The organism is Myxococcus guangdongensis (genome assembly GCF_024198255.1).
Taxonomy (GTDB): domain Bacteria; phylum Myxococcota; class Myxococcia; order Myxococcales; family Myxococcaceae; genus Myxococcus; species Myxococcus guangdongensis.
Window position 1 is genome coordinate 114,439 of the sequence record NZ_JAJVKW010000008.1, and the last position, 57,671, is coordinate 172,109.

The window sequence follows — 57,671 nt, forward strand, 5'->3', positions numbered from 1 at the left end:
GCCGAGCGCCTTGCTGGCGTGGCCCTGCGTGTCCAGGTCCACCAGCAGCACGCGCATGCCGCGCTCCCTGGCGAGCCACGCGGCGGTGTTCACCGCCAGCGTCGTCTTGCAGGTGCCGCCCTTCTCGTTGATGAAGGCGATGCGCCGCATGGTGGCCTCGGGCTCCCCCGGACCTGCCCGGGTGATTACTTCTTCGACGGCGCCTTCTGCGCCACCAGGGTGTCCACCTTGCTCTCCACCGACGCCAAGAGCCGCTCCAGGTCGTCCACCTTCGAGCGCAGCTGCTCCAGGTCCGCCGTGGACGGCAGGTTCATGGCCGACAGGGCCGTGCGCAGCGCGCTGTCCAGCGTGCCCTTGGCCGACAGCGAGCGCGACACCAGCGTCTGCACCGTCGCCACGAACTTCTCGTTGGAGAGCAGCTGCTGCGCCAGCTTGCCGACGCGCTCCTCGCCCGTCTCCACGAGCTTCTTCATCACCGGGTTGTTCTTCAGCATGGGAAGCCTGGTTTTCACCCGCTCGGCGGACCTTGGCCGTCGGGACGTCGGGAAAAAGACGCCGCACTCTGCGAGGGGGCAACGCGACGTGTCAAGCAAGGCAACAACCCCGGGCCAAACGCGTTGACTCCTGGAGACTCGATTCCTACGGTTCGCCGCTCGCTTATGGCAGGGCTCCTGGACAAGCGGTTGTGGGTCGTCTCCGGCAAGGGTGGCGTGGGCAAGAGCACCGTCGCCGCGGCGCTCGCCCTGCGCTCGGCGCGCGCGGGGCGTCGGACGTTGGTGTGCGAGGTGAACACGCAGGAGCGCATCAGCCGCTTCCTCGAGCACCCTCCCGCCGGCCCCGAGGTGATGCTGCTGGAGGAGAACCTCTGGGCCGTGGACGTGCGCCCGCAGGAGGCCATGCGCGAGTACGGGCTGATGGTCCTGCGCTTCGAGACCCTCTACAAGACGGTCTTCGAGAACAAGCTGGTGCGCTACTTCCTGCGCTTCGTGCCGTCCCTGCAGGAGCTCGTCCTGCTGGGGAAGATCATGTACCACCTGCAGGAGAAGCTGCCGGACGGGCGCTGGCGCTTCGACACCATCGTCCTGGACGCGCCGGCCACCGGCCACGCCATCTCCTTCCTGAGCGTGCCGCAGGTGCTCGTGCAGACGGTGCCCCCGGGCCCCATGTCGCGCGAGGCCCAGAAGATGCGCGACCTGCTGGTGGACCCGTCCGTGACGGCGGCCGTCCTGGTGGCGCTCCCGGAGGAGATGCCGGTGAACGAGGCGCTGGAGCTGCACGCGGCGCTCAAGGAGCGGGTGCACCTCCGCACGCACGCGGCGGTGCTCAACCAGGCCATCCCCGAGCGCTTCACGGAGGCCGACCTGGAGGCGCTGGCGGGCCACCCGGAGTTGCACCCCGTGGCCCAGGCGCACCATGACCGCGCGGCGCTGACGGTGCTCGCGGGCACCAAGCTGGAGCGCAACCTTCACACGCCGGTGTTCACCATCCCCCGGCTGTTCCTCCCCGCGTTCGGGCGGGACGCCATCGAGCAGGTCATGGGTCACCTCGAAACACTGGTGATGGGGGAGCGGTGAGCACCACGGCCCTCGCGCCCGCGCTCGCGAACAAGCGCGTCCTCATCTGTGTCGGCTCCGGCGGTGTCGGGAAGACGACGGTGGCGGCCACCCTGGCCCTGCGCTCGGCGGTGGAGGGCCGACAGAGCCTGGTGTGCACCATCGACCCGGCGAAGCGGCTGGCCAACTCGCTGGGCCTGTCCGCGCTCGGCAACGCGGAGACGCAGGTGCCGGCCTCCGCGCTGGCGCCCCTGGGCGTCACGCCGCGCGCGGCGCTGTACGCGATGATGCTGGACATGAAGCAGACGTGGGATGACCTCATCACCCGCGTCGCGCCTCCGGAGCAGCGCGAGCGCATCCTCGCCAACCGCTTCTACCAGTCGCTCTCCACGGCCCTGGCGGGCAGCCAGGAATACATCGCGATGGAGAAGGTCTGGGAGCTGCGCCGCAAGGGCGAGTACGAGCTCGTCGTGCTGGACACGCCGCCCACCGCGCACGCGCTGGACTTCCTGGACGCGCCCAACCGCGTGCTGGACTTCCTGGACAACGAGGCGGCGAAGTGGCTGCTGGCGCCCGCGCTGAAGGCGGGCAAGCTGGGCCTGTCGCTCTTCAACCGCAGCGGCTACGTGCTGCGCGCGCTGTCCAAGTTCACCGGCACGGAGATGCTCCAGGAGCTCTCCAGCTTCATGCTGTCCTTGTCGGGCATGAACGAGGGCTTCCGCGAACGGGCGCGCGGCGTGCGCTCGCTCCTGGAGGACAAGACGACGGGCTTCGTGCTCGTGACCAGCCCCCACCCCGAGCGCATGGACGAGGCCATCCACTTCAACACCCTGCTCAAGCAGCACCGCATGGAGGTGGTGGCGCTGGTGGTGAACCGCGTGCATCCGCTGCCCACCGAGGCCATGTGGGCGGACGCGGCCACGCTGACGCCCACCCGCCGCGCCAAGATGGAGGAGACGCTGCGCGAGCTCCAGGTGCTCGCCGAGCAGGACCAGAAGGGCATCGCCCAGTTGCAGGCCGCCTGCCCGGGCATCCCCCTCATCCGGGTGCCGCGTTTCGGGCTGGACGTCCACGACATCACCAGCCTGTGGCAGACCGGCCGCTACCTGTTGGGCGACGACACCTTCTGAGCGGGCCCGGGCTCACCCCTCGTCGCGGCCAGCAGTCGCCCGGGGGCCGGACAGGCGGGACGGCGGCACGCGCGCCCCGGACGCATTAAACTGGGCGCGCCCACCCTCGTTGGTGGGAACTCCGAGGCACGGCGCGTTGTCCGGAGGCGGCAGGGCCAGGAGGACGCATTCCGTGACGCGGAACGAGCGAACGTACATGTCGGTCAGTCGCTGGGGCTGGGTGTTGGCGCTGGGCCTGGGTGTCGCCGGATGTCGGACGACGGGCGCGGCGGGGAGCTCGGACACCGCCCAGGTGACACCGGCGAAGCAGGAGATTGAGTTCGACGCGGTGACGGTGACCGCGGACCTGGAGCTGGACAAGCTCAACGACGAGGAGCTCTTCGCGGGGGGCACGTCCGCCTTCGCGGCCAACGACTTCAAGCAGGCGGCGCGCTTCTTCGGGCGGCTGGTGGACTTCCATCCCCAGAGCCAGCACCGCCGCGCGGCGCTCTACAACGCGGGGCTCGCCCACCAGCGCCTCAAGGAGTGGGAGGAGGCGTGGCTGCGCTTCTCCGAGCTGGCGGACGCGAAGGGGGGCCAGGGGGACGCGCTGGACGCGGCCTTCCGCGTGGCGGAGACGCAGTACCACCTGGAGCGCTACGACGAGGCCGTGGCCCTCTTGTCCACGCTCGCCGCGCGCGAGGACATCCCGGTCAACCGCCGAATCGAAGCGCGCGTGCAGCAGGGCGTGTGCGAGCTGGAGGCGGGCCGCACCGACGCCGCCGAGGCCACGCTGCGCAAGGCCCTGTCCGCCTACGAGGCCCTGTCCGACAAGGACGAGGTGGACGACTACTTCCCCGCGCAGGCGCACTTCTTCGTGGGGGAGCTGTACCGGCTCGACTACGAGGACGTGAAGCTGGACCCCGCCAAGGGCGCGGACAAGCTCGCCGAGGACCTCAACTATAAGGCGGAGCTGCTGTTGTCCTCGCAAGGCCACTACCTGCGCTCCATCCGCGTGGGCAACGGCTACTGGGCCACCGCGTCGGGCTCGCGCATCGGCGCCATGTACGAGGACCTCTACGCGCAGATGGTGAGCTCACCCGCCCCCTCGGAGCTCAACGCCGAGGAGGCCGTCGTCTACCGGCAGGAGCTGCGAAAGAAGATTCGGGTGCTGCTCACCAAGTCCATCAACATCTACGAGCGCACCCTGGAGACGGCCGAGCGCATCGGCTCGCAGAGCAGCTTCGTGGACCGCACGCGCGAGAGCCTCGCCAAGGTGAAGGCCCTGCTCTTGGCGGACGCGGAGGGAGAGCCCCCGCCGGAGCCTCCCGCCTCCAAGGACGAGCCGCACACCTGAGCCGCGGCTGAAAGTCGCCCGGAGGCCGCCCACTGGGCAGCCCCGGGCCGGGCGGCGTAGCCTGGGGCCCTGCCATGGAGCCCCTCTTCACGCCCGAGCAGCTCGCGGAGATTCACGCCTACCATCTGCCCCACTACATCCGCGCGGCGGTGAACCCCTTCGCACGGTTCGCCCTGCTGGCGCTCATGTTGGGTGTGCTGGTGAGGCCCTTCTTCCGCATGGCCACGGCGGCCGCGGCGGGACTGGAGCGCCGCTTCGGCGTCCTGCGCACCGCGCCCGTCAGCCGCGCCTTCTTCAGCGCCATGGACCGGCTGTGGGGTGAGTCCGGCTGGGGCGCGGCCGTCCTCTTCGCGCTGATGACGGACCTGTTCGTGAAGCTGGTCTACGCGCCGGTGGACATCTGGTTCGCGTACACGCTGGAGCACCAGCACGGCATGTCCAACTACACCCCGGCCGCCTTCGCCCGGGACATGCTCAAGGGGCACCTGTTGGGCGGGTTCGCCATCGCCGCGCTCGTCATCGGCCTGTATGGCCTGGCCCGCCGCACGCGGCAGTGGTGGTGGGTGCTGGGCGTGCCCGTGGCCCTGCTGATGCTCGTCTCCTCCGCGCTCGACACGTACCGCGGCCGCCTCTACTTCGAGCAGGAGCCGCTGCCCCAGGGGCCTCTGCGCACGCGGATGACGGAGCTGATGGCCCAGGCGGACATCACCTTCTCCGACGTGCTGGTGGAGAAGACCTCCGTGGCCTCGCGGCGCATCCAGGCGTACTTCGCGGGCCAGGGGCCCACGCGCGCCATCGTCCTCAACGACGTCATCCTCCAGGAGCTCTCCGAGGACGAGGTGCTCGCGGCCGTGGCCCACGAAGCCGGCCATGTGCAGGAGCAGAAGTGGCCGGGCCGCATCGCCTCCTCGCTGGCCGTCGTCGCGCTGCTCTTCGCCATCGACCGGATGCTGCGCGTGGCGGCGGCGCGGAACTGGTTCGGCACCTCGCGCTTCGCGGACATCCGCACCCTGCCGCTGCTCTCGCTGCTCCTGTCGCTCGTGCTGCTCCTGGGAGCCCCCGTGGCCGGGGCCTTCTCCCGCGAGCGTGAGCGCGAGGCGGACCGCTTCGCCCTGCGCCTCACCCACGACGTCGACGCGTTCCGCCGAATGCTGGTGAAGGCCGCGCGGGTCAACAAGATGGACCCCGACCCTCCGCGCTGGGTCGTCCTCAAGGGCATGAGCCATCCCCCCGTGGGCGAACGTCTGGCCGACCTGCCCGCTCCCTGATGTGAAAAAGCGGCCGGCAGGTGGGCTCCACCACTCCCCTACCCTCTCCACCCGAGCCCACCCGCCGACAGCCGCCGCCGGGCCACTCCCCCGAGCGCCAGCGGCACTTCCTCCCCCCACGCCTCCCAGCTACGGCTGCTGGGCGTCCTGCTTGAGCTTCTCCACCGCCACCAGCGTGATGGCCTTCACCAGCGCCCGCGCCCTGCGTCCCGCCGCCGTCTCACCGTGCGGGTCCACCTCCACCGCCTTCGACAGGTCCGTGAAGCCCTGGCGCTCCCCCTTGCGCAGGTACAACTCCCCCCGATTCGCCAGCGCCACCGGATGTCCCGCGTCCCGCGCCAGCGCCGTGCTGAACTCCGCGATGGCCTCCTCCAGCCGCCCGAGCTTCTGGTACACGGTGCCCAGCGCCGCGTGAGCGCCCGCGTCCCGAGGGTTCCCGGCCACCAGCCCCTCGAAGAGGATGCGCGCCTCCTCCAGCCGCCCCGCGGCCGCCAGGTCGCAGCCCACCTGCGCAATCGCCTTCGCCTCCTCGAAGGTCATCCCCTCCACCTCCGCCCACGTCGCCTCGCCCCGCGCGAAGGACCGCATCCTGTGCACCGCCCCGGTCTCCATCCGCATGCCCTCGATTCCCTCGTGTTTGATGACGCGACCCATGGACTCAGGCTCCGCGCAGGTTGGAGATGGCCGTCTTCGCCATCTCGTTGAACTTGGCGGACATGTTGCTCATCAGGTCGAACATGGCCTTGCGCTTCTCCAGCAGGCGCTGGAGCCGCAGCTCCAGCTCGCGCATGTCCCCGTCGAGCTTCGCCGCCTTCTTCTTGTCGACGTCCGTGGAGCCCAGCGTCGCGCGGTCCTCGCCCGCGGTCGCCATCTGCTCCATCACCTCCATGATTTCGGTGTCCGTGTCGTTGGAGATGGCGCCGAGAATCGCCTGCACCTTGTCCTCGATGCTCATGCGCGGGTTGTCGACGATGCCGCGAACACTCGAGGCCGCCTTGCTCGGCGTGTTCGTCTTCACGTCCTTCGACTGCTCCAGCTCCGCCTTCACATCCAGCAAGCCGATGATGCCGTCGCGCCCGTCGATGCCCGCCGCCATCTCCAGCCGGTCGAAGTACTCCGGGTGGTCCTTGAAGAACTGCGCGGCCTTCTTCAGCGTCGACGACGCCCCCTGGTTGTTCAGCAGCGCCAGCATGTCCGCGCGAGTCACGCGGTCATCCTTCACGCCCGACGCCGTGTCGAACGTCCCCCAGTTGTCGCGCAGCACCGCCACCGCCTCGAGGTACTCACGGAAGTCCGGGTCCTTCGACGTGGGCGGCTTGCCGCCCCCCACCGGCCCCGCTCCGCCCGAGCCATTCGAACCGCCCGTGCCACCGGTGCCACCCGTTCCTCCACCCGTCCCCGGTGACGGATTCCCCGGCGTGGTGGGGCGCGGCCCCGGAGGCGGCCCCCCGGTGGTGGGAGGAGGTGTCGTGCCGGGCGGGCAGTCCTCCTGCTTGGGCGGGGACACCGGCGGCGCCGTCGGCCGGCCATATCGGGCGAACTCCTCACCCACGCGCTTGAGCTCCGCGCGGACGCCCGACAGCTTGATGCGGTCATCGTTGTAGAAGGTCCCCAGGACCGGCATCAGCGACGAGAGCAGCCCCCGCGAGTCCACCCGCTCGAACAGCGCCGCGTTCTCCGTGAGGAACCGGGCCGCGTTGCGAAGCTGCGGGGACAGGCTGGCGTCGTTGGCCGCGCGCCGCAGCTCCTCCTTCGACAGCGCGCCGGACTTCTTCCCATCCGCGAGGTCCAGCTGCTCGAAGTTCGCCTCCAGCACCTTCAGCGCGGCCTCGTACTCCAGCATCTTCGGGTCCAACGCGCTCGCGCCCGCGGGCAGCAGCGGGGCATAGCCCTGCGTCTTCGCCGCGGCACCTCCGGAGGTCGCGTACTCCGTCTTCGCCGCCGGGTTCTTCTTCAGCTCCTCCGCCACGCCCGCCACGCCCGTCGCCGCCTGCAGCACGTTGCCCGTCATGACGCCCGTGGCGGCCTTGATGGAGCTGGTGACGAGCGGCGACAGGTTCCCCGCGTCCCCCGCACCCTCCATCGCCGAGCCCTCCGGGCGGGCCAGCAGGTTCGTCGCGCTCTTCAAGAAGTCCACCATGAGTCCTCCCACGCGGCGGGTTGATGGAGTGCCGCGCGATGACGCGTGGGGGTTGCAGCGACGGTGCCGCCCGTCGGCCCGGCGACCACGCGAGCGAATTCCGTCGGTTAGCCGGACTGACAACCCGAGCACGTCCCCGTCAACGGACGGCGCGGTCCGCGAGGGAGGATGCGGTTAAGTTGCGCGGCGCATGCGAACCCTGGGTTTGGACTTCGGAACCAAGACCATTGGCGTGGCCGTCTCGGACGGCCTGGGCCTCACCGCCCAAGGCGTCACCACCATTCGACGCACGTCCCTCAAGGCGGACCTGGCCGCCCTCGGCGCCCTGGCGCGCGAGCACGAGGCGGACCGCTTCGTCCTCGGCCTGCCGCTGAACATGGACGGCTCGGAGGGCCCCCGCGCGGAGGCCTCGCGCAAGTTCGCGGACGCGGTGACTCAGACGCTCGGCATCCAGGTGGAGCTCTGGGACGAGCGGCTGTCCACCGTGGCCGCCACGCGCACGCTCCTGGAAGCGGACGTCAGCCGCGCCCGCCGCAAGGAGGTCATCGACCAGGTGGCCGCCCAGTTCATCCTCCAGGGCTGGCTGGACGCGCGCGGCAGCCGGAACACCGACTACCACCCGGACGACTACGACGACGACGAGCCCGGCCACTCCGGGTGACGCCTTCGAGCCCCTACGGCCGGCGCCGGTACACGTGCAGCGGCGCGGTGAAGCCGTCCAGCTCCTCGTAGGCAACGCCGTCCAGTGTCAGCGTGCGCCCCTCCAGCGTCACCCCGGGGTCCTTCGCCAGCGCACCCTGGTCGAAGCGCACCAGCACCTCCGGCCGCGTCTCACCCAGCAGCTTGCGGAAGGTGTCCCAGCGCACGCGGGCGATGCGCTCCTCGGGCAGGCCGGAGAAGAAGGCCACCTGGAGGTCCATGTAGCTGGGGTCCGTATCGAGCGCGAGCGCCCCGCCCTTCTCGGCCACCTCCGCCTTCACGAAGTCCGCCACGCGCATCACCGGCACGGGGTTGGTCGACGTGGGGCTCACCGGCCGCAGGGACGTCTGCAGGCGCCCGTCGTCGCGGAACGTGTACACGCCCAGCGCCACCGGCAGCACCACCGCGAGCAGCGCCGACACGCCCGCCACCCCCTTGCGCGCGCCCTCGCTCCTGGAGCCCATCAGCGACCAGAAGCCGAACGCGACGAACACCGGCACCACCGCCAGCTGCGTCACCGTGAAGCGCCCCAGCGGCACGAAGTTGAGCAGCACCACCGCGCGGAACGTGAAGTACGCCGCGGGCACCACCGCCGCCGCCACCAGCCAGCGCGTGTCCGGCCGCGCCTTCCACGCCTTCACCATGCCCCACAACCCGAGCAGCCCCACGCCCGGCGTCAGGGTGAAGAGCGCCACGCCCGGCCAGAAGAACAGCTGCTGCGCGCGCCAGCCGATGGCCGCCCCCGAGCCCGCCGACGACACCACCCAGTCGCGGTGGAAGTCCTCCACCGCCTTCACCGGGTAGAAGGGGTCGCCGTGCATCAGCTCGTTGCCCTGCATCCACAACAGGGGGAACGGCAGGCACGCCAGACCGAAGCCCACCGCGCGCGTCACCGCCGCCACCTTGTCCTGGCTGCTGAAGAACAGCCCCAGGCACAACAGCGGGATGTACATCCACGCGTCGTAGCGCAGCGCGCACGCCAGGTTGAGCATCAGCGCCGCCTGGAACAGCGGCGCGAAGCGGTTCTCGTCCACCCCTTCCGCGTAGAACGCGAACGCGGCCAGCATGAAGAACAGCGACACCGCCTCGCTGCCCGCGGTGGTGGAGAACTGCAGGTGCATGCCCCACGCGCTGAACACCAGCGCGGCCACCATGCCCGCGCGCCAGTCGAACAGCCGCCGCGTCAGCGCGAACAACGGCACCACCGACAGCACGCCGAACAGCAGGCTCACCACGCGCCCGGCCACCTCCCGGTCGAACACCGACAGCGCGATGCCCACCAGGTACATGTGCAGCGGGCCGAACTGGTACGCGCCATCCCCGTACGCGGTGATGAGGTGCGGCGCGCGCAGCCACCGCTCCGCCAGCTCCGTGCGCACCACCGCGTCGCCGTACAGGTTCTCGTTCACGAAGAAGACGAGCAGCCTGGGCACCAGCGCCACCGCCAGCAGCACCCCGAGGAGAAGGCGCGTGCTCGGCTCGGGCGCGGGAGATGGAACCGCCGCGAGACTCGGCACGGAGGACGGGGGGTGGGAGACGGAGGTGGGTGCGGTCGCCATGACGCGCGGCAGGATACGCAGGCACGGCCCAAAGCCAAGCCGGCGACCCCGTCTTCTGGGGGCTCCCCGCGGCCGACTTCACCCTCAGCGAAGCGCGCGTCGAACCGAGCACACCGCCGCCCTCGCGTCCCCCGAAGGCGCCTCGGGCAAGCCAACGTGTACCGCGCGGCGAATGTATCACCCTTCGGTGCAGGCACGCCCGCCTGGCTGCTGGCAGGGATGTCTCGACAGCCCTCACCTGCTCCGCCGACATGTGGAAGGAACACAGACGCCGCCCCACAGCCAGCCAACAGTCCGCCTCCGGCAAGGCTGTCAGGCGTTCAATACCCCTCGCGTTCCGGGGGGGCACCTACCCCGTTGCACGCGCCGCCCTATAATCCCCCTTGCCTCTTCACCCCGTGGAGGGGGCGCGCCTTGTGGCGTCCTGCCCCTGACACGAGCGTAACGCGCGGTCCCATTCCGCGGCGGGGTCCCGAATTGGCTGCAGGGCTGTCGTGCCTGGGACCTCGGCGGGATGGTTGTGGAATGGCAATCCAGCCCTCCAGGTTCACCATTCTGGCCCCCTAGGGCGCGAGTGCCTCGCACCCCAGGCCGGCTTCCGAGGGAGAGACATGAGGGACGCTGAGAAGGGTTCGTGGGTCTCCAAAATCGCCGCGCTCCAGGACGCGAAGACCTACGCGGAGCTCAACTGGGAAGGCAACTTCGAGGACTACCTCGAAATCGTCCGGAAGAACCCCAAGGTCACGCGCACGGCCTTCCAGAGGATCTACGACATGATCCTCAGCCACGGGAAGTCGGAGTACATCGACAACAAGAAGAAGCTCATCCGCTACCACTTCTTCAGCGACGAGAAGTTCGGCGGCAAGGACGCCATCTTCGGCCTGGATGTGCCGTTGATGAAGCTGGTGAACGTCTTCAAGTCCGCGGCCCAGGGCTACGGCACCGAGAAGCGCGTCATCCTGCTGCACGGCCCCGTGGGCTCGTCCAAGTCCACCATCGCGCGCCTGCTCAAGAAGGGCACCGAGGACTACTCGAAGACGCCCGAGGGCGCGGCGTACACCTTCTCCTGGACCACCGACAAGAAGCTGCCGGACGGCACCGTCGTGAAGGAGAAGATGAAGTGCCCCATGAACGAGGAGCCGCTCAACCTGGTTCCCCGCGAGTGGCGCTCCAAGGTCTACCAGGAGCTGTCCCCGACGGACTCCGGCTACACCGTGCCGGACGGCTCGGAGCTGTGCCCCGCCTGCCGCTTCGTCTTCAAGGACCTGATGACGCAGTACCACGGGGACTTCGCGCGGGTGATGGACCACGTGCGCGTCAACCGGCTGGTCTTCAGCGAGAAGGACCGCGTGGGCATCGGCACCTTCCAGCCCAAGGACGAGAAGAACCAGGACTCCACCGAGCTCACCGGTGACATCAACTACCGGAAGATCGCCGAGTACGGCTCGGACTCGGACCCGCGCGCGTTCAACTTCGACGGCGAGTTCAACATCGCAAACCGCGGCATCATCGAGTTCGTCGAGGTGCTCAAGCTGGACGTCGCCTTCCTCTACGACCTGCTCGGCGCGTCGCAGGAGCACAAGATCAAGCCGAAGAAGTTCCCGCAGACGGACATCGACGAGGTCATCCTCGGCCACACCAACGAGCCCGAGTACAAGAAGCTCGAGAACAACGAGTTCATGGAGGCCCTGCGGGACCGCACGGTGAAGATCGACGTGCCGTACATCACCAAGCTCGCCGAGGAGGTGAAGATCTACGAGAAGGACTTCAACTCCCGCGCCATCAAGGGCAAGCACATCGCGCCGCACACGCTGGAGATGGCGGCCATGTGGGCGGTGCTCACGCGCCTGGAGGAGCCCAAGAAGCACAACCTGTCGCTCCTGCAGAAGCTCAAGCTCTACAACGGCAAGACGCTCCCCAACTTCACCGAGGACAACATCAAGGAGCTGCGCAAGGAGAGCATCCGCGAGGGCCTGGAGGGCATCTCCCCGCGCTACATCCAGGATAAAATCTCCAACGCGCTGGTGAGCGACAAGGGCGAGGGCTGCATCAACCCCTTCATGGTCCTCAACGAGCTGGAGGCGGGCCTCAAGACGCACTCGCTCATCAACAACGAGGACGCGCGCAAGCGGATGAAGGAGCTGCTCACCTCCGTGAAGCAGGAGTACGAGGACATCGTCAAGAACGAGGTCCAGCGCGCCATCAGCGCCGACGAGGACGCCATCGGCAAGCTGTGCGGCAACTACATCGACAACATCAAGGCCTACACCCAGAAGGAGAAGGTCAAGAACAAGTACACCGGCCTCTACGAGGAGCCGGACGAGCGGCTCATGCGGGCGATCGAAGAGAAGATCGACATCCCCGACAGCCGCAAGGACGACTTCCGGCGCGAAATCATGAACTACATCGGCGCGCTGGCCGTGGAGGGGAAGACCTTCAACTACCGGACCAATGAGCGGCTGCACAAGGCGCTCGAGCTGAAGCTGTTCGAGGACCAGAAGGACAGCATCAAGCTCAAGAACCTCGTCTCCTCCGTCGTGGACAAGGAGACCCAGGAGAAGATCGACCTGGTGAAGGACCGGATGATGAAGAACTACGGCTACTGCGAGATCTGCTCCACCGACGTGTTGAACTTCGTGGCGAGCATCTTCGCCCGCGGCGACGCGAAGGAGTAACCACCTCAGGAGAAGGGCGAGCCGTCGTGACCTTGAAGATCCACCAGGACCACTCCCGCTTCAAACAGATCGTCCGCGGGAAGATAAAGGCCAACCTGCGCAAGTACGTGCAGAAGGGCGAGATGATTGGGAAGAAGGGCAAGGATGCCATCAGCATCCCCATCCCCTTCATCGACATCCCCCGCTTCAAGTACGGCCACAAGGAGCAGGGCGGCGTCGGACAGGGTGACGGCGAGGTGGGCCAGCAGCTCGGCCCCGGGGCGGTGGAGCCCGGGGACGGGCACCAGGCCGGCCAGGGCGAGGGAGACCACGCCCTGGAGGTGGACGTCACGCTCGAGGAGCTCGCGCAGATATTGGGCGAGGAGCTGCAGCTGCCCCACATCGAGCGGCGCCAGAACGAGAAGATCATCACCCAGAAGATTCGCTACACCGGCATCAACACCACCGGTCCCGAATCCCTGCGCCACTTCAAGCGCACCTTCAAGCAGGCCCTGCGCAGACAGATCGCCGCCGGCACCTACGACGCCGCCAGGCCCGTCATCATCCCCACCCGCGAGGACCGCCGCTACCGCAGCTACAAGCTGCAGGACCTCCCGGAGACCAACGCCGTCATCATCTACATGATGGACGTGTCCGGCTCCATGGGGGACGAGCAGAAGGAGATCGTCCGCATCGAGAGCTTCTGGCTCGATACGTGGCTGCGCCACCAATACAAGGGATTGGAGGCGCGCTACATCATCCACGACGCGGTGGCGCGCGAGGTGGACCGCGACACCTTCTTCCACACCCGCGAGTCCGGCGGGACGATGATCTCCAGCGCGTACAAGCTCTGCCGGGACATCATCCTGGCCGACTACCCGAAGAGCGCCTGGAACGTCTATCCGTTCCACTTCAGCGACGGCGACAACTGGAGCGCGGACGACACGCGCCAGTGCATCGAGATGCTGCGCAACGACGTGCTGCCCAACGTCAACCAGTTCGCCTACGGCCAGGTGGAGTCCCCCTACGGCAGCGGTCAGTTCATCAAGGACCTGCGCGAGGCGGTGGGTGACACCCCCAACGTCGCGCTCAGCGAAATCGCGGACAAGGACGCCATCTACGCGTCCATCAAGGACTTCCTCGGCAAGGGACGCTGAAGAGTCAGCGCCCCCACCTGTCCTCCGGAGAGACTTCCCGATGCCCAAGAGCCTTACGCCCCGTCTCGCAGCGCTGAGGGATGAGATCCACGGCTACGCGAAGGAGTTCGGACTCGACTTCTTCGACACCGTCTTCGAGATGGTGTCCTACGACGAGATGAACATGGTCGCCGCCTACGGCGGCTTCCCCACGCGCTATCCGCACTGGCGCTGGGGCATGGAGTACGAGCAGCTCTCCAAGGGCTACGAGTACGGCCTGAGCAAGATCTACGAGCTCGTCATCAACAACGACCCCTGCTACGCGTACTTGATGGAGAGCAATCCGGAGGTGGACCAGAAGCTGGTCATGGCCCACGTCTACGGACACTGCGACTTCTTCAAGAACAACTTCTCCTTCCGCCACACCAACCGGCGGATGATCGACGAGATGGCCAACCACGCCACGCGGGTGCGCCGCTGGGTGGACAAGATTGGCGTGGAGAAGGTCGAGGACTTCATCGACCGGACGCTGAGCCTGGAGAACCTCATCGACCAGCACTCGCCCCACATCCGGCGCAACCCGGACCCCAGGCGCGCGGAGGACGAGCTCAAGTCCAACGAGCGTGTGGAGGGCTTCAAGGTCGGCCGCGAGTACATGCGCGGATACATCAACCCGTCCGAGTTCCTCGACTCCCAGCGCAAGAAGGTGGAGGACGAGAAGCAGCGGGCCAAGAAGTTCCCCGAGCGCCCCCAGCGCGACGTGCTGCTCTTCCTATTGGAGGAGGCGCCGCTGGAGCCGTGGGAGTCGGACATCCTGGCGATTCTTCGCGAGGAGGCCCACTACTTCGCGCCCCAGGGCCAGACGAAGATCATGAACGAGGGGTGGGCCAGCTACTGGCACTCCACCATCATGACCCGCAGGGCGCTGCGCGACGATGAAATCATCGACTACGCGGACCACCACTCCGGCACCATGGGCACCCGCCCTGGCGCCATCAACCCCTACAAGCTGGGCATCGAGCTGTGGCGGGACATCGAGGAGCGCTGGAACAAGGGCCGCTTCGGCAAGGAGTGGGACGAGTGTGATGATTTGCGCGCCCGCCGCAACTGGGACAAGAAGCTGGGCGCCGGACGCGAGAAGATCTTCGAGGTCCGCAAGCACTACAACGACATCACCTTCATCGACACGTTCCTGACGCCCGAGTTCGCGATGGAGCAGAAGCTCTTCGTGTATGGCTTCAACGACAAGCGCAACTCGTGGGAGATCCTCGACCGCGAGTTCCGCAAGGTGAAGAGCAAGCTCTTGCAAGGGCTCACCAACTTCGGCCAGCCCATCATCGAGGTGGTGGACGGCAACCACGAGAACCGTGGGGAGATGCTGCTCGCGCACAAGCACGACGGCCAGGACCTCAAGGGCGACTACGCCCGCGAGACGCTCAGGAACCTCCAGTCCCTGTGGCGCCGCCCCGTCAACATCATCACCCGCTACGACAACAAGGGCGTGATGCTGCGCTTCGACGGGACGAACCAGACGGAGAAGAAGGTGGAGCTGTAGCGCCCAAAGCCCGCTCGCTCACGGGCGGGTCTCCGCGATGGGGGCCGACCTCACGGGCGCGAAGCCCGTGTCCGGCCCCTGCGACGTCAGGCGCTCCAGCGCCGTGCACAGCGCGTCCACGCGGCCGAAGCGCGCGGACGGCTCCTCCTCCAGACACCGCTCGACGGCCTCCGCGAAGTCCAGGTCGATTCCCGGCACCAGGTTGACCAGCGGCACCAGCGCGGCCGCCACCCGGCCCGCCTCCAGGTCCGCCTCGGAGGCGCGCACATGCGGGACCCGTCCCGTGCACAGCTCGTACACGAGCAGCCCCAGCGCATACAAATCACTCTGCGGCGTGGCTGGCGCGCCCAGGCGGACCTCGGGCGCCATGTAGCGCGGCGTGCCGACGACTCCCGGGACGGCCCACCGCTTCGAGCGGTCCGTCCCCACGAAGGCCGCGAGCCCGAAGTCGAGCAGCTTGATGCTGCCATCCGCGTCCAGGATGGCGTTGCCCGGCTTCACGTCGCGGTGGAGCACTCCGCGCTGATGCGCGGCCCTCAGCCCCCGCGCGAGCCCCAGCGCGATGTCCAGCACGTACCGCCAGGGCAAGGGCGGCGCCAGCTCCGCCAGGCTCTTGCCGTCCACGTACTCGTACACCAGATACGGCCGCCCCTCGACCTGCCCCGCCCGGAACACCGTGACGACGTTGGGGTGCTTGATGCGGGCGATGGCGCGCGCCTCGATGGCGAAGCTGTCCAACGTGCTGGTGTCCGGCTCCAGCGCGACGCTCAGCTTGAGCGCGACGAGCCGGTCCAATGACGTGTCATGCGCCAGGTACACCGCCCCCATGCCGCCCCGCCCCAACAGCCGCACCAGGTGGAACTCGTCCAACACCGCGGGCGGCGTCCACGTCCGCGCCGCCGTGCCCCCCCAGGGCGGAGACGGCGCCTCCGGCGGCTCGGGACAGGACTGGCTGTGCATGACGGCGACCAGCAGGTCCCGACACGCGGGACACCCGGCGGCGTGGCGATGAACCCGCCCTCGGGCCCCGCTGTCCAGCCGCGCCTCGACGAGCGCCACCACGTCTTCCTCGCACAGGCAGCCGGATGAAAGGATTTGGCACCCCCCTGGATTGCCCCCGGCCAGAGCCTCTCACGAATCGGTCGGCCGCCGGGACGGCGTGAGACACTTCCATTTCATGCCCAAATGACACCTTCACCCAGACTAACCTGCACATCCAGTAAAGTCGGCCTGTTCGGATATAATGAAGGGATGAAGCAGGGGGGCTTGGCATTCGCACGGTTGTTCCTAGCGCATGCGGGCTTCCCGGTGGAGTCCGCCGCGACGGAGGAGCTCGAGTCCCGGCTGTCACGCTTCTGGCGCGAGGGGCGCGAGCGGTGGCCCGCCATCCCCTTGTCCGAGGAGGTCCTCGTCCGGCATCTGGCGCTGCACTTCCCACGCATGGCGTCTGGCGAGGGGCTGGCGGCGGGACTGGAGCGATTCGACGCGGGGGACCTCTATCTGGCGTGTGGCTGCGCCGAGGGGCTGCCGGCCGCGCTCGCCGCCTTCGAACGGCACCACATGGCCGCGGTACCCGCGGTGCTCTCACACATGAGGCTGCCGGCGGCGATGGTGGACGAGGTGCGCCAGCAGGTCCGGGAACGGCTGCTCGTGCGCACCGACGCGGCCCCGCGCATCGCCGAGTACTCCGGCCGGGGTTCCTTGACGAACTGGGTGCGCGTGGTGGCGCTGCGCACCGCCCTGAGCCTCTTGCGCAAGTCCCATGAGCCGGGCGCCTCGAGCGACGCCGTCCTGGAACTGCTCCCCGCCCCCGACCCAGACCCCGAGCTGGAGGTCATCCAGCGCCGCTTCCACGACGATTTCCGCAGGGCCCTGGAGGATGCCTTCGCCACCCTCCCCTCCGAACACCGCTACCTGCTGCGGCTGCACTTCGTGGATCGCCTCTCCACCCCGAAGCTCGGCACCCTCTTCGGCGTCAACCAATCCACCATCTCGCGCTGGCTCCAGAGCGCCCAGCAGGCCGTGCACGACGAGACCCGACGTCTGCTCAAGGAGCGCCTGGACCTCTCCTCCCAGGAGTTCACCAGCGTCCTGCGCTCCGTGGAGGGCCAGCTCCATCTCAGCCTGACACGCATTCTCGATGAAACAGTTCACTCCAAGTGAATATCGAGAATCTGTGCATAGGTTGAAGGACGTGGGCGTCATTAAGTCGCGAACGTTTCTCGGACGCCCCTCATCCCGGAGTCGCCGTCGAGTCGAGCACCGTGTGCGCGGGAGGCCACACGGCCTCGGGCCAGTCAGCAGACCTCCCGCGCCATCGCGAGACACGCCCTCTTCCTTGCCTCCACGACGTTGACCGGGCGCGTCTGTCATCACCACCTCACCCGTTCATCCGGGAGGGCCCCCGTGTCGGCGCGGGCGCCACCCGGCTGCCCCGACAGGACCCCATGCGGACTCCCTCCAGCCCTGCCCGTCCCTTCCATGGAATGACACGCCACATGCTGCCCCTGCTCGGCGGGCTCGCGCTGGGATGGAGCGCGTGCGAGGAGCCCCGCGCCGGGGCCGGGTCCTCCGAGGCAGTGGACGCCAGACACCTGGCGAGACTGGACCTGGCGCCCCCCGAGGCGCGCGTCCCCGACGAGTACATCGTCGTCTTCGGTGAGGCCGTCACGGGCCGGGCCATGGCGGCCGCGGAGGACGACGTGGCGCGCGCGGGTGGCGACAACGCGCTGCTGCATCGCTACTCCGTCGTCCCGGGCTTCGCCGCGCGCCTGGACGCCACGCAGCTCGAGCGGCTGCGCGGGAATCCGGCCGTGGCCGCCATCGAGCAGAACCAGTACGTGTCGCTGTCCGCCGTCTACCCCACCGACACGGTGGGCATCGACCGCGTGGACCAGCGCCAGGGACGCAATGGCCTGTATGACGACCGCGATGCCACGGGCGTGGGGACGCATGTGTATGTCCTCGACACCGGCATCAACACGCAGCACTCGGAGTTCAGCGGACGGATTGGCACCTCGGAGGGATTCATCCCCGACGGGCGGGGCTACGAGGACTGCAACGGCCATGGCACCCACGTCGCCAGCCTCATCGGCGGCACCACGTACGGCATGGCCCGGCAGACGACCCTCCACGCCGTGCGGGTGCTGACCTGCGCCGGCAGGAGCAGCTGGGCCACCGTCATCATGGGCCTGGAGTTCGTCCGCGGTGACTGCGCCGCCCAGGCCGCGCGGTGCGTCGCGAACCTGAGCCTCTCCGGCCCGCTCTCCGCCATGGCCAATGCAACGGTGGCCCAGTTGGTGAACGCGGGCATCCCCGTCGTGGTCGCCGCGGGCAACGACAACCTGGATGCCTGCACGCAGTCTCCCGCGAGCGAGCCCAAGGCGCTCACCGTGGCGGCCGTCGACGGGGACGACCGGCGCTGGAGCGACTCCAACTGGGGGGCCTGCGTGGACCTCTTCGCGCCGGGCGTGGACATCCTCGGGGCCTGGACGGGGGACGCCGTGGCGGCCCAGTTCGAGACGGGGACCTCCATGGCCAGCCCCCACGTCGCGGGCGCCCTGGCGCAGTACCTGGGCGAGAACCCGACAGTCACGCCCGCGCAGCTCGACGCGAAGCTCAAGAGCTCGGCGACGCTCTCCTGCGTGGAGGACCGAAAGGGCAGCCCCGACCTGATGCTCTTCAGTGATTTGGACCAGGGCAACGGACACTGCGTGGCGACGACCAACAGCTGTCAGGGATTGTGCGGGCAAGCGGCGGTGAGCTGCTTCTGTGACCCCACCTGCCTCGACTTCAACGACTGCTGCCCCGACTTCGAGGAAGTGTGCCTGTGAAAGCTGTTCCACGACGAGGAGGAAGCGCCATGTCACGAATGCGTCATTTGCTGGTGATGGGAAGCACGGCCTGTCTGGCTTTCCTGTCGGGGTGCTCGTCCGGCCCTCGCGACGAGCAAGGGGTGGAATTCGGCCGCACGCTGCAGGGGCTCGGGGATTCCAGCCGCCTGTCCAAGGCGGAGTGGACGACCTACCTGAGCGATGAGCGCTACGTCCAGGAGCTCACCAAGCCGGATGTGCGCATCCGACTGAACATGGCGGACCCGGCGCAGTATCGCTTCGCCCGCTCGCGCCTGAAGCTCGCCGGCAAGACGGCGGAGAACTCGCCCTACCTCTTCGAAGCCATCGAGCAGCGGCGCCGCGACCACGTGGCCAAGGGGTACACGGCGGGCCATGCGGCGGAGGACGAGCGCGGCGCGGCGACCCCATCGGGCATCCGGGAGATACACTCCCTGGAGACGTCCAGCTCGGGTGACTACACCCCCGAACCCAATGACGGGCGCGCCACCGCCATCTCCACCTATCCTGGAGGCTCGTACTACACATACACGGACACCAGCTTCTCGGACGCGTCGGGCTTCCCCCTGGGAGACCTGGCCTGGGTGGAGCACTTCGACAGCGGGAAGAACGTGGCGGTCAACGCCCAGGGAGACCTGTCGAGGACCAGCATCAAGCGCTACCGCGTCTCCACCTACAAGGCGGAGGACACGAAGGATGGCTTCACCGACTCCTTTCAGTTCACGGAGTTCGGCTCGGAGGTGAGCGCCGCCGGCAACAGCCAGGAGCGGCCCATGTTGACCGGGCTGACGGTCCAGGCCCCCAAGGACCTGGTGCTCAACGACGGCGTCATCTCCGTGTGCCTCAACCGCACCTGGACGGGGGACTGCGATTACAACCTGACCGACATCGGCTACGCCGTCAGGCTGCCGCTCAAGGGGCAGGTCTCCGTCAGCAGCAACCACATCTTCGACGAGGCGACCATCAACCGGTACAAGAACGAGACTCTCGCCGGCGAGTCAGGTGACAGGTACGGCTTCCTCAAGCTCATCCTCACCAACGATGGCGGAGGCTGCGACCTCACCGACAGCAATGTGAGACAGGCCAGGATGTCCCAGTTCTGGAGCCGAGTCTCCTTGAGCGCCAACAAGAAGACGTTCTATTGGGATTTGACCGACGCCTACTCCGCCTTCTTCGACGACGACTGCCGGCAGGTGCAGGCCGAGGTGAAGTTCACCGCCAAGATCATCCTCCCGCTCGTCGAGCCGACGGCGGACTCGAAGCCCTACCAGTCCTCGGTCTCCCTGAGCACCGCGATGCCGGACAGTCGCTTCGACTACACCTTCCCGAAGATCACCGTCACCAACAGCTGCCTGGCGGCGGGGACGCAAATCGAGCTGGCCGAGGGCGCCGCGACGCCCATCGAGAGCGTCAAGATTGGTGACAAGGTCAACCACCCGGAGCGGCCCGCGCTCACCGTCATGGACACGGCCGTCGGCGTGGAGACGGTGCCGATGGTGCGCATCCGCAGCGAGTCCGGCCACTCCCTGCTGATGACCGAGATGCACCCCATCCAGGTGATGGCACGCGGCATGGTGCAGGCCCGCTTCCTCAAGCAGGGGGACGTGGTGATGACCCGGAAGGGCCCCAGCAAGCTCGTCGAGGTCCGCCGCGAGCCGTTCGCCGGCAAGGTCTACAACGTCAAGGTCGGATCGGACGCGGAGAAGCTGGCGCTCGGCGCGGACCAGACCACCGTGTATGCCAATGGGTTCCTCGTGGGTGATGGGCAGATTCAGCAGAAGTACGAGACCCTCGCCATGACCCAGAAGGACGGCAACGTGCTCGCGAAGCTGCCCCGCAAGTGGCACCGCGACTACGTGCTGGCCGCCAAGCGCAGGTAGCCCGCCTCATCCAGGGCGCGGATGAAGTCGGTCCGCGCCAGTCCTGACCGGCCACCCGGCGTACGTCGCGCCGAGGTGGCCATGTCCGTTGTCGCCGCCCCATTCCGGTCTGCTTTTCCACTCAACGCGACGGAGTCCCCCTGATGCTCACGCGCCCTGGTCTGTTGTCTGCGTTCCTCGTGGCCCTGGTCGTCGCCTGCAGTGACACCCCGCCTCCCGAGGTCGGGCCCACGCCGAGCCTCCAGCCCGCGCGCTCCCGGGACGAGACGCGAGCAGAGCGCGAGCGCGTCGCGCGACAGCTGCGGATGGCGAAGGGGAGCGCTTCAATCGCTCCCACGCCTCCAGAACTGAACGACCGGGCCCAGGCCATGGCCCAGGCCCTGGACGTCGGAGCGAGGCTGAAGAGCGTCCTGCTCAGCGCGCCCGGACTGGAGGGCGCATTCGCCGGCGCCTCCTTCGGCGACATCAAGCCCCGCAAGGGCACCTCGCTGGCCGTCATGAGCACCGGCCACATCAACAGCGACAGCCGCCTGCCCGAGCCCGGCACGGACTACGAGCCGTTCGGAGAAGAGGGAGACGTCGTCACCCTCACCGTCACCCTCACCGTCCCCGTGGGGGTCAACCGACTGTCGTTCGACTACCGCTTCCTGAGTGCCGAGTCCCCGGAGTTCATCGGCACCCAGTTCAACGACCAGTTCACCGCCGTCGTCCGGGACAACGACGGCACGCGCGTCCGTGTCGTCGAGGAAGCCTCGGTCAACAGCTCACACTTCTTCGATGCCTCGGAGACGCGCGCCAAGAACACGAAGTTCGACAAGCTGCTCGCGGACGACCCCGCCGGCACCGACTACTTCCCGACCAGCTATCCCCCCCGGACCCCCACCTTCCCGGACGCGGGCATCACCGACTTCAAGATCGTCCACGTCCCCGTCGTCCCGGGCGACGTCGTCATCGAGTTCTCCATCCGTGACGTGGGCGACGGCATCTTCGACTCCACGGTGGTGCTCGACAACCTGCGCGTCTCCAGCCTGGAGCTCATCGACCCGAACCCCGCGCTCGTCGTCCAGGAGCACGGCACCGTGGAAGTGGATCCCGTGAAGCTCTCCACCCCCGCGCTGGACGGCAAGCGCATCGTCTCCGTCGCGGCGGACGGAGCCACCCAGCTGCTGCTGCGCGTCCAGGTCCCCGGCCCCGGCAAGATGGACTTCACCCTGAAAGACGTCACCACGTTGGTCAACGGCGGGGTGGGCGCGCTGGGAAGCAGCACCCAGGCCGTCACCGTCAACGTGACAGCCCTGCCGGGCTATCAGGGCGAGTACTACGCCTTCGCCCTGTACACGAGCCCCGAGGACTTCAACGACGCAGTCTCCGCGGACAAGAGCGAACGGACGGTGCTGCTCGGGATGAAGTTCACGCCCGATATGGGCACGGGCTACGAGGACACCTATGAGCTGTCGGTGGTGCGTCCCCCCGTCGTCGCCATCCACGACATCTGGTCCAACTGCCTCTACTGGACCGAGCACGCGGAGATCTCCTCCAACCCGCTCTTCAACGTCACCTGCGCCGACTACTCCGCCACCAACTCCGCGAGCATGGACCACGCGGACAACAAGGCGGTGCTCGGCAAGGCCATCGACGAGGCGCTGAGCGAGGCGCGCGACAAGGACATCGCCGTCACCCAGGTGGAGGTGCTCGCGCACGGCATGGGCGGGCTCATGGCGCGCCGCTTCGTGGACGGGCTCAACTACAAGAGCGCCTCCAACTTCAACAAGGGAACGGTCAACCGGCTCATCACCCTGAACACCCCTCACATGGGCTCGCGCATCGCCGACGAGCTCAAGAAGGTGAAAGACAAGCTGCTGGCGATGGACGGAGGTGTCAACGGAGACCAATGGCAGATCTTCAAAAACACCCTGCAGGACGCGGGCATCCAGGTCTCGGGCCCCCTGGGCGGTGCCATCGACGAGCTGCGGACGGACAGCGGCATCATCGCCAACATCAAGACCACGCCCGTTCCCTCCCACATCATGTTCAGCCGCGGCGGCCTGGCGGTGAACCGCGTCCAGAGCACACCGCTGCTCATGCCTTTCATGACCGCGCTCTACACCAACATGGAGTTCCTGCATCCCATGTGGGATGGCACGGACGCGTCGGCCGTGGTCAAGCGGACGCTCATCCTCGGGGAGAACAGCAAGATCTTCTGCACCGATGACCACGACATGTTCCTGGCCCAGGCCGAACAGTTCAGCGGCGACGCGGGCACCGCCGCGTCCCCCTTCGTCGTGAACCGCGCCAACAAGGAGACGGAGCACTTCATGGTCCCGGCCGACGTCGCCCACCAGGACAAGATCGAAACGCTCCTCAACAGCCCCGTGAATGGCCCGAACTTCGCGCCGTCCCTGCTGGCGCCGTCCCTGGTCACCCGGCAACCGCGCTGCGCCGGCGGCGCCTTCGCGCCCTCCGGTGGTTCGCTCGTCACGGAGGCCGAGGACGACGACACGCTGTTCGAATACCGCGAGCCCACGCAGACGGAGCTGGAGCTCCAGGAGGTCCTGGCGCTGGCAGGAGGCTTGCGAATCACCTCACCCGCACCGGGCACCGTCGTGACGCCAGGGAGCATCATCACCGTCTCCGTGGAGGCCACGGGCGGATTCGTGCCGGAGGCGCTGCTCATCGTGGCGGACGGACACGTGGTGCGTCACGAGGGCAGGCCGCTGACGGTCCAGTTCCAGGTCCCCCCCAAGGCGCTGGGCGGCCTCTCCATCATCGCCACCGGAATCGCGTTGAACGGAGAGATTCAACAGTCGAGCGCGGTATCCCTCACCGTGTCCTCCTCGGCGGTGGTGACCTCGCTGTCCGTGCTCAACGGGGACGCCCACATCCGCGGCGTGGGCCAGACGAGCAACCTCGTCGTCGTCGGAGACTTCAGCGACGGCGTCAAACGGGACGTCACCGCGGCGGCCACGGGGACCATCTATTCGACCTCGAACCCGAGCGTCGCCGTGGTGAGCGCGAACGGCGTGGTGACCGGCGTGGGCCCCGGCCTTGCGACCCTCGTCGTGCGCAACACCACCATCGCCACCAGCATCACCGTGGCGGTGAAGGAGGGCACCACCGCCCAATGCCTGGAGGTCCGGCTGGGGGACTACAACCTCTTCGTGCTCGAGGACTATCGCCAGGGCATGGATGTGGGCGGCAGGGTCGCCGCTGGCGGAAACATCCTCCTCACGGACTTCCGGGTCGGATGGAAGCTCCCCGCGACGGAGACCGCCAACGTGCTGGTGGCCGGCAACGACATGCGGCTCCAGAACGGCACCGTCTGGGGGAACACCCGCTTCGGCTCACACCTGACCACCGTGGGGCCCGTCATCTTCCAGCGAGGCACCGCGGCGCGGGGCACCCCCATCGACTTCGCCGCGCGGGGAGAGAGCCTGCGCACCCTCTCTGGCCACTTGAAGGCCCTGCCCGCCAACGGCACCACCACCCTGGAGACCTGGGGCGGTGTCCTGTTGAAGGGAACATCACCCAAGGTCAACGTCTTCAATGTCCCTTCAACCGCCTTCGCCTCCGCCACCCTGCTCTCCATCGACGCGCCCGCCAACTCACTGGCGGTCATCAACGTGAGCGGCACCACGGCGCGCTTCACCAACTTCGGCCACGTCTTCGCGGGCGGCATCGACGAGACCGGTGTGCTCTTCAACCTCCCGGACGCGACCAGCCTCACCGCCTTCGATTATGGCTTCTACGGTACAGTCCTTGCACCAAACGCGAATGTCTCCTTCAACAGTGGGAGCTGGGTGGGCAGCATCTACGCACGCTCGATGACAGGCAATGCGGTTGGCCATATCAGCCACCTGAGGGATACTGACATCTGTCCGTAGGGCCGGAGCGCTCGTCACGTGACGGGCGCGAACCCGTGGGGGGTCAAGTGGCCAAGAGTCCTGTGCGCGGTGTCACCACCGTGGTTTCCCTGATGCTCCTCGCGGGGTGCGCGGTGGAGCCTCTCACGGAAGCCACCGGCCCCCTGCGGTCCGCGACAGGAAATGGGACGACCCCGGGCGCCTCCGTGAGCATCCTGTCACGCGACGAGGCCCGGGGCGTGCCCACCCTGGTCTGGATGGAGCCGGGCGCGGTGGCGGCCCCGTCAATCCATGGCACACCCGAGGCCGCCGCCTGGGATTACCTGGAACAACATGCGTCTTTGTATGGCTTGACGCCCGAGGACCTGGGAGCCGCCTACGTCCACCGCGTCCACGACGTGGGGCGCGGCGGCATCAGCGTGATGTTCCGACAGCGCGTCGCGGGGCTGGAGGTGCTGCGAGGCGAGTTGAAGGTGCTGATGACGCGGCGGCTGGAGCTGGTGGGGCTCACCGGCAATCTGCGCGGCGGGGTGAAAGCCGCGCGGAGCCAATCCCTGACATCCGACGTCGACCAGGGCTTCCGGTACGCGCCCGGCAGCGCCGTGCTGCGGGCCCTGGAGGACCTGTATGGTGTCTCGCTTTCGAGCACCGTCCGGGAGGTCGGCGGGCTCCACGGGCGGCAGCACCTCTTCGACCTCGCGCCGGGCGCGGTGGACACGCCCTCCGCCATCTCCCTCGTGACACCAGCGAGGCTGGCGCGCGTCTATCATTCCATCAAGGGGCGCCTGGTTCCCGCGTATGTGATGGACGTCCTCGCCGAGCGCACGGGAGACCCCCGCCCCCGCGGGTATGAGTACGTCGTGGACGCGAGCGACGGCCGGGTCCTGGAGCGGCGCAATCGCATCTCAAGCGAGGTGTTCTCCTATCGCGTCTTCGCGGAGCCGGACGGCACACCGGGGGATTCCCCCCAGCTCGACTTCTCGCCGCACCCCACGGGCAGTCCGGAGACGCCGGAGCCGGGCTTCCGCCGTCCCATCCAGGTCGAGGTGGAGGGCCTGACACACCCCGATGGCACGGTGGACCCGTGGCTGGCCTCGAACGCGACGCTCACGTCGGGAAACAACGTCTGGGCCTACGCGGACCACCTGGATCCGGACGGCTACTCGGAGGGGAGCGATGTCCAGGCCTCCGTGACGCCCGGCACCCGGGAGTTCAGCGCGGAGTATCAGCCGGGCCTCGAGCCCCTGGAGACCGAGAGCCAGACGGTCGCCTCCATCGTCCAGCTCTTCTACACGACCAACTGGCTCCACGATGACTACTACCGCTCGGGCTTCGACGAGGCGGCGGGCAATGCCCAGGCGAACAACTGGAACCGTGGCGGCGTGGGCGGAGACGTCCTGCTGGCCGAGGCTCAGAACCAGGGCATTGACCCCGAGGCGCGCAACAACGCCTTCGCGTATGTCCCCGCGGACGGGCGGTCCCCGAAGCTGGAGATGTTCCTGTGGCGGACGCGCGAGGAGCGTGGGCTCACCGTCCCCGGACAGCCCCGGTACACCACGGGCGGAGCGGAGTTCGGGTTGCGGCGCTTCGAGCGGACGGGCCGGCTCGTGCTGGCGGAGGACGGCGCCGAGCCCCGGCTCGATGGATGCGAGGCCCTCCAGAACGACGTGGCGGGGGCCATCGTCCTGGTGGAGCGTGGCAACTGCAACTACGAGGTCAAGGCGGTGAACGCCGAGGCCGCGGGGGCCGCCGGGCTCATCGTCATCAATCACACCCCGGGCTCCCCCCCGCCGGACATGCGCGACGTGGACCCCGCGCTCCACACCGACCTGCCGACGCTGTCCATCACCTTCGAGGACGGAGAGGCGCTCAAGGCGCTGCTCGGGACCACGGCCGTCTCGGGCACCATGGACCGCACCCCCATCGTCGAGCGGGACGGCAGCCTGGACAACACCATCGTCGCGCACGAGTGGGGCCACGTCCTGTTCCACCGGCTGGTGGGCTGCGACACGCCCCAATGCCAGGCCTTGAGTGAAGGCTGGAGCGACTTCATCGCGCTCCACATGATGGTGCGCGAGCGCGACGACCTCGAGGGCAGCTACGCGGTTGGCGGCCATGCGGCGCAACTGCTCGGCCAGAGTTCCTATTACGGCGTGCGACGGGTGCCCTACTCCCGTGACTCCGGGCGCAACGCACTGAGGCTCGGCCACATCGCCAACAGCGCCTCGCTCCCCACGCACCCGCTGCGGGACAACGGCATCGAGAACGCCGAGTCCCACAACGCCGGCGAGGTCTGGGCGTCCATGCTCCTGGAGGGCTACCTCGCCCTGCTCGACGGGACGAAAGGCTCCCAGCCGCGCCTGCCCTCGTTCGAGGCCGCGCGGCGGCGCATGGCGGACTACGTCGTCCACGCCATGGTCCAGACGCCCGACAACCCGACCTTCACCGAGCAACGCGATGCCCTGCTCATGGTCGCCGGAGCCCGGGACAGCGAGGACATGCGGGTTCTGGCGGAGGCGTTCCGCCGGCGGGGCGCGGGCTCGTGCGCGGTGGCGCCTCCCCGCGCCTCGGTGGAGTTCGAGGACGTGGAGGAGTCCACCGAGCTGAGCGCCCACCTGCGCATCATCTCCGCGCGGCTCGACCTGGTGCGCACGTGCGACAACGACAGCGTGCTCGACGCCTCCGAGTCGGCCCTGGTCAACATCACCCTCAAGAACGACAGCCCCGTGACGCTGACGAACGTGGACGTCCTGGTCCGCAGCCCGGAGAAGGCGCTGCTCTTCCCGCTCGGAGCGACGCGCAAGGTGGACAGCCTGGCCCCCTTCCAGAGCGTCGACCTCTCGATTCCCGTCGAGCTCGATGCCGCGCTGGCGCAGTCGCCCTCGACGGCCTACGAGGTCGTCGCCACCAGCGCCCAGGCCTGCGAGCCCACCGTCACGTTGGCGAGGACCGTCCGCTTCAACTACGACCTGGGGCCATCCCGGACGGACCGGGTCGAGGGCCATGCGACGACGTGGACCCCCACGGTGCTGGGAGGGACCGCCGACCAGGCCTGGCGCATCGTCGATTCGCCCCTCGATGCGGGTGAGCGACTCTGGTTCGCGAGGGACGGCTATGACTTCGCGGACACGGTGCTGGAGACGCCGTCACTGGAGATTCCCGAGGGCGGCCGGTTCGTGCTGCGCTTCGAGCACCGCCACGCGTTCGCGTATTGGAGGGACCCCGTCAATCCCTCCATCGTCCGCTACTGGAATGGCGGCGTCATCGAGCTGACCCGGGACGGCGGCGCGAGCTGGGTGGATGCCCAGTCGCTGCTCACCATCGGCTACAACGGGGTGCTCGACAACGAGACGGGCAATGCCCTGCAGGACCGCGCGGCCTTCGTGGCCGAGAGCCCGGGATGGCCCGAGCGGCTCACGCCCGTCGTCCTGGACTTCGGCACGCGACTGGGCGGCGCCACCGTGCGGCTGCGCTTCCGCATGGGCTCCGCCTGGGTCTTCCAGGCGCACGGGTGGGAAATCGACAACATCACCGTCGAGGGGACACGGGCAGCGCCGTTCCTGGAGGTCATCTCCCAGGCGCGCACCTGCGCCCTGCTCGCCCACGCCGGCGAGGAGCAGACCGTCGTCAGCGGCGAGGTCGTGAAGCTCGATGGCTCGCGCAGCGACGACCCCCTCGACGGGGCGCTGAGCTACGTGTGGTCGCAGGCCCTCGGGGCTGAGCCAACGGTCGTCCTGAGCGGTCACACGACGAAAGCCCCCCAGTTCACCGCGCCCCTCGTGGACAAGGAGACGGTGTTGGAGTTCCAGCTGACCGTGAGCGTCCCCCACCAGTCGCGCACGGCGCGGGTCAAGGTCCGGGTCCTGCCCCCCGTCACGCAGCCCGACGCGGGCGAACCGGACGCCGGTCCTCCGCCTGACGCGGGTGAACCGGACGCCGGCCCGCCTCCCGACGCGGGTGAAGAACCGCGCACCCTCGTCCCCCCCGAGATGCAAACCTGCGCCGCGGCTGGAGGCGGCGTGCCCCTGGGCCTCCTGGGCACGCTGCTCCTGCTCGCAGCCCGCCGTCGACACCGGGGCTGACGGCCCTCGTCCGAAGCAGCCGAGCGGGCGAGCGCGGGATTTCCCGAGCCGTCCATTGGGCAGGGGCGGGGGTGTCCACTACACTCGCGCCCGCCCCATGCGACTCTCCCCCCTCTGTGCCCTGGCCGCCCTGCTGGCGGTGACCTCCTCGGAGGCCGCCGTCCGGTATGAAATCAAGAACCGCCGCATCGAACCGCGCCAGACGCTGGCGGGCGCGCTGCATGAGGCGCAGCTGCCGGACGCGCAGGTGACCGCCGTCATCTCCGCGCTCGAGGGCGTGTTCGACTTCCGCCGCTCCCGCGTGGGGGACCAGTTCCGCATCGTCCTGCGCGACGGGGAGCTGGACTTCTTCGACTACCGCCAGAGCCTGGTGGACGAGTGGCAGGTGCGCCGCGACGGCGAGAAGTTCGTCGGCAGCAAGCGCGCGATTGAAGTGGAGAAGCAGGTGTCCGTGGTGTCGCTCGAAATCCAGACGTCGCTCTACGAGGCGGCGGTGGACGCGGGCGAGGACCCGGCCATCGGCATGGTGCTGGCGGACGTGTTCGCCTGGGACATCGACTTCTACCGCGACGTGCGCAAGGGCGACACGGCGCGCGCGCTGGTGGAGAAGTTCGTCTCCAAGGGCCGCGTGCTGCGCTACGGCGAGGTGCTCGCCGCGCAGTACCAGGGGGGCCTCGTGGGCCCCAAGAAGGTCTACCGGTACGTGCTGCCGGACGGCCAGCCCAACTACTTCCAGGCGGACGGCGCCAGCGCGAAGAAGACCTTCCTCAAGAGCCCGCTGAAGTACGCGCACGTCACCAGCAAGTTCGGCTCGCGCTTCCACCCGGTGCTCCAGTACCTGAAGAACCACAACGGCGTGGACTACGGCACGCCCATCGGCACGCCGGTGTGGGCGGTGTCGGACGGCACCGTGACGCAGGCGGGCTGGGCCGGCGCCGCCGGCAACATGGTGGTGCTGCGCCACGCCAACGGCTTCGAGACCCAGTACATGCACCTGTCCAAGGTGGGCGAGGGCGTGCGCGTGGGTGCCCGCGTCAGCCAGAAGCAGGTCATCGCCTACTCGGGCAACACCGGCCGCTCCACCGGGCCGCACCTGCACTTCGGCATGAAGCGCGGCGGCAGCTACACCAACCCGCTCAGCCAGCAGTTCCCCCGCGCGGACCCGCTGCCCAAGCAGCTCTTGCCGGACTTCCTCGCCAAGGCGCAGGAGCTGGCCTCGCAGATGGAGGCCGTCTCCGTGGCCGCCGTCGCGGGACAGGCTCCGGCCGCGCCCTGAAGCAGGCGCGGCGCCGGCGGGCTACGACTCCCAGGTGATGTCGTAGTCCGCCGCGAAGTAACCGTGGGGCGTGCCCACGACGCGGCCGTTGCACTGGATGGCCTTGAGGGCCTCCTGCAACACGCCCTCGTGGAACTGCACCGGCTGCATGTCGCCCTGGAAGGACAGGCGCACGTGACGCTCGTGCAACACGGTGTACTCCCGGCGCCCGTAGCTGACCAAGGTGGAGTAGGCCGTGGGCGCGTTGGACAACAGGCGCTTGGGGTCCCCCTTGCCAATCAGCCGCGTGAGCGTCTGGCCCACCGTGGAGGAGAAGAAGCCGGTGACGGCGGCGGCGCCGCACGCGCGCACCGCGTCCTCCTGCGTGGGGTAGCGCCCCGCCTTCTCCAGCGCCTCCGACGTGGCGTAGAGCAACCGGATGGCGTCCACGGCGGAGTAGGAGAAGAAGTCCACGGGGGAGCGCTTGAAGAGCGGCTCGCGCAGGCGCGCGGCGGAGTCCGGCCCCAGCTGCCGCTCGGCGAGCATCAGCACCGCGTTGAAGATGAGGCCGCGGACCGTGTCTTCCGGCCGCACCAGCGCCAGGCGCTGGTCCAAGTCATTCTTCGGGAAGGCCATGAGCGTTGATTTCTACATCAAACGGCTCCCCGGAGGGCGGCCGTTCCACGAGGGCCCTGTGGGAAAGCGAGCGGATGGGCGCGCACCGCGCATCGTCCCTGGACGTCCCAGGTCCTTGCCAGGGAGCATCCTCCCCCTCCCTGGCTCCGCGCTTTCCGCATGTGCCGGGCCTTCCGGCTGCGCTACCCTGACGGCCCTTCGGTTCGTTGCTTCCCACTCGACGACACACCTCGGATGGAGACCTCTCGCGACATGGCCTCTCCCGCCTCTTCCTCCTCGCAGCGCCCCGCCGCCCCGTCCACGTCCACGGCGGATGACGGAGGCCGCACCGGGCGCGATGCTTCGTCCATGCGCCGCTCGTTCCTGGACCACGTGCGCTACTCGCGCGGGAAGAACTACGAGACCTCCACCGCGCATGACCGCTTCATGGCGTTGTCGCTGGCGGTGCGTGACAGGCTGGCGGACCGCTGGGTGCGCACGGCCCGCACGTACTACGAGAAGGACGCCAAGCGCGCCTACTACCTGTCCGCGGAGTACCTGCTGGGTCGGGCGCTCGGCAACAACCTGCTGAATCTGGGCATGCACGACGCGGCCGCCGAGGCCATGCGGGAAGTGGGGGTGGACCTCACCAACCTGCTGGAGATGGAGCCGGACGCGGGCCTGGGCAACGGCGGCCTGGGGCGGCTGGCGGCGTGCTTCCTGGATTCGCTGGCGACGCTCGGCTACCCCGGCATGGGGTACGGCATCCGCTACGAGTTCGGCATCTTCACGCAGGACATCGTGGACGGCTACCAGGTGGAGCGCGCCGACGAGTGGCTGAAGTTCGGCAACCCCTGGGAGATCGTGCGGCCGGAGAAGGCGGTGCCGGTGCGCTTCTTCGGACGCGTGGAGCACCACCAGGGTCCGGACGGCAAGCCGGTGGCGCGCTGGGTGGGCGGCAAGACGGTGGTGGGCGTGCCGTACGACACGCCCATCGCGGGCTACCACAACGACACGGTGAACACGCTGCGGCTGTGGCAGGCGCGCGCGTCCGAGGAGTTCGACCTGCTCCTCTTCAACGCGGGCGACTACGAGCGCTCCGTGGTGGAGAAGAACGACTCGGAGGTCATCTCCAAGGTCCTCTACCCCAACGACGCGTTCCAGGCCGGCAAGGAGCTGCGGCTCAAGCAGCAGTACTTCTTCGTCGCGTGCTCCATCGCGGACATCGTCCGTCGCTACCTGAAGAACCACACCGACTTCAGGGACTTCCCGAAGAAGGCGGCCATCCAGCTCAACGACACGCACCCGGCCATCGGCGTGGCGGAGCTGATGCGGGTGCTGGTGGACGAGAAGCGGCTGGGCTGGGAGGAGGCCTGGTCGATTACGCAGGCGGTGTTCGGCTACACCAACCACACGCTCCTGGCGGAGGCGATGGAGAAGTGGCCGGCGACGCTGTTCGAGCGGCTGCTGCCGCGCCACCTGGAGCTCATCTACGAAATCAACCAGCGCTTCCTGCGCCAGGTGCAGATCCGCTACCCCTATGACCAGGAGAAGCTGCGGCGGATGAGCCTGGTGGAGGAGGGGCCGGAGAAGAAGATTCGCATGGCCCACCTGGCGGTGGTGGGCAGCCACAGCATCAACGGCGTGGCGGCGCTGCACACGGACCTCTTGCGCCGGGACGTGCTGCCGGACTTCGCGGCGATGTACCCGGAGCGCTTCAACAACAAGACGAACGGCGTGACGCCGCGCCGGTGGCTGGCGTGGTGCAACCCGCGGCTGTCCAAGCTGATCACGTCCCGCATCGGCGAGGGCTGGGCGACGAACCTGGACAAGCTGCGTGAGCTGGAGCCGCACGCGGAGGACCCGGCGTTCCGCAAGGCGTTCCGCGAGGTGAAGCGCGCCAACAAGGAGGACCTGTCGCGGCACATCCAGGACCTCCGCTCGGTGCGGCTCAACCCGGACGCCATCTTCGACGTGCAGATCAAGCGCCTGCACGAGTACAAGCGCCAGCTGCTGGACGCGGTGCACATCGTCGCGCTGTGGATGCGGGCGCGAAGAGACCCGAGCACCATCATCCACCCGCGCGCGTTCCTGTTCGGCGCCAAGGCGGCGCCGGGCTACCACCTGGCCAAGCTGACCATCCGGCTCATCAACGGCATCGCGGAGGTGGTCAACAGCGACGCGGGCACGACGGGGCTGCAGGTCGTCTTCGCGCCCAACTACCGGGTGAGCCTGGCCGAGCGCATCATCCCGGCCGCGGACGTGTCCGAGCAGATTTCCACGGCGGGCATGGAGGCGTCCGGCACGGGCAACATGAAGCTGATGCTCAACGGCGCACTGACGCTGGGCACGCTGGATGGCGCCAACGTGGAGATTCGCGAGGCGGTGGGCGACGAGAACTTCTTCCTCTTCGGCCTCACCGCGGACGAGGTGATTGCCAGGAAGCGTGCCGGATACCGGCCGCGCGACGAGTACGAGAAGAACCTGGAGCTGCGCGAGGCGCTGGACCTCATCTCCACCGGCTTCTTCTCCCCGGAGGACCGCGCCCTCTACAAGCCCCTGGTGGACAGCCTCCTGGAGGAGGACCGCTACCTGGTGCTGGCGGACTTCGCGTCCTACGCGGCCAAGCAGGACGAGGTGGTGCGCGCCTATCAGGACGCGGACACCTGGGCGCGCAAGTGCATCATCAACGTCGCCCGCGCCGGCATCTTCTCCTCCGACCGCACCATCAAGCAGTACGCCGAGGAGATCTGGCGCATCCAGCAGACCCCCGTCGAGCCGTAGGCCTGGGTAGACGCCCCGCCCCGTCGCCAGCGTGACGGGACGGGGCACCTGGGGCCCCGCAGGCCCCCTCCATTCTGGGAGGGACGAGCCAGGTGGCCCCGGTGTCGACGCGATGCGACAAGAACTGACGCATCGAGACGACGCGGCGCGCAATCACAGACAACGCAGCGCGACACAGAAGGGCCGTCTCGCCCCGCGGTGCTGACGCGGCGCGATGTATTGACTCGCGAATCAACCCTGGTGCACTGATACGCCCGGAGTTCGGGACTCGCTCGGTAGTGGGGATGGTCTGAGCCGTACCGGTGGGGCCTTCGCGTGGCTGAAGGCTGGCATCCCGGTTCCTGGTCCGACGTGCATCCGTTGCAGCAGGCAATCCTCACCAGCAAGGAGTCCCCATGAAGCAACAGCCGCCGCTGTTCCTGGCAGTCCTGGCCGTGGGTGTACTGGGCGTGGCCGCACCGGCCCTCGCCGCGGAGAAGACGACGTACCCCGTGGTGTTCGCGCACGGGTTGGGAGGGTTCGACGACATCCTCGGGTACGACTACTGGGGTGACGACTACGGCGTCTTCGTGGGCGACCCGTGCGACGAGTTCCTGGAGGTGAGCTGCAACGGGGACCTGAACAGCAAGCAGCGCGCGTTCGCCGCCGCCGTGCAGCCGCTGCAGAGCTCCGACGTGCGCGGGCTGGATTTGGCCAACGACGTGGAGGGCTACATGGCCTCCACGGGCTCGGCCTACGTGAATCTGGTGGGCCACTCGCAGGGCGGCATCGACGCGCGCAAGGCGGCGAAGGTGCTGCGCGAGCGCAAGGGCTACACGGCGGTGAAGGCGCTGGTGAGCGTGTCCTCGCCGCACCGGGGCTCGCCGGTGGCGAAGTACGTCCTGGACCTGGGGCCCGGCGTCACCAGCGTGCTGAACGCGCTGTTCCGCCTCTACGGCGACGTCGTCTACGGGCCGGGCAATGACGGCTACGCGGCGCTCAAGGCGCTCATCTACAACGACGCGGACGCGAACGACGGCAAGACGACGGGCGCCAAGGCCTTCAACGTGGCCAACCCCATCAGCGCCTCGTACGCGGCGCACTACGCCTCGCTGGTGACGGCGCAGAACGGCCTGAGCGTCAACCCGGCGCTGTGGCTGGTGCGTCAGTTCTTCTTCGACATCGACGGGGACGGCGCGTGCGCGGACGACTGCGACAACGACGGCGCCGCCGGCAAGGGTGACGGCATCCGCAACGACCAGGACGACGATGGACTGGTCGGCATCAACTCGCAGCAGATGGGCTACCGCCTGCGCTACACCGAGCGCCTGGGCGCGGACCTGGTCGCGCAGGACTCGGCGCTGGGCTACGTCAGCAACATCAACGCCCCCAGCTCGCTGCAGCAGACCTCCATGTCCAGCGTCATCAACCAGGACCACGTGGACGTCATCGGCATCGGCCCCGACACGTTCAGCGAGATGGAGTTCTACGCGGCCATCATCGATTACATCGCCAAGGTCGACTGACGCACCACACCGGGAGGCCGCGGTTCACGGCCTCCCGGTTCCCCACGCCCTTCCCGGAGACATGGCCATGCGACGGAGCTTGAAGGTCTTGCTGGTGGGCGCGGGGGTGCTGCTCCTCGCGGGGCTCGGGGTGACGCTCCTGCGGGAGGACGTGCCGGAGGTGACGCCCGTGGTCCCGGACGGAGCGCCCGTCGCGGCCGTCGCGCCCTCGGTGCCGGGTGGCGCGGTGCCCTCCGCCACGACGAGCGCCGCGCGGCCCTCCCCTGCTCCGGTGCCCGAGCCCACGGACACGGAGCTGGAGGAGCTGGCCGCCTCGCTCAAGGAGCGCTACGGGAAGAACCTGAGCGAGCCGCACGCGCAGATACGCCTCATCGAGGACCTGATGCGCTTCTTCCAGCAGCGCTATCCAGGCCGATGGAGGGAGGAGCTGCTGGCCTTCCTGAAGGCGCACTTCCCGGAGCACTACGACGCGCTGGCGGCGATGCTGCGCAACCGCGAGGACTACGAGAAGTGGGTCCACGACAATGACCACTACCTCAAGGGCCTGAACGAGAAGGAGCGGCGGGCGGCCATCCGCGACGCGCGCAACCGGCTGTTCGGCAAGGACGTGGCCGACCGCATCTGGGCGGCGGAGCTGAAGAACCAGGCCATCGGCGACACGCTGCGCTCGCTCGACGCGCTCCAGGGCCAGAGCGTGGAGGAGAAGCTCTCCACCTTCAAGCAGCGCCTCCAGGAGGTGCACGGAGAGCAGCTCGGGGCCGTGCTCGAGCGGCACCAGCAGGAGCTGATGAACCGCTTCCTCGACGTGTCCTCCGTGCAGACGGACCTGGGCACCATGTCCTCGGAGGAGCGCTCGCGAAACCTGCGCGCCATCCGCCGCGAGCTGGGCCTGGACGACGAAGCGCTGAAGCGCTGGGACACGCTGGACCAGAGCCGCGACGCGCGGTGGGACGCGGGCCTGAAGTACATGGCGGAGCGTCAGGCGCTCGCGCAGGAGCTCTCCGGCGAGGAGCTGGAGGCGCGCCTCACCGAAATCCGCGCGCGCTACTTCGGCGCCGAGGCGGAGAGCATCGGCCAGGAGGAGGCCAGCGGCTTCTTCCGCTTCGAGCGCCCGCGTCGCTGGGGACGCAACTGAAGGACGGCGCCGAGGTCAGAGCGGCGTCTCGCCACCGACGCCCGCCACGGTCGGCTCGACAGGCAGGGGCAGCAGCTTGGGCGTCATCCGGCGGCGCTGCTTGAAGCGTCGCCACTCCTCCTGAAGGGACAGCACGTCCTTCGACCCGGCGCCCACCCCGCCCTGCTGCGCGGACGCCCAGGCGCGACGGACGACCTCCTCGTCCGGGATGACGCGCGCCACGAGGCGCTCTCCGTGTCGCTCCCGGAGCAGGTCGAACGCGAGCAGAGCCCACCGTGTCGGTCCGGAAACCATGAGCACCGTCTCCAGGGCTCGCGCCGCCGCGACATCCACCTCCGCGCTCGCATGGCCACGCAGGGGCAACAGCAGCATGGGGAGCGAGCGGTCCAGGGGCGGCTGTGCCACGAACCCTCGCGCCAGCGTTTCGCGCTGCGCCGGAGACAGCCGCACGGAGCGGTCGACGCCGCTGACATAGAAGTCCCGCACCACATCGCCCGACGGCACCAGCCGGAACAATCCATCCCAGCGCGTCGCCGGGTGGCTCGCCGCGAGCACCTCCCAATCCATGGGAGCCGACGCAAGCGCCTGTTCGTCCTCGCGATACGGGACGCTGGGGCTCGCCTCCGCCTGGGCCTTCACCGCGAGCTCCACGAGCCGCCGGTAGGCCTGGGCCTCATCGTTGCTCGTCGGGTAGCGCGTCCCGTAGGACAGCCCCACGGTCGACCACGTGCCGTTCCAGCGCGTCAAGAACGCGACGACAGGCAGCCCCTGCACGTAGCGAGGGGGCGCAGGGCAGTTCATGGAGGGGGAGTAGGCCACCTCCACCCGCTCGTCGGGATGGGCGGTGCCCTTCCAGACCTCCAGCACACGCAGTCGCGCGACGCCCTCTTCGAAGCCACTGAGCTTGTACGCGTCGTAGTCCTCGAAGGTCCGCGTCGTCACCGCCTCGACCTCCGCCCACACGATGAGCTCCGCCTCCAGCGTCAGCTCCCAGAGCGTCATCGGGGCGATGGGATAGGCCTCCGCGCGAGGCCCGTTCAGGACGAACAGCAGCCCGAGCAACAGCGCCCCGATTCGCACCACACAATGACGGCTGGATTCCTCACGCATGGGGACTTCCTCCGCACGAGACGAAGGAAGTGTGCGCCCGCGCGGAAGGTGGAGCATCCGCCCGCCCTCACGCCTCCGTCATGCTTCCATCACGGCGCGGGGCCCACGCGGGCCTCAGCGGTAGTGCGTGGCAATCCAGTCGCCGTCGATGCACTGGATGGAGATGTCCAAATCGTACACGGCCCGGAGGACCTCGGGCCGCATGATGTCCTGGGGGCGTCCCTGGAAGGCCACCTTGCCGTCGCGCATGGCGATGAGGTGGTCCGAGTAGCACGACGCGAAGTTCAAATCGTGCAGCACCATGACGATGCTCTTCTTCAGTGAATCCACCGCGGTGCGCAGCTGCTTCATCATCGCCACCGAGTGCTTCAAATCCAGTCCGTTGAGCGGCTCGTCCAGCAGCACGTGGTCGGTGTCCTGGCAGAGCACCATCGCCACGAAGGCGCGCTGGCGCTGGCCGCCGGACAGCTCGTCCAGGAACCGCTCGGAGAGCGCCTCCAGCCCCATGTGCTGGAGGGCCCGCTCCACGTGCTCGCGGTCCACCACCGTGGGCCGCCCCTTGGAGTGCGGATAGCGGCCGAACGTCACCAACTCCCGCACCGTGAGCCGCGACGTCAGGTGGTTGTCCTGGCGCAGGATGGCCAGCTTCCGGGCGAGCACGTCCCCCGGCGTGGTGCGCACATCCAGCCCGTCCACCAACACCACGCCCGAGGACATGGGCATCACCCGGCTGATCATCGACAGCAGCGTGGACTTGCCCGCGCCGTTCGGCCCGATGATGGAGGTGATTCCGCCCACGGGCAGCGTCAGCGTCACGTCGTCGACCACGAGCGAGCCGCCGTAGCGCTTGGTGACGTTCTTCGCCTGAATCATACCGGCGCCCTCCTCATCAACATCCCGATGAACACCAGCCCGCCCACGAAGTCGATGATGACGCGGGGGCTGGTGTTGAACGCGAAGACCTGCTCCAGCACGAACTGCCCCGCCACCAGGCACACCCCCGCGATGAGCGCCGCGGCGGGCAGCACCAGCGCGTGCCGGTACGTGCGCACCAGCGTGTGGGCCAGGTTGGAGACCAGCAGGCCGAAGAACGTGACGGGCCCCACCAGCGCGCTCGACACCGACACCAGGATGGCCACCAGCACCAGGATGATGGCCGCCGTGCGCTGGTGGTCCACGCCCAGGTTGATGGCCGTCTCCCGCCCCAGCACCAGCACGTCGAACGTCTTGAGCATCCGGAAGCCCACCACGGACACGCCCAGCGTCAGCACGAAGGCGACGACGAGCAGCTCCTGGTCCGGGTTGTTGAAGCTCGCGAAGAAGCGGTCCTGGAGGAAGATGAACTCGTTGGGGTCGATGAGCCGCTGCAGGAAGGACGCGAGGCTGCGGAAGAGCACGCCCAGCACCACGCCCGTCAGCAGCACCAGGTGCAGGCTGCGCCCTCCCCCACCGAAGAGCCCCCAGAACAGGACGGCCGAGAAGGCCACCATGATGAGGACCTCGACGCCGAACTGCAGCCTCGGGTCCAGGCTCGCCGCCTTGCCCGAGCCCAGGAAGTACAGCAGGCACGTCTGGATGAAGACGTAGAGGTTGTCGAACCCGAGGATGGCGGGCGTCAGCACCCGGTTGCCCGTCACCGTCTGGAACAGCACCGTGGAGACCGCGATGGCGTAGCCCACCAGCAGCGCCGTCGCCAGCTTGCGCCCTCGGAACGGCAGCACGAAGTCCCACTGGCCGCTCGCGCCGAAGAGCAGGAACAGCACGGCCACCCCCACCATCACCCCGCCCAGGATGAGCAGCGTGCGCTCCGGGCGCCGCTCCACCACCAGGCTCTCAACCGACACGGGCGTCCCTCCTCAACAGCACGTAGAGGAAGAGCACGCTGCCCAGCACACCGGCGATGGTGGCCCCGGGGATTTCATACGGGAAGCGCACCACCCGGCCGATGATGTCGCACAGGAGCACGAAGCCCGCGCCTCCCACCGCCACCCAGGGAATCGCCTTCCTCGCGTTGTCCCCCGTGAACATGCTGACCAGGTTCGGGACGAGCAGGCCCAAAAACGGCACCATCCCCACCGTGACGACCACCATGGCGGTGACGAGCGAGACGATGAGCAACCCCAATCCCATGATGCGCGTGTAGTTCATCCCCAGATTGGTGGTGAACGACTCGCCCATGCCCGCGACGGTGAAGCGGTCCGCCGCGACATACGCGCAGCACGTCAGCCCCAACGTCAGCCAGAGCAGCTCGTAGCGCCCGCGCAGGATGGTGGAGAAGTCCCCCGTCTTCCAAGCGTTGACCGACTGGAGCAAATCCAACCGGTACGCATAGAAGGTCGTGACGGAGTCGAAGACGCTGCCCAGCACCAGCCCCACCAGCGGGACGATGAGCACCGAGCGCAGCGGGATTCGACGCAGGATGAGCAGGAACAGCGCCGTGCCCCCCATCGCGAACGCGGCCGCCACCAGCATCTTTCCCACCACGGGCAGCTGAGGCGCCAGGACGGCGGCGACCATCAGCCCCATGCTGGCGGACTCGGCGGAGCCGGCCGTGGAGGGCTCCACGAAGCGGTTGCGCACGAGCATCTGCAACAGCAGCCCCGCCACGCCCAGCGACGTGCCCACCAGCATCACCGCCAGCAGCCGGGGGATGCGGCTGATGACCAGCAGCTGGAGCGCCTGTTCGTCGGGGCTCGGCGTGACGAGCGCATGCCACGACACGTCACCGACGCCGATGAGCAGGCTGCCCAGCGCCAGGAAGAGGATGACGATGCCGGCGACGAAGAGGCGCATCAGGGAGCGGGCGTGGCGTACGCCTGGGCCACCTGGTCTCTCAACAGGCCCACCGCCTGGAGGCCACCGCCGATGAGGTACGCGTTGAGCGGGTCCAGGTAGACGACCTGCCCCTTCGTCCACGCCGTCGTCTGGCGCACCAGCTCGTTGTCGAGCACCTGCTTCGCCCCGCCCTGCTGACCCATGCTCGCGTCGCGGTCGATGACGAACAGCCAGTCCGGGTTCTTCTCGCGGATGAACTCCGAGCCGATGGCCTCACCGTGCAGCGACGCCTTGAGCCCGTCCGCGGCCACGGGCACGCCGAAGTCCTCGTGCACCACGCCGAAGCGCGAGCCCGGCCCATAGGCGCTGATGCGGCCGCCGGTGACGAGCACCACCAGCCCCTTGCCTCGGCTGGCCGTCGTCTCCCTCAGCTTCGCGAGCGACTGGCGCAGGCCGTCCACCAGCTCGCGCGCCTTCTCCTCCTTGCCGAAGATGCGCGAGAGCATCTCCGTGTTGGCGACCACGGTGTCGATGTAGCGCGCGCCGCCCATGGGCACGTCCACCGTGGGGGCGATGCGCGACAGGTTCGCGTACTTCGCGCTGGAGCGGCCACCGGTGATGATGAGGTCCGGGCGCGCGGCGTTGATGGCCTCGTAGTTCGGCTCGAAGAGCGTGCCGATGCGCGCGAACTTCGCGTCGGCGAACGGAGCCAGGTGCAGCGGGAACTGGTCCCCCGCCACGCCCACCACCGCGTCCACGCCCAGCGCCTGGAGGATGTCCAACGCCGCCAGGTCGAACACCACCACCCGCCGCGGATTCAAGGGGACCACGGACTCCCCCTGCGCGTGCTGGATGGTGACGGTGGCCACCTTCGCGCTGGACGCGGGCTCCACGGCGGGCGCCGTCACCACGTCGGCGGAGGGCTGCTGAAGCTTCACCACCACGCCGATGACCGCCACCACGGCGACGACACCGAGAATCGCGAAGGGGAGGAACGGACGCCTGTCAGAAGTGCTCAAGGTTTCATCCAGCCGGTGCGCTCGCATGCGAACGCAAGAGGTCGCTCGGGAAGCGCGGCCCCACATACCAGCCTGGGCGTGAAGTCGCACTAGTTGATTATGCGAGTCATTATCATGATTGAGCGCAACGCGTCAACGAACCGCGACCCACCAGGGCGCGCGGTCAGGGCCCCTGTGTTTGACGGGTGAAGTACGCCTTCTTGAGGGCAGCGCGGCTCTCGCGCGTGTAAGGACGTCCCCCCCCGCGAGGAGCCCTCGGATGCTGCACGTGCTGTGTCTGGAGTACCGGTTGTCGGAAGCCGCCGCCGCGCCCCATGTGAGCGACCACGTGCGCTTCCTCGAACGCCATCACCGGTCCGGGACGTTCATCCTCTCCGGGCAGACGGTCCCCACGGCCCTGGGCGGCGTCATCCTGGCCCGGGGTGTGGACCGGGTCACCGTGGAGCGCATCGCCGCCGAGGACCCCTTCGTCCTGGCCGGCGTCGCCCGGTACACCCTCCTCACGGTGGACCCCGGCAGGCTCCACCCGGCGCTCGGCGCGCTCCTCGCGGTCGACGCGTCTCGCGAGCGGAGCCCCGCCCCCGGCGACGAGGGCGCGCCCCAGTCCTAGACACGGCGCCATCAAGGCGGGGCGCTTCCCGAGGAGCACCCCACCCGTCAGCCCGTCACGCTCACGCGGCCTTGTTCAGCCAGGCCTCGTAGGCGGTGTAGTCGTAGTCGCGCCCCAGGAAGGCGTGGACCAGCCGGGCCGCGTCGTCGGAGCCCCCCGGCTCCAGCACCGCGCGGCGGTAGGCCTTCGCGGGCTCGGGGGACAACAGGCCCTGCTTCTGGAACACCGTGAACAGGTCCTTCGCGATGACCAGCGACCACATATACGTGTAGTAGTTCGACGAGTACCCCTCGAGGTGCCCGAAGGACAGGTGGAAGTACGTCCCCTCCACGTAGGGGAACGGCGTGTACTTGCCCTGCAGTTCGCGCACGAGCGCGGTGGCGTCCAGCCCCGCCGGCTCCCGCCGATAGATTTCCAGGCTGAGCGCCGCGTAGAACATCTGCTGGCGCACCCACAGGCCCTTGCCGAACTCCTCCGCGCGGCGCATCCGCGTCACCAGCTCCGCGGGCAGCGGCTCGCCCGTCTGGTAGTGCTTCGCGAAGGTCTGCAGGCTCGGCGCGTCGCGCGCCCACTCCTCCAGCATCTGCGACGGCGCCTCCACGAAGTCCCACTCCGTGCGCACGCCCGACACGCCGGCCCAGCGCGTGTGGCCACCGAAGATGTGGTGCAGCAGGTGGCCGAACTCGTGGAGGAACGTCTCCACGTCGTCGTGCTGGAGCAGCGCGGGCTCCTGGCCGGGCTTGGGGAAGTTGCACATCAGCACGCCCTCCGGCAGCCGGCGTCCGGCCTTGCCGCTGGTGAGGGTGAACTGGGCCGCGTGCTTGTACTTGTCCGCGCGCGGGTGCATGTCCAGGTAGAAGCGCCCCTTGACGGTGCCGTCCTCCAGCACGTCGTAGGCCTCCACGTCCGGGTGCCACACCGTGGCCTCGGTGATTCGCCGGTAGGAGACGCCGAACATCTTCGCCGTCAAATCCAACATGCCCTGCTTCACGCGCGAGTACTCGAAGTACGGACGCACCGCCTGCGAGTCGAACGCGTACTGCTCCGCCTTGATGCGGTCCTCCAGGTAGGCCTGGTCCCACGGGTCCACGCGCGCCGCGTCCGGCACGTCGCGGCGCTTGCGCTCGAGCAGGAGCGCGTAGTCGCGCTGCATCCGCGCGCCGGACGCCTGCGAAATCCGCTCGATGAAGTCCGCGGCGGCCTGCTCGTCGCGAATCATCTTGTCCTCGGTCGCGAAGGCCGCCCAGTTGCGGAAGCCCAGCAGCGTCGCCAGCTCGTGGCGGCGGGCCACCATGCGCTCGAGCACGTCGGTGTTGCTCGGGTGGCCGCGCATCCGGAAGGCGCGCCACATCTGCTCGCGGGCCTTGGCGTCGCGCGAGTACGTCATGAACGGGATGATGTCCGGGTAGTCGGTGGTGATGGTCACCTGGCCGTCGGCGCCGGGAGGATGCGCGCGGACGTAGTCCTCCGGCAGGCCGTCCAGCGCCGCGGGAGGCAGGGACACGGTGCGCGTGTCCTGGAGCATGTTGCGGCTGAACTCCTGGCCAATCTTCACCAGCTCGTCGTTGAGCGCCTTCACGCGCGCGCGGGTGGCGTCGTCGCGGTCCACGCCGGAGCGGCGGAAGTCGCGCAGCACCTTCTCCACCCACTTGCGCGTCTGCGCGTCCTGTCCGGACACATCCAGCGAGGCGAGGACGTCGTAGACGCCCCGGTCCATGCGGATGTCGGTGGCGAGCGTCTCCAGCTCCTGCTCCGCGGCCTCGGCGGCCTCGCGCATGGCGGCCTCCGGGTGCGAGTGCCGGGCGACGCTGGCGCGGGCGGCCGCGTCGTCGAGCGAGGCCATGGCCTCGTCGTAGAGCTCCAGCACCTGGACCACGTCGTAGGGGGCTTGCAGGGCCTTGAGGCGGGCGATGCCGGCGCGCGTGGCCTCCATGGCGGCCTCACCGGAGCGCCGGAACTCGGCGGGCGGACAGGTGATGAGGCGGACGGCGTCGGTGACGGGCGTTTCAGACACGGGATGCTCTCCTGAGCGTGCTGACGGGTTTCACCCACGCTCCTCGCAGTCTCCGAGGAGCGACGGAAGGATGCGGGCCCAAGGTAATCCGCCCGCCGCTCACGAGCAGCAGCCTTTCACGGCCGGACGTCACGCTGGCCGACAGTGGGCCGCCCCTACCCCACCCCGGGAGGGCACGTAGGTCGGCCCCAGCTGTCAGCTGGACTACCGACGGGGGTGTGCCCGGAGGGGCTGCACCGGAGGCGCTGGGGCGTCCAGCACGTTCACCGCCTGGGACGCCGTCAGCGCCGGGTTCCCGGTGTCCTCGGCGGAGACCGTCGTGGACTGCGACTCGGTGAACGTCACGCTGAAGACGTGCACGCCCGCGCTCGCCTCGGTGAAGGTGAAGGGCGTGGGGGCAGCCCCCGGGTCCTGGTCCACTCGCACCGCCACGGTGCCCCGGTAGCCCGAGGCCGGGTTCTCGTGGACATCCAGGAGCGTCACCGTCACGTTGACCGGCTGACCCACCGTGGGCATCGGGGTCGCGACCGTCAGGCTCATCGACACCGCCGGCCCCGCCGTCACCTCCGCCTCGACTTCGACGGACAGCCCCCCTCCCGCCTCCGACACGGTGAGGGAGTGCGTGCCCGAGCTCTTCAGCGCCACCGTGAAGGTCCTCTGCCCCGCGTCCTGCGCCGCGAAGGTGAGCGTCGAAGGGAGCTCTGCCTTGGTATCGCTCGACTCGAGCTCCACGATGCCCGTGTAGCCGGTGACGAGGTTGTCGAACGCATCCCTCACGCGGAGGGTGAGCACGTGCTCGGAGCCCGCCTCCACCACGGCCGGGAGCCCCTCCAGCGTCAGGTGGTGGGCCGCTCCACTGGTGACCTGCGTCTCCACGAAGCCCGTGAGCTGCGAGGCGCCCGTGGCCGTCACGCGCTGCGGGCCCGTGGTGACCAGCACCACCGGCGTGCCGAAGGTGTGCACGCCCTGGTCCTGCGCCGTGAAGGTGTGGCTCGAGGGGAGCCCCGCGTCCGGGTCCGTGGAGGTGAGCACCACCGCCCCCGTGTGGTTGCGCACGGTGTTGCCGAACGCATCCACCACCGTCACCGTCACCGTGGACTGGTGTCCCGCGGCGACGGTGGAGGCGAGCCCCGTGAGCACCAGCTCGGACGGCGCGCCCGCGTCGATGTCGAACTCGTCGCTCTGCGTGGTCAGCCCGTTCGCGCTGGCGACGAAGCGGTAGGTGCCCGCCTCCTCGAGGACCAGGTTCGTGAAGCGGGCCACGCCCGCCACCGCGGAGACCTGCACCGGCTCGAAGTCCTCGCCGCCGACGAGCGACAGCGTGACGGGCAGCGTCGCCGAGGTGACCACATCGCCCTGCGGATTCTGGAGGGAGACGACCACCTCCGCCAGCGGCTGCCCCGCGATGCCCGACGCGGGCTGCGGCGTGAACACCACCTGCGTCACGTCGTTGCTCTGCGTCTGGAAGGCCAGGCTGTTGGACAGCGCGGCGTTGCCCCGGTTGTCCGTCACGCGCAGCGCCGCGTAGTAGGTCTGCTGCGGCATCAGGTCTGAGATGGTCGCGGACTCGGCGGTTCCAGGCTCCGCCGGAGCCCCCACGCCGGCCACGGGCGTCGCCGCGTCGAAATCCGCGGCGGTGACGATGGGCGACACCGAGTAGCGAAGCGACTGCGCGGTGGCCCGGCCCAGCAGGTCATCGTCTCCCACGGCGGTCCACGTCAGCGTCACCGAGTCGGTGCCCAAGGTCCCGAGCGCGAGCGTGGGCTGCGCCGGGGGGATGTCATCGATGATGGAGAGCGTCGGGCTCCGGGCCTGCGTGAGCCCGCTCGCCGTGGCGAGCAGGTGGAAGTCGCCATCGGTGTCCACGCGCAGGCCGGTGAAGCGGGCCACGCCGTCCACCGGCGCCACCTGCGTGACACCCACGAGCGGGCCCCCCTCCTCCAGCGCCAGCGTCACCTGGGGCGCGCCCACCAGCGCGACGTTGCCGTGGGCATCGCGGAGCTCCACCGTCACCTGCGCCAGCTCGCCGCGCACGGAGGCCACGGGAGGCGCGCTGGTGATGGCGAGCACCGACGCGGCGCCGGCCACCACCCCCACCGTCCGCCGCGCGCTGAGCGTCGACAGCCCCACGTCGAGCACGGTGAGCTGGTGGACGCCCGCGCGGTTCAAGGTGATTCCGGTGAAGGTGAAGCGGCCCATGTCCTGTGGGGTGAAGGCATGGGACGCAGGCAGCAAGGCCAAGGCATCCGTGGCGAGCAGCCCGAGCGTTCCCCGGTACGTCGTGACCACGTTGCCGGAGGCATCGCGCACCGTCACCTGCGCGGAGCGCTGGGTGCCCGCGACGGCGACGGCCTCGAGCCCCTCCACCTCCAGGGAGGCGGGCGGGCCCGGGAGCACGTTGAACGAATCCAGGGTGCCATCCGCCACGCCCGGCGCGCTCGCCACCAGCCTGCGTCCCACCACGGCCTTGCGGACGAGCAGGTCGTCGAACCGCGCAGTGCCATTCACCGGCGGCGCGGTGAGCGTCCCCTCCAGGACGGCGCCCTCGGGATTCGCGGAGAGCGACAGCGTCACGGGGGACGTGGCGTCGGCGACGAGCCGTCCGTTCGCGTCCACGAAGCTGACCGCCAGCGTCGGAAGCCGCGCGCCCGCCGAGCCATCCACGATCGACACGGAGAACTCGAGCCGCGTGGCCACGGGCGAGGCGAAGGTGAAGGTGGGCTGGGAGACGAGCACCACCGAGCCGCCCTCGGCCGCGACGGAGGCCGTCACCCGCTTGACGCCGCCGCGCGTGGAGGCCACGAAGCCGACCGCCACGCCCGCGGCATCCGTCCGGCCCGGCTGCGTCACCACGTTGCCCTCGCCGGACACCGCCACCGCCACGGTGCGGCCGGCCATGGGCGCGCCGTTCTCGTCCTTCACGAAGACGGTGATTTCGCCCCGGCTCACCCCATCCGCGATGAGCTGCCCCGACGGCGTCAGGAGGACGCCGGAGGCGACGGCGTCGGGCATGAGCGGCGGGGGCGCGAACTGCTGGGGTGGTGAGTCCTCGCCGCAACCGAGCAACAGCCCGAGGCACAGCAGGACCCACCCGAGGAGCCGAGTTGACGGACGAAGGCTGACGGACATGCGGTTCTCCGGATCGCGAGCGGCTCCCCCAGGGAAGGTACCGCTCGCGTCGCCTTCTATCAGACCTACCTCCGAAGACGTACCCGCGCGGGGCTACATCCCCAGGGCGCCCATCAGCGCGGCGCCGCCCAGGAGGGACTGGCCGCCGTCACAGACCATGATGGAGCCGGTGATGTAGGACGCGGCGTCCGACGACAGGAACAGCGCCAGACGCGCGATGTCCGCCTTGGTGCCGAAGCGCTGCAGCGGCAGCAGCTGGGAGAGCTTCTGGGTGCCCTCCTCGCTGGGCGCGAGCCGCCGCATGCCCTCGGTGTCCTCGATGGGGCCGGGGGTGATCGCGTTGACGCGCACGCCGGCGCCGCCCCACTCGAGCGCCAGCACGCGGGTGAGCATGTCCACGCCCGCCTTGGCGGCGCAGACGTGGGCCTGCATGGCCATGGGCAGGTAGGCCTGGGGCGCGGAGATGTTGATGACGGCGGCGCCGGGCTTGCGCAGGTGCTCGAAGCCCGCGCGACACAGGTTGAAGGTGCCCAGCACGTCGATGTCCATCACGGCCTTGAAGCCATTGGAGGACATGCCCAGCGCGGGCGCGGGGAAGTTGCCGGCGGCGCCACAGATGAGGATGTCGATCTCGCCGTACGCGTCGCGCACCGTCTGGAGCGCCTTCTCCACGGAGGCGTAGTCACGCACGTCCGCGGGCACGCCCATCGCGGTGCCGTGGGCCTGCAGGCCCTTCACCGCGCCCTCGAGCTTCTCCACGTTGCGGCCGTTGATGGCCACCTTGGCCCCGGCCTTCACGAACGCCTCGGCGATGCCGAGGTTGATGCCGCTGCTGCCGCCCGAGATGAAGGCCACCTTGCCCGCGAGCAGCCCGTCCTTGAAAACGCCATCCGCCATGACTCGTCTCCTGTGGAAGCAACCGGGCGGCGACTTGACCAGAACCTGCCGCACCGCGTCCACGAGCGATTGAGGACGGACGCGGGCGCATGCCCTCTGTGTTAGAGGTCCCGACATGCGCCGTCGTCCTGAAATCCTCGCCCCCGCTGGTGACCTCGACTCCATGAAGGCCGCGCTGGCCAGCGGCGCGGACGCCATCTATTTCGGCCTGGACGAGGGCTTCAACGCCCGCGCCCGAGCGGAGAACTTCTCGCTCGCCCGCCTGCCGGAGACGCTGGCGCTGGTGCACCGTGCGGGCGCCCGCGCGTACCTCACGTTGAACACGCTGGTGTTCGAGCCGGAGCTGCCGGTGGTGGAGGACATCCTGCGGCGCGTGGCCGCCGCGGGCGTGGACGCGCTCATCGTGCAGGACCCCGCGGTGGCGCTGGTGGCGCGCGCGGTGTGTCCGCAGATGGAGGTGCATGCCTCCACGCAGATGACGATTTCGAGCGCCGAGGGTGCGCGCTTCGCCCGGGGGCTGGGCGCCACGCGCGTGGTGGTGCCGCGCGAGCTGTCGGTGGCGGAGATTGCGCGGCTGGCGTCGGAGACGGACATCGAGCTGGAGGTCTTCATCCACGGCGCGCTGTGCATGTCGTGGAGCGGCCAGTGCCTCACCAGCGAGGCGTGGGGTGGACGCTCGGCGAACCGGGGACAGTGCGCGCAGTCGTGCCGGCTGCCGTACGACCTGGTGGTGGACGGGGAGACGAAGGACCTGGGCGACGTGCGCTACCTGCTCAGCCCCAAGGACCTCGCGGGCGTCATGGCGGTGCCGAAGCTGGTCGAGGTCGGCGTGCACTCGCTGAAGATTGAAGGTCGGCAGAAGGGGCCGCAGTACGTGGCCACGGCGGTGCGGGGCTATCGGCGCTGGGTGGATGGTGTCTCGGCGGGCCATGGCGACACGGGCGCGCTGCGCAAGGACCTGGCCGACATGACGCTGTCGTACAGCCGGGGCTTCTCGCACGGGTTCTTCGCGGGCTCGGACCATCAGACGCTGGTGGAGGGACGCTTCCCCAAGCACCGCGGCGCATTCCTCGGCGTGGTGGAGTCCGTGCACGGAAGAGACGTGCGCGTCGTGGAGGACCCGAAGGGGCGTCCGTGGACGGGCGCGCTGGGCGCGGACACGCGGCCGGGGGCGCCGCAGGGCAAGGTGTCGTCGCCGCTGGAGACGGAGTCACCCGTGGCCGCGGAGCTGTCGCCGCGTCCGGGCATGGGCGTGGTGTTCGACGACGGGCACCCGGAGGACAAGCACGAGGCGGGTGGGCCGTTGTTCCGCGTGGAGCGCAAGGGACACGGGTGGGTGCTGGGCTTCGGCAACCCCGGGCCAGACATGTCGCGGGTCGCGGCGGGACAGCGCGTCTGGGTGACGAGTGATCCCGCGCTGGTGAAGCAGACGGAGGAGCTGCTCGCGCAGGGTGAGCCCGAGGGGCGCGTGCCGTTGACGCTCACGGTGTCGGGCTCGGCGGGGACGCCGCTGGTGGTGACGGGCACGGCGCGCGGTGGGCATGTGGCCACGGCGTCGAGCACGACGCCGCTCTCGCAGGCGCGGGCGGGCGGACTGGACGCGGCGCTGTTGAAGGACAAGCTGGCGGCGCTGGGTGGGACACCGTTCCATCTGGCGGAGCTGGAGGTGTCGGCGCTGGAGACGGGGCTGCATCTGCCGGTGTCGGAGCTCAAGGCGCTGCGGCGCTCGCTGGTGACGGAGCTGACGGAGTCGGTGTCCCGGGGACTTCCGCGCACGGTGCGCGAAGCATCCGTGCTGGATGAGGTGCGGGGCTCGGCGCGAGAGCGGGTCGTCGCTCGGCCGGTGGTCGAGGGCGCGCGGTTGTTGCCGCTGTGCCGGACGGACGAGCAGTTGGAGGCGGTGATTGCCGCGGGGCTGGCGGAGGTGGAGCTGGACTGGATGGAGCTGGTGGGGCTCCAGCGCGCGGTGGAGCGGGCGAAGTCGGCGGGGTTGAAGGTGACCATCGCGACAGTGCGGGTGCAGAAGCCCGGCGAGGAGGGCTACGACGCGCGCATCGCGAAGCTCAAGCCGGACGCGGTGCTCGCGCGGCACTGGGGCGCGATGATGCATTTCCTGGAGCGTCCGTTCGCTCCGGGCGAGACGCGGCCCGCACTGCATGGGGACTTCTCGCTCAACGTCACCAACTCCGTGACGGCGTTGCACCTGTTGGGGTTGGGGTTGAACACGCTGACGTTCGCGCATGATTTGGACGCGGTGCAGTTGGGGGCGATGCTGGAGCACCTGCCGGCGGAGCGCTTCGCGGTGACGGTGCACCACCACATCTCCACGTTCCACACGGAGCACTGCGTGTATTCGCACACGCTGTCGCACGGGCGTGACTACCGCAGCTGTGGCCGGCCGTGTGAGAAGCACCGGCTGTCGCTGCGCGACCACAAGGGCCTGGAGCATCCGGTGGTGGTGGACGTGGGGTGCCGGAACACGGTGTTCAACGCGCAGGCACAGAGCGCGGCGTCGCTGGTGCCGTCCCTGCTGGCCCGTGGGGTGCAGCGGTTCCGCGTGGAGTTCGTCCGCGAGTCTCGCGAGGAGGCCACGCGCGTGCTGGGCGCGTATCAGGAGCTGCTCGCGGGGAGAATCTCTCCGGCCGAGACGGTGCGCCGCGCGGCCGTGCACGAGCAGTTCGGGGTGACGAAGGGGACGATGAAGGTGTTGAACCCCACGTTCACCGTGCAGCGCTGAGGGTCAGGGTTCCTCGTCGGGTCTGTTGACGGTGTCTCGACACAGCCGCAGCACGGCGTGGAAGACCTCGTCGATGGAGCCAGTGTGGAGTCCGTCGTGCTCGGCCCACGCGCGTCGGGTGTCGAGCATGGAGGATTCCCGCTCCGCGTCGGGGAATGGCAGCCCGTGCTCGGACTTCACGCGGGCCGCGTCCTGGACGAGTCGAGCGCGGCGCGCGAGCAGTGACACCAGCTCACGGTCGACCTGGTCGATGCGCTGACGCACGTCGAGCAGGGCGGGAGGCGCGGTGGGGCTGCGCACGGCCTTGGCGGAGGCCTCGAGTCCTTGGTGGAGCTCGGTGAGGGCCGCGAGCAACTCCGCGCGAGCCTCGCGGGCGTAGGGGTTCTCCGACTGCACGACGTTGAAGAGGTGGGGCACCTCGGTGCGCGCGTACTCTTCGAGTCGGGCCACGGGCTGGAAGCTGGGCGGAGCGAAGGGGATGCCCTTCCCCACTCCGGCCTTCACGAGCCCGTGCGCCAGGAAGAACGTGAGCACGTGCGTACGGGCCATCAGCGCGTCGTGCGCCTCGGGGGCCATCTCCGTCACGTCACAGCCGAGCCGCTCGAACAGCGCGCGGGCCCGCTGCGCAGCCTCGGGGTGCAGCGAGTTGGGACACACCACGGTGCGCCGGGCATCACCGCGCGCGAGGCTCGCGGGACCGAAGAGCGGATGCGTCCCGACCCAAGGAATGTCGCGTCCCAGAACAGTGGCGAGCGCCTGCACGGGGCTCACCTTCACGCTGCCCACATCGATGACGAATTGGGTGGGTGACAGCAGGGGGCGAAGCGAAGTCAGCGCGTCGTGCATGGCGGTGACGGGCATCGCCAACACGAGAACGGTGGAGCGCGCGGCAAGGTCCGCGAGTGAGCCGGCCTGCAGCTTGGGAGGAACCTCGTCGAGCTTCGGGTCATGAACGCGGTGGGGAATGCCCGCGTCCGCGAGCAGCCCCGAGAGGGCGCGACCGAAGCGCCCATAACCCAGCAAGCCAACCGTCTCCGTCATGCCGTGTGACTCCCAGGGCTGGACGTCAGTGGAATCAGCGGCCGAGGAACTTCGCCGGGCGACGCTCGGCGAAGGCGGAGAAAGCCTCGGCGAGGTCGTGGGACTGGAGGAAGGCGGAGTTCCACACGGCGACGTAGCGCAGGCCATCGGCCGTGGACTTGTCGGCGCAGAACTCCATGACCTGCTTGGCGCCCTGGACGACGAGGGGCGGATTCTCGGCGATGCGACGCGCGGTGGCGCGGGCCTGGATGAGCATCTCCTCGGCGGAGGAGAACACCTCGTTGACGAGCCCCATGCGAAGGGCGCGCTCGGCGTCCACGTCACCACCGGTATAGGCGAGTTCGCGGGTGTGACCCTCGCCAATGATGCGAGGCAGGCGCTGCAGGGCGCCCAGGTCCGCGACGATGCCGACCTTCACCTCGCGCAGGGAGAACTTCGCGTCGCGTGAGCAGTAGCGGAAGTCGCACGCGGCGATGAGGTCCATGCCTCCACCGATGCACCAGCCGTGCACGGCGGCGATGAAGGGCTTGCGACAGCGGGCGACGCCCTCGGTGGCCTGCTGCATGTCGCCGATGAGCTTGAGCAGCCGGGTGCGCTCGAGGGCGAGGTTGTTGTCGCCAGTGAGCAGCGGCCCCAGGGACTCCATCATGCCCATGAGGTCCAGGCCGTAGGTGAAGTGGTCCCCGTTGCCACGGACGAGCACCACGCGGACGGACTCATCATCATCGAGCGCGCGGATGGCCTCCGGCATCTCCCGCCAGAAGTCCGGGCCCATGGCGTTGCCTCGCCCGGGGCCCAGCAGAACCACCTCGGCGACTCCATCCGCCTTCTCGATGCGCAGCGACTTGTACGTGGCGTCCATCACGGCCTCCCGCGAGAGTGAGCGCACCGTACCTCACCCGCGCGAAAGCGGCGCGTGACAGCGCCCCTTCATCACCCGAACTCGACCACCTTCATCCCGAACAGTCGGTCCACGGCGAGCAGCAGGTCGTCATGAACCTGGACCTTCAGGGACGTGTTCCCGATGAGCGCCTCCGCTTCACCGGGGAACAGCACGCTGACGGCCACGGGCGTGGCCCCCGCGTACTTCTTCGCCAGCTCGTTGAGCTTCGCCACCCGGTCCTCCGTCAGCAGGTCCGCCGGCACCCGCAACTCCAGCCGCTTGGTGCGCTTCTCACGGACCTCCTTCAGGCTCTGGATGTTGTCCACGATGAGCTCCGGCGTGGGCGAGTCCTCGTCACGCTGGCTGATCTGCACCGTCCCCGTCACCAGAATCGGGTCGTCCGACTTCAGCAGGTGCTCCCAGTTCTCGAACCCCGGCTTGGGCCCCTGCTTCGTCCACTTGCCGTTGCTCCCCATCACGCTGCGCGTCCCCTCCTTGCCCGGGAAGCACACCAGCTCGATGGAGCCCGACAAGTCCTCGATCGTCACCCACGCCATGCGCTTGCCCGTCTTCGTGGGCCGCTCGCGCAGCACCGTGACGACGCCCGCCACCGTGAGCTTGTCGTCCTTGCGCGCGCGCTGCACCGAGGTAATCGGCTTCGCGTAGCGCTTGAGCTCCTTGTCGTACTGATGCAGCGGATGGCCCGACACGTAGAAGCCGATGGCCTCCTTCTCCAGCGCCAGCCGCTCCTTCTCCGACCACTCCTCTACCACCACGTAGTCGTCCTTCAGCCCTCCACCACCCGTGGCCGGCCCCGCCAGCATCCCGAACAACGAGCTCTGCCCCGCCGCCTTGTCCTTCTGGCTGGCCGAGCCCCGGTTCATCGCCTTCTCAATCGTGTCGAAGATCTGCCGACGCGGCCGCTTCTCGAAGTCGAACGAGCCCGCCTTCACCAGCGCCTCGAGCACCTTGCGGTTCACCTTGCGGCTGTCCACGCGCTCGCAGAAGTCGAACAGGCTCTTGAAGTGCCCGTCCTTGCGCGCGTCCAGGATGGACTCGATGGCGCCCTCACCCACGCCCTTGATGCCGCCCAACCCGAAGCGGATCTTCCCGTCCACCGCGCCGAACTGCAGGTCCGACTGATTCACATCCGGCGGCAGCACCTGGAGGCCCGACTCGCGCGCCTCGCCGATGTGCTTCACCACCTTGTCCGTGTTGTCCTTCTCGCTGGAGAGAAGGGCCGCCATGAACTCGCACGGGTAATGGGCCTTCAGCCACGCCGTGTGAATCGTGACGAGGCCATACGCCGCCGAGTGGCTCTTGTTGAAGCCGTACTCGGCGAACTTCTCCATCAGGTCGAAGATTTCACCGGCGACCTTCAGGTCGACGTTGTTCTTCGCGCACCCCTCGAGGAAGCCGGCGCGCTCGGCCTGCATGACCTCGGCCTTCTTCTTGCCCATGGCGCGGCGAAGCAGGTCCGCGCGGCCCAGGGTGTAGCCACCCAGGACCTGCGAAATCTGCATCACCTGCTCCTGGTACACGATGACGCCGTAGGTGTCCTTGAGCACCGGCTCCAGCGCGGGGTGCGGATACGACACCTTCTCGCGGCCGTGCTTGCGGTTGATGAAGACATCCACCATGCCGGAGTCCAGAGGACCCGGGCGGTAGAGCGCGCCGGCGGCGATGACGTCTTCGAAGCAGGACGGCTTGAGCTTCACCACCATTTCCGTGAAGCCGCTGGACTCCATCTGGAAGACGCCGGCCGTGTCGCCCTTGGCCATCAGCTCCCAGACCTTGTCGTCGTTGAGCGGAATCTCGTGGCGCGGGATGTCCTTGCCGTGGTTGCGCTTGACCAGGTCCAGGCCGTGCTGAATCACCGTCAGCGTCTTCAGGCCGAGGAAGTCGAACTTCACCAGGCCCGCCGCCTCCACCTCGTCCTTGGCGAACTGGGTGATGAGCGTCTTCTCACCCGGCGGCTGGTAGACGGGCACGAACTCCCACAGCGGCTTGTCGGCGATGACCACGCCGGCCGCGTGCATGCCGGGCTGGCGGTGCAGGCCCTCCAGCGCGAGCGCGATTTCGAGCACGTCCTTCGTCGTGACGGGCTTGCCCTCCACCTCGCCGATGTTGCTGGGCTTCTCCATCATCTCCTTGAGGCGAGGCTCCATCTCGATGGCCTCCTTCAAGGTGATGTTGAGCACCTCCGGCACCAGCTTCGCGATGCGGTCACCCTCGCTGAAGGGCAGCGCGAACACGCGGCACACGTCGCGCAGCACGCTCTTGGCCTTCAAGGAGCCGAAGGTGATGATCTGCCCCACGTTCATCTCGCCGTACTTGCGGCCGACGTACTGGATGACCTCGTCGCGCCGGTCCTGGCAGAAGTCGATATCGAAGTCGGGCATCGACACGCGCTCCGGATTCAGGAAGCGCTCGAACAGGAGGTTGTACGGGATGGGGTCCACGTCCGTGATTCGCAGCGCGTACGCCACGAGGCTGCCGGCGCCGGAGCCACGGCCCGGCCCCACGGGGATGCCCATCTTCTTCGCCCAGTTGATGAAGTCCTGGACGATGAGGAAGTAGCCGCTGAAGCCCATCTTCTGGATGACGCCGAGCTCCAGCGTCAGGCGTGCCTGGTACTGCTCGCGGTCGATGGGGTACGTCACCGTGGCCGCCAGCTCGGTGAAGCGCTCGCGCAGGCCCTCGTAGGCCAGCTCCGCCATGAAGCTGTCCGGCGTGTGGCTGTCGGGCACCTTGAAGGTGGGCAGCATCGGCTTGCCCAGCTTGAGCTCCAGGTTGCACTGCTCGGCGATGCGCTGGGTGTTGTGGACCGCCTCGGGTGTGTCCTTGAAGAACTCCAGCATCTCCGTGGGGCTGGTGACGTAGAGCTTGTCCGTGGCGTGCTTCAGGCGCTTGTTGTCCGCCAGCGTCTTGCCGCTGGCGATGCACATGAGCAGCTCGTGCGCGCGCGCGTCCTCGCGCTTGATGTAGTGCGCGTCCGCGGTGGCGCACAGCGGGATGTCCAGATCCCGCGACAGCTGCATCAGGTTGACGTTGGCCTTGTCCTGCTCGGGCATCCCGTTGGACTGCACCTCCAGGAAGAAGTGCCCGGGCTCGAAGATGTCCTTGTACTCCTGGGCCGCGCGGCGGGCGTGGTCCATGTCCCCACGGAAGCACGCGCTCGTCACCTCGCCGCCCAGGCACGCCGTCAGCGCGAACAGGCCCTTGCTGTGGTCGGCGAGCACCTTCTTGTCGATGCGCGGGTGGTAGTAGAAGCCCTGCATGTACGCCGTGGACGACAGGTAGCGCAGGTTGGCGTAGCCCTCCGCGTTCTTCGCCACGAGGATGAGGTGGTGGGAGACCTTCTCCGAGCGGTCCTCACGCCCCTTGGGGCCGGCGACGTACGCCTCCATGCCGAGGATGGGCTTGATGCCCGCGTCCTTCGCCTTCTTGTAGAAGTCGATGGCGCCGAACATGTTGCCGTGGTCCGTCACGGCGACACTCGTCATCCCCTTCTCCTTCACCGTCTTGATGAGGTCCTTCATCCGGATGGCCCCATCGAGGAGCGAGTACAGGGTGTGAAGGTGCAGGTGGGTAAAGGACATGGTGAGGCGAACACTACGTTTGGTGTCGCCCTCTCGCTACCCTCTCTCTCGAGGTTCCGTCGGCGGGCCCCAGGGGCCGGAAAATCGGCCTCTTGCGCGGCCCGAACCCCGACGGAAAACGGCGGTCCGGGGCCATCGGAGAACTTGACTCCGCGCGCCTCCCTATCCGGCGTCCAGGCAGGCACGTCGGGGGTGGAACTCCGGGGCGGCGGAGCCCTTCACGTTTCTTCACGCCCGGTACAAGCGCGCCCAAAACCCGGCCGGCACATTGGGCAGCGTCGCCAGTACGGCGCAGCCACCCGGGGCCGCCTCGCGCGCCCCATTGCCGGAGAGAAGACCCATGATGAAGAAGCTCGCCATCGCCAGTTCCGCCGTCGTCGCCGTCGTGCTGCTCAGCGGCTTCGCGTTTCGCGGAGGGCACCACGGCTGGGGCCACAACCCCGAGCGCATCAAGCAGGTGGTGACGTGGAAGCTCAACGACAAGCTGGATGACCTCGACGCGACGGAGGCCCAGCGCCAGTCCATCCACGCCGTGAAGGACCGCCTGCTCGAGCAGGGCGCGAAGCTGGCCGCGGAGCAGCGCGGGGTGCGCTCGGAGGTGGTGGGCCAGCTGGAGTCCGCCACGCCCGACGCGAAGCGGCTCCACGCGCTGGTGGACGAGCGCATCGAGGCCCTGCGCGCGTTCGCCCACCAGGCGACGGACGCCGCGCTGGAGGTGCACGGCACGCTGACGCCCGAGCAGCGCAAGGAGCTGGCCACCGAGTTCCGCGAGCGCACCGGCCTGGAGTGAGTGTCGCGTCCCCCACTCAACGGCCCTCGTCTGCCCGGGGGTAGGAATGGGTAGGCGCTGAGGCGCACCGCGCATAGGTTGGGGGCGTGAGATACCGGTACACCGACTACGCGCAACGCATCCGCTCCTTCGAGAACCTCGGTGAAGTGGCCGAATATGGACACGTCATCGAGGGCGGGCAGACCTACCCGCTCTTCCGCATCACCGTGCCCGGTGAACGTTGGCTGGTCATCACCTCCGGCTTCCATGGCGAGGAGCCCGCGGGTCCGCTCACGCTGGCCGAGCGCCTGCCGGAGGTGGTGGCCTACGCGAAGGAGCGCGGCGTGGGGCTGCGCGTGTATCCGTGCATCAACCCCTCCGGCTTCGAGGACGGCACCCGCTACAACCGCAGCGGGGAGAAGCCGAACAACGACTTCATGCGCTACGAGGTGGCGCCGGGCGAGTGGCGCGGCGAGCTGAACCCCGGCCAGGCCCACCTGCGCTGGGCGCTGTACGACGGCGGGCCCAAGGAGACGCGGGCGGTGCGCACGGACCTGGCGCGCTGGCCCGCGCCGAACGCCGCGCTGGACATCCACCAGGACAACTACCTGGGCGGCGCCGCGACGTACGCGTACGTCTTCGGGGACAAGGCCGCGTACCTGCCGCTCGTCGACGCCGCGTCGAAGCACGCCACCGTGATTCGCAACCAGAAGGTGGACGAGAACAACGTCACCGACGACGCGGGCCTCATCTGGTACCACGACGGCAGCGTGACGGATTGGTACATGCGCCAGGGGGTGCCGTACACGGCCGCGCTGGAGACCACCACGCCCACCAGCCTGGAGGCGTGCCACCAGGTGAACCTGGCCTGGATTCGGGGCTTCATCGACCTGGCCGCGCGCAAGGAGCGCTGACTCCCAGCCGTGCGCGCGTGACATGCTGGCGCGCCGGTCCGCTCGTCGCGGGCCGCGCGAGGAGGCTGTCACCGTGCAACGTCTGGAGCACCGCCCGCTGGGGATGACGGGCCTGAAGGTGTCCGCGCTGGGCCTGGGCGCGGGCCCCTTGGGGAGCGCGGAGCTGGAGGACCG

40 protein-coding genes (2 of these 40 only partly in view) are annotated in these 57,671 nt (G+C 68.8%); 22 read left to right on the forward strand and 18 right to left on the reverse strand.

The genetic code is table 11. The features are described from left to right. A protein-coding gene (locus LXT21_RS24435; RefSeq protein WP_254040586.1) for a ParA family protein crosses the window boundary here: on the reverse strand, positions 1-150 show its start. 654 nt of this gene lie to the left of the window's left edge; the window shows 150 of its 804 coding nt (coding positions 1-150); it begins with the start codon at positions 148-150; the stop codon falls past the left edge of the window. 35 nt (positions 151-185) lie between these two features. Beyond that, positions 186-494 carry a hypothetical protein gene (locus LXT21_RS24440; protein WP_254040587.1) on the reverse strand — a complete coding sequence of 103 codons (309 nt, stop codon included), beginning with the start codon at positions 492-494 and terminating at the stop codon, positions 186-188. A 165-nt stretch (positions 495-659) separates the two neighbouring features. Here LXT21_RS24440 and LXT21_RS24445 point away from each other — a divergent pair, with 165 nt between their 5' ends. The 4 genes from LXT21_RS24445 to LXT21_RS24460 all read left to right on the forward strand — a co-directional run bounded on the left by LXT21_RS24445 (position 660) and on the right by LXT21_RS24460 (position 5,287). Then, on the forward strand, positions 660-1,574 hold the full coding sequence (locus tag LXT21_RS24445) for an ArsA family ATPase (RefSeq protein ID WP_254040588.1): 915 nt from the start codon (positions 660-662) through the stop codon (positions 1,572-1,574). Beyond that, positions 1,571-2,683: an ArsA family ATPase gene (locus tag LXT21_RS24450; protein ID WP_254040589.1), complete on the forward strand. Its 1,113-nt coding sequence runs from the start codon at positions 1,571-1,573 to the stop codon at positions 2,681-2,683. Before LXT21_RS24445 ends, LXT21_RS24450 begins: the two co-directional genes overlap by 4 nt. A gap of 196 nt (positions 2,684-2,879) precedes the next feature. Further along, positions 2,880-4,019, forward strand: a complete 1,140-nt coding sequence (locus LXT21_RS24455) for a tetratricopeptide repeat protein (RefSeq protein WP_254040590.1) — start codon at positions 2,880-2,882, stop codon at positions 4,017-4,019. A gap of 74 nt (positions 4,020-4,093) precedes the next feature. Further along, positions 4,094-5,287 (forward strand): M48 family metalloprotease, encoded by a 1,194-nt coding sequence (locus LXT21_RS24460; protein ID WP_254040591.1) that lies wholly within the window; start codon positions 4,094-4,096, stop codon positions 5,285-5,287. Between the two features lie 129 nt (positions 5,288-5,416). Here LXT21_RS24460 and LXT21_RS24465 read toward each other — a convergent pair whose 3' ends face one another. Both LXT21_RS24465 and LXT21_RS24470 read right to left on the reverse strand, forming a co-directional pair. Further along, a complete protein-coding gene (locus LXT21_RS24465) occupies positions 5,417-5,941 on the reverse strand; it encodes a tetratricopeptide repeat protein (RefSeq protein ID WP_254040592.1) in 525 nt (174 codons plus the stop codon). Between the two features lie 4 nt (positions 5,942-5,945). After that, the gene (locus LXT21_RS24470; RefSeq protein WP_254040593.1) at positions 5,946-7,427 is read right to left on the reverse strand and encodes a hypothetical protein; all 1,482 of its coding nucleotides are present in this window, start codon (positions 7,425-7,427) and stop codon (positions 5,946-5,948) included. A 190-nt stretch (positions 7,428-7,617) separates the two neighbouring features. On the opposite strand from LXT21_RS24470, the gene ruvX reads away from it, so the two are divergent. After that, on the forward strand, positions 7,618-8,088 hold the full coding sequence (ruvX, locus tag LXT21_RS24475) for a Holliday junction resolvase RuvX (protein ID WP_254040594.1): 471 nt from the start codon (positions 7,618-7,620) through the stop codon (positions 8,086-8,088). A 13-nt stretch (positions 8,089-8,101) separates the two neighbouring features. On the opposite strand, the gene LXT21_RS24480 is transcribed toward ruvX, so the two are convergent. Continuing rightward, positions 8,102-9,685, reverse strand: coding sequence for an ArnT family glycosyltransferase (locus LXT21_RS24480; RefSeq protein ID WP_254040595.1), 1,584 nt, complete (start codon positions 9,683-9,685; stop codon positions 8,102-8,104). A gap of 611 nt (positions 9,686-10,296) precedes the next feature. On the opposite strand from LXT21_RS24480, the gene LXT21_RS24485 reads away from it, so the two are divergent. From LXT21_RS24485 to LXT21_RS24495, 3 genes are read left to right on the forward strand one after another with little or no spacing between them, the layout of a single operon-like run. Continuing rightward, positions 10,297-12,360 (forward strand): PrkA family serine protein kinase, encoded by a 2,064-nt coding sequence (locus LXT21_RS24485; protein WP_254040596.1) that lies wholly within the window; start codon positions 10,297-10,299, stop codon positions 12,358-12,360. Between the two features lie 26 nt (positions 12,361-12,386). Next, positions 12,387-13,496 carry a DUF444 family protein gene (locus tag LXT21_RS24490; protein WP_141332034.1) on the forward strand — a complete coding sequence of 370 codons (1,110 nt, stop codon included), beginning with the start codon at positions 12,387-12,389 and terminating at the stop codon, positions 13,494-13,496. 40 nt (positions 13,497-13,536) lie between these two features. Continuing rightward, positions 13,537-15,030 carry a SpoVR family protein gene (locus LXT21_RS24495; RefSeq protein ID WP_254040597.1) on the forward strand — a complete coding sequence of 498 codons (1,494 nt, stop codon included), beginning with the start codon at positions 13,537-13,539 and terminating at the stop codon, positions 15,028-15,030. 18 nt (positions 15,031-15,048) lie between these two features. On the opposite strand, the gene LXT21_RS24500 is transcribed toward LXT21_RS24495, so the two are convergent. Next, complete coding sequence (locus LXT21_RS24500) at positions 15,049-16,089, reverse strand: serine/threonine-protein kinase (RefSeq protein WP_254040598.1); 1,041 nt, start codon at positions 16,087-16,089, stop codon at positions 15,049-15,051. A 207-nt stretch (positions 16,090-16,296) separates the two neighbouring features. On the opposite strand from LXT21_RS24500, the gene LXT21_RS24505 reads away from it, so the two are divergent. The 6 genes from LXT21_RS24505 (at position 16,297) to LXT21_RS24530 (ending at position 29,979) form a co-directional block, all read left to right on the forward strand. Beyond that, the gene (locus LXT21_RS24505) at positions 16,297-17,193 is read left to right on the forward strand and encodes a sigma-70 family RNA polymerase sigma factor (RefSeq protein WP_254040599.1); all 897 of its coding nucleotides are present in this window, start codon (positions 16,297-16,299) and stop codon (positions 17,191-17,193) included. A gap of 335 nt (positions 17,194-17,528) precedes the next feature. Beyond that, positions 17,529-18,863: a S8 family serine peptidase gene (locus tag LXT21_RS24510; RefSeq protein WP_254040600.1), complete on the forward strand. Its 1,335-nt coding sequence runs from the start codon at positions 17,529-17,531 to the stop codon at positions 18,861-18,863. A gap of 29 nt (positions 18,864-18,892) precedes the next feature. Beyond that, complete coding sequence (locus tag LXT21_RS24515) at positions 18,893-20,761, forward strand: Hint domain-containing protein (RefSeq protein ID WP_254040601.1); 1,869 nt, start codon at positions 18,893-18,895, stop codon at positions 20,759-20,761. Positions 20,762-20,904: 143 nt separating this feature from the next. Continuing rightward, positions 20,905-24,642, forward strand: a complete 3,738-nt coding sequence (locus LXT21_RS24520) for a choice-of-anchor A family protein (protein ID WP_254040602.1) — start codon at positions 20,905-20,907, stop codon at positions 24,640-24,642. A 47-nt stretch (positions 24,643-24,689) separates the two neighbouring features. After that, positions 24,690-28,703: a M36 family metallopeptidase gene (locus tag LXT21_RS24525; protein WP_254040603.1), complete on the forward strand. Its 4,014-nt coding sequence runs from the start codon at positions 24,690-24,692 to the stop codon at positions 28,701-28,703. 97 nt (positions 28,704-28,800) lie between these two features. Further along, a complete protein-coding gene (locus LXT21_RS24530) occupies positions 28,801-29,979 on the forward strand; it encodes a M23 family metallopeptidase (RefSeq protein ID WP_254040604.1) in 1,179 nt (392 codons plus the stop codon). A 21-nt stretch (positions 29,980-30,000) separates the two neighbouring features. Here LXT21_RS24530 and LXT21_RS24535 read toward each other — a convergent pair whose 3' ends face one another. Continuing rightward, a complete protein-coding gene (locus LXT21_RS24535; RefSeq protein ID WP_046715703.1) occupies positions 30,001-30,594 on the reverse strand; it encodes a DUF2378 family protein in 594 nt (197 codons plus the stop codon). A 252-nt stretch (positions 30,595-30,846) separates the two neighbouring features. Here LXT21_RS24535 and LXT21_RS24540 point away from each other — a divergent pair, with 252 nt between their 5' ends. The 3 genes from LXT21_RS24540 to LXT21_RS24550 all read left to right on the forward strand — a co-directional run bounded on the left by LXT21_RS24540 (position 30,847) and on the right by LXT21_RS24550 (position 35,997). Further along, positions 30,847-33,357 (forward strand): glycogen/starch/alpha-glucan phosphorylase, encoded by a 2,511-nt coding sequence (locus LXT21_RS24540; protein WP_254040605.1) that lies wholly within the window; start codon positions 30,847-30,849, stop codon positions 33,355-33,357. A gap of 395 nt (positions 33,358-33,752) precedes the next feature. Then, positions 33,753-34,862 carry an esterase/lipase family protein gene (locus LXT21_RS24545; RefSeq protein WP_254040606.1) on the forward strand — a complete coding sequence of 370 codons (1,110 nt, stop codon included), beginning with the start codon at positions 33,753-33,755 and terminating at the stop codon, positions 34,860-34,862. 67 nt (positions 34,863-34,929) lie between these two features. Continuing rightward, the gene (locus LXT21_RS24550) at positions 34,930-35,997 is read left to right on the forward strand and encodes a hypothetical protein (RefSeq protein WP_254040607.1); all 1,068 of its coding nucleotides are present in this window, start codon (positions 34,930-34,932) and stop codon (positions 35,995-35,997) included. A 15-nt stretch (positions 35,998-36,012) separates the two neighbouring features. On the opposite strand, the gene LXT21_RS24555 is transcribed toward LXT21_RS24550, so the two are convergent. The 5 genes from LXT21_RS24555 to LXT21_RS24575 all read right to left on the reverse strand — a co-directional run bounded on the left by LXT21_RS24555 (position 36,013) and on the right by LXT21_RS24575 (position 40,901). Next, positions 36,013-37,107 (reverse strand): hypothetical protein, encoded by a 1,095-nt coding sequence (locus tag LXT21_RS24555; protein WP_254040608.1) that lies wholly within the window; start codon positions 37,105-37,107, stop codon positions 36,013-36,015. A gap of 114 nt (positions 37,108-37,221) precedes the next feature. Beyond that, complete coding sequence (locus LXT21_RS24560) at positions 37,222-37,980, reverse strand: iron ABC transporter ATP-binding protein (RefSeq protein ID WP_254040609.1); 759 nt, start codon at positions 37,978-37,980, stop codon at positions 37,222-37,224. Continuing rightward, positions 37,977-38,951, reverse strand: a complete 975-nt coding sequence (locus LXT21_RS24565) for an iron chelate uptake ABC transporter family permease subunit (protein WP_254040610.1) — start codon at positions 38,949-38,951, stop codon at positions 37,977-37,979. Before LXT21_RS24565 ends, LXT21_RS24560 begins: the two co-directional genes overlap by 4 nt. Further along, complete coding sequence (locus tag LXT21_RS24570) at positions 38,941-39,900, reverse strand: ABC transporter permease (RefSeq protein WP_254040611.1); 960 nt, start codon at positions 39,898-39,900, stop codon at positions 38,941-38,943. Before LXT21_RS24570 ends, LXT21_RS24565 begins: the two co-directional genes overlap by 11 nt. Further along, complete coding sequence (locus LXT21_RS24575; RefSeq protein WP_254040612.1) at positions 39,900-40,901, reverse strand: siderophore ABC transporter substrate-binding protein; 1,002 nt, start codon at positions 40,899-40,901, stop codon at positions 39,900-39,902. Before LXT21_RS24575 ends, LXT21_RS24570 begins: the two co-directional genes overlap by 1 nt. A gap of 259 nt (positions 40,902-41,160) precedes the next feature. Between LXT21_RS24575 and LXT21_RS24580 the strand changes: the two genes are divergently transcribed. Next, complete coding sequence (locus tag LXT21_RS24580; protein ID WP_254040613.1) at positions 41,161-41,511, forward strand: YciI family protein; 351 nt, start codon at positions 41,161-41,163, stop codon at positions 41,509-41,511. A gap of 61 nt (positions 41,512-41,572) precedes the next feature. On the opposite strand, the gene LXT21_RS24585 is transcribed toward LXT21_RS24580, so the two are convergent. The 3 genes from LXT21_RS24585 to LXT21_RS24595 all read right to left on the reverse strand — a co-directional run bounded on the left by LXT21_RS24585 (position 41,573) and on the right by LXT21_RS24595 (position 47,551). Further along, on the reverse strand, positions 41,573-43,525 hold the full coding sequence (locus LXT21_RS24585; protein ID WP_254040614.1) for a M3 family metallopeptidase: 1,953 nt from the start codon (positions 43,523-43,525) through the stop codon (positions 41,573-41,575). Between the two features lie 204 nt (positions 43,526-43,729). After that, entirely contained in the window at positions 43,730-46,654 is a 2,925-nt protein-coding gene (locus LXT21_RS24590) for an Ig-like domain-containing protein (RefSeq protein WP_254040615.1), read from the reverse strand. Between the two features lie 93 nt (positions 46,655-46,747). After that, positions 46,748-47,551 (reverse strand): SDR family oxidoreductase, encoded by an 804-nt coding sequence (locus LXT21_RS24595; RefSeq protein WP_254040616.1) that lies wholly within the window; start codon positions 47,549-47,551, stop codon positions 46,748-46,750. 115 nt (positions 47,552-47,666) lie between these two features. Here LXT21_RS24595 and LXT21_RS24600 point away from each other — a divergent pair, with 115 nt between their 5' ends. Then, the gene (locus LXT21_RS24600; RefSeq protein ID WP_254040617.1) at positions 47,667-50,288 is read left to right on the forward strand and encodes a peptidase U32 family protein; all 2,622 of its coding nucleotides are present in this window, start codon (positions 47,667-47,669) and stop codon (positions 50,286-50,288) included. A gap of 3 nt (positions 50,289-50,291) precedes the next feature. On the opposite strand, the gene LXT21_RS24605 is transcribed toward LXT21_RS24600, so the two are convergent. The 3 genes from LXT21_RS24605 to dnaE form a co-directional block, all read right to left on the reverse strand. Continuing rightward, positions 50,292-51,329 (reverse strand): prephenate dehydrogenase/arogenate dehydrogenase family protein, encoded by a 1,038-nt coding sequence (locus tag LXT21_RS24605; protein WP_254040618.1) that lies wholly within the window; start codon positions 51,327-51,329, stop codon positions 50,292-50,294. Positions 51,330-51,363: 34 nt separating this feature from the next. Then, positions 51,364-52,191: a crotonase/enoyl-CoA hydratase family protein gene (locus tag LXT21_RS24610; protein ID WP_254040619.1), complete on the reverse strand. Its 828-nt coding sequence runs from the start codon at positions 52,189-52,191 to the stop codon at positions 51,364-51,366. A 71-nt stretch (positions 52,192-52,262) separates the two neighbouring features. Beyond that, complete coding sequence (dnaE, locus tag LXT21_RS24615; RefSeq protein ID WP_254040620.1) at positions 52,263-55,814, reverse strand: DNA polymerase III subunit alpha; 3,552 nt, start codon at positions 55,812-55,814, stop codon at positions 52,263-52,265. A gap of 340 nt (positions 55,815-56,154) precedes the next feature. Here dnaE and LXT21_RS24620 point away from each other — a divergent pair, with 340 nt between their 5' ends. The 3 genes from LXT21_RS24620 to LXT21_RS24630 all read left to right on the forward strand — a co-directional run. Next, entirely contained in the window at positions 56,155-56,604 is a 450-nt protein-coding gene (locus tag LXT21_RS24620; protein ID WP_254040621.1) for a Spy/CpxP family protein refolding chaperone, read from the forward strand. An 86-nt stretch (positions 56,605-56,690) separates the two neighbouring features. After that, positions 56,691-57,497: a M14 family metallopeptidase gene (locus LXT21_RS24625; RefSeq protein WP_254040622.1), complete on the forward strand. Its 807-nt coding sequence runs from the start codon at positions 56,691-56,693 to the stop codon at positions 57,495-57,497. A 73-nt stretch (positions 57,498-57,570) separates the two neighbouring features. After that, a protein-coding gene (locus LXT21_RS24630) for an aldo/keto reductase (RefSeq protein ID WP_254040623.1) crosses the window boundary here: on the forward strand, positions 57,571-57,671 show its beginning. The gene runs 790 nt beyond the window's last position; 101 of the gene's 891 nt are visible here — the first part of the coding sequence; the start codon lies at positions 57,571-57,573; its stop codon lies beyond the right edge, outside the window.

Bases quoted from the DNA above. Each gene is read 5' to 3' on its own strand.
- LXT21_RS24440 (WP_254040587.1), bottom strand. From the start codon at position 494: ATGCTGAAGAACAACCCGGTGATGAAGAAGCTCGTGGAGACGGGCGAG.
- LXT21_RS24445 (WP_254040588.1), top strand. From the start codon at position 660: ATGGCAGGGCTCCTGGACAAGCGGTTGTGGGTCGTCTCCGGCAAGGGT.
- LXT21_RS24455 (WP_254040590.1), top strand. From the start codon at position 2,880: ATGTCGGTCAGTCGCTGGGGCTGGGTGTTGGCGCTGGGCCTGGGTGTC.
- LXT21_RS24460 (WP_254040591.1), top strand. From the start codon at position 4,094: ATGGAGCCCCTCTTCACGCCCGAGCAGCTCGCGGAGATTCACGCCTAC.
- LXT21_RS24465 (WP_254040592.1), bottom strand. From the start codon at position 5,941: ATGGGTCGCGTCATCAAACACGAGGGAATCGAGGGCATGCGGATGGAG.
- LXT21_RS24470 (WP_254040593.1), bottom strand. From the start codon at position 7,427: ATGGTGGACTTCTTGAAGAGCGCGACGAACCTGCTGGCCCGCCCGGAG.
- ruvX (WP_254040594.1), top strand. From the start codon at position 7,618: ATGCGAACCCTGGGTTTGGACTTCGGAACCAAGACCATTGGCGTGGCC.
- LXT21_RS24480 (WP_254040595.1), bottom strand. From the start codon at position 9,685: ATGGCGACCGCACCCACCTCCGTCTCCCACCCCCCGTCCTCCGTGCCG.
- LXT21_RS24485 (WP_254040596.1), top strand. From the start codon at position 10,297: ATGAGGGACGCTGAGAAGGGTTCGTGGGTCTCCAAAATCGCCGCGCTC.
- LXT21_RS24495 (WP_254040597.1), top strand. From the start codon at position 13,537: ATGCCCAAGAGCCTTACGCCCCGTCTCGCAGCGCTGAGGGATGAGATC.
- LXT21_RS24510 (WP_254040600.1), top strand. From the start codon at position 17,529: ATGCTGCCCCTGCTCGGCGGGCTCGCGCTGGGATGGAGCGCGTGCGAG.
- LXT21_RS24515 (WP_254040601.1), top strand. From the start codon at position 18,893: ATGTCACGAATGCGTCATTTGCTGGTGATGGGAAGCACGGCCTGTCTG.
- LXT21_RS24520 (WP_254040602.1), top strand. From the start codon at position 20,905: ATGCTCACGCGCCCTGGTCTGTTGTCTGCGTTCCTCGTGGCCCTGGTC.
- LXT21_RS24530 (WP_254040604.1), top strand. From the start codon at position 28,801: ATGCGACTCTCCCCCCTCTGTGCCCTGGCCGCCCTGCTGGCGGTGACC.
- LXT21_RS24535 (WP_046715703.1), bottom strand. From the start codon at position 30,594: ATGGCCTTCCCGAAGAATGACTTGGACCAGCGCCTGGCGCTGGTGCGG.
- LXT21_RS24540 (WP_254040605.1), top strand. From the start codon at position 30,847: ATGGCCTCTCCCGCCTCTTCCTCCTCGCAGCGCCCCGCCGCCCCGTCC.
- LXT21_RS24545 (WP_254040606.1), top strand. From the start codon at position 33,753: ATGAAGCAACAGCCGCCGCTGTTCCTGGCAGTCCTGGCCGTGGGTGTA.
- LXT21_RS24550 (WP_254040607.1), top strand. From the start codon at position 34,930: ATGCGACGGAGCTTGAAGGTCTTGCTGGTGGGCGCGGGGGTGCTGCTC.
- LXT21_RS24555 (WP_254040608.1), bottom strand. From the start codon at position 37,107: ATGCGTGAGGAATCCAGCCGTCATTGTGTGGTGCGAATCGGGGCGCTG.
- LXT21_RS24560 (WP_254040609.1), bottom strand. From the start codon at position 37,980: ATGATTCAGGCGAAGAACGTCACCAAGCGCTACGGCGGCTCGCTCGTG.
- LXT21_RS24570 (WP_254040611.1), bottom strand. From the start codon at position 39,900: ATGCGCCTCTTCGTCGCCGGCATCGTCATCCTCTTCCTGGCGCTGGGC.
- LXT21_RS24580 (WP_254040613.1), top strand. From the start codon at position 41,161: ATGCTGCACGTGCTGTGTCTGGAGTACCGGTTGTCGGAAGCCGCCGCC.
- LXT21_RS24590 (WP_254040615.1), bottom strand. From the start codon at position 46,654: ATGTCCGTCAGCCTTCGTCCGTCAACTCGGCTCCTCGGGTGGGTCCTG.
- LXT21_RS24595 (WP_254040616.1), bottom strand. From the start codon at position 47,551: ATGGCGGATGGCGTTTTCAAGGACGGGCTGCTCGCGGGCAAGGTGGCC.
- LXT21_RS24600 (WP_254040617.1), top strand. From the start codon at position 47,667: ATGCGCCGTCGTCCTGAAATCCTCGCCCCCGCTGGTGACCTCGACTCC.
- LXT21_RS24605 (WP_254040618.1), bottom strand. From the start codon at position 51,329: ATGACGGAGACGGTTGGCTTGCTGGGTTATGGGCGCTTCGGTCGCGCC.
- LXT21_RS24610 (WP_254040619.1), bottom strand. From the start codon at position 52,191: ATGGACGCCACGTACAAGTCGCTGCGCATCGAGAAGGCGGATGGAGTC.
- dnaE (WP_254040620.1), bottom strand. From the start codon at position 55,814: ATGTCCTTTACCCACCTGCACCTTCACACCCTGTACTCGCTCCTCGAT.
- LXT21_RS24620 (WP_254040621.1), top strand. From the start codon at position 56,155: ATGATGAAGAAGCTCGCCATCGCCAGTTCCGCCGTCGTCGCCGTCGTG.